The following is a 56,980-nucleotide window of genomic DNA, read 5'->3' on the forward strand; positions in this document are numbered from 1 at the left end:
GACTTCAGCTCCAGGATCTCGCCCTGCGCGTCCACCGTGATCTTCTGGCTCAGGTCGCCGTTGGCCACGGCGGTCGTCACCTGGGCGATGTTCCGCACCTGGGAGGTCAGGTTCGACGCCATGAAGTTGACGTTGTCGGTGAGGTCCTTCCAGACCCCGGACACACCCCGCACCTGCGCCCGGCCGCCCAACTGGCCCTCGGTGCCGACCTCGCGGGCGACGCGCGTCACCTCGTCCGCGAACGCCGACAGCTGGTCGACCATCGTGTTCACGGTCAGCTTGAGTTCGAGCAGCTCGCCGGTCGCCTCGACCGTGACCGTCCGGGTCAGGTCGCCCCGCGCCACCGCCGTCGTCACGAGAGCGATGTCCCGCACCTGCGCCGTCAGCCGGGACGCCATCGTGTTGACCGCCTCGGTCACATCACGCCAACTCCCGTACAGGCGCGTCACCTTGGCCCGGCCGCCGAGTCTGCCCTCGGTGCCGACCTCGCGGGCCACCCGGGTCACCTCCCCGGTGAACAGGGAGAGCTGGTCCACCATCTTGTTCACGGCCCGGCCCAGATGCCGCAGATCACCGCGCAACTGCCTGCTGCCGTCGTGCAGATCGACCCGCTGGGTCAGATCGCCGCCCGCCACCGCGTCCAGCACCCGGGTCGCGTTGGCGGCCGGGGCGACGAGGGCGTCGAGGAGCTGGTTGACGTCGTTGACCCGGGAGGTCCAGCCGCCCTGGCCCGGGCTGGCCGAGAGCCGCTCGTCCAGGCGGCCGTGGCGGATCAGCTCCCGCCGAACGCGCTGCGTCTCGGAGTTGAAGTGGGTGCTGCGGTCCATGATCTGGTTGAAGGCGGCGGTCAGTTCCGCCACGATGCCCTGGCCCGTCTCCGGTGCCTTCGTGAAGTCGCCGTCGCGCGCGGCCGTCATCACGGCGAGCAGGGGACGGAGATCCGATGCTCGAATCCAGTCCTCTTTCTGTCCGTCTTCGAGCACACGCGTAGCACTGTTCTCACTCATGGAGGCCCACTTCGGTAACTCGGCGCTTATGCGCGTGGCCAGTCTGTCACTCTGTCCGCATCGACCGAGGCGTATTCGTCCGATCTGCTCGGGGAGCTGTCCATGGGGGCCATTCCGACGCAACGGGAGACCACTTCGCGTGCTCCCGATGCGCCCGCGCAGCACGGCGCGGACCGGCGCACGACCGTGCGCGCCACGCTGCCCGGCAGCCCCCTCGCGCCCGGTTCGGCCCGCGGCCTGGTGCGCGCCGCGCTCCGCGAATGGGCCGAACTCGCCCTCCCCGGCACCGAGCGACTCACCGGACGGCTCGCCGACGACGCGATGATCGTCGTCAGCGAACTCGTCACCAACGCCGTCGTCCACGCTGGCACGGACGTCGAGCTGGTGTGCCGGCTAGAGGACACGGACGCGATCGTCGTCGAGGTCGCCGACCACCACCCCTCCCGTGCCCCGCGCGACAACACCGCCGAACCGGCCTACGAGACACCGGAGTTCGGGCGCGGCCTGCGCCTCGTCTCCACCCTCGCCGAGGCCTGGGGCGTCACCTACCGCACCGGCACCAAGACCGTCTGGGCCCGCCTGCCCGCCGAAGGCACCCCGGCCGCAGAGGAGTTGGAGACCTGCGCCGGTGAACGCGGCCTGCGCGTCGCCGAGATCCTCGCCCCCGAACCGCCCGTCCCCTCGGACAGACCCTCACGCGGCGACCCCCACCGCGCCGAACACGACCGGGACTGGCTCGGCCGCGGCGCGCTCTCCTTCCTCGCCGAAGCCTCCGACCTGCTCGCCGGACAGCTCGACGAGGACCTCGTCGCCGCGCTCGCCGGACAGCTGATCGTGCCGAGACTGGCCGACTGGTGCGCCGTATGGCTGGAGGACGAGGCGCTGGGGCGATGGAGGTCCCCCCGGTCGGGCGGGGCGGAGGGCGGGGGAGGCCGGCACGAGGACGCCGGAGCAGGCGCCGGACCCCGCCTGGCCCGCGTCTGGCACGGCAGCGAGAACCGCATCGAGGAACTGCGCGGCGCCCTGGAGAAGGACCCGCCCCGCCCGCCGGACACCCTGCGGCCCGTGTCCTACCCCTGGCCCGCCGACGCGCTCGGCCCGCACGGCACCCACGGCGCGGCCCTCGCGTACCGCCTGATCGCGGGCGGCCGGCCGCTCGGCACCCTGGTCATCGGCCGGTCCGGCCTGTCGCGCTTCCCCGACGAGGTCACCGGCCTGGTCGAGGACCTCAGCCGCCGCGTCGCGCTCGCGATCGGCGCGGCCCGCCAGTACGCCCGCCAGGCCACCATCAGCCGCGTCCTCCAGCGCGGCCTGCTGCCCGGCGCCGTGGCCGAGATCCCCGGCGTGCACAGCGCCCTCGTCTACGAACCGTGCGACAAGGGCGGCCCCAGCGGCGACTTCTACGACCTCTTCCCGGCCGGCGACGGCCGCTGGTGCTTCGCCCTCGGCGACGTCCAGGGCAAGGGCCCCGAGGCCGCCGTGGTGATCGGACTGGCCCGCCCCTGGCTACGGCTCCTCGCCCGCGAGGGCTACCGCGTCGCCGACGTCCTCGACCGCCTCAACCAGCTCCTCCTGGACGACGCCACCGAAGCCGCCGACGCCGCCGCGCACGCCCTCGTCGCGGCGGGCGGACACCCCGGCCCGGTCGGCGACGGCCCCCGCTTCCTCTCCCTCCTCTACGGCGAGCTGATCCCCTTCGACGGCGGCGTCCGCTGCACCCTCGCCTCCGCCGGACACCCGCTGCCGCTGCTCCTGGGCCCGGACGGCAGCGTCGGCACGGCCGCCCGCCCGCAGACCCTCCTCGGAGTCATCGAGGACGCCACCTACACCAGCGAGACCTTCGAACTCCGGCCCGGCGACAGCCTGTTGTGCGTCACCGACGGGGTGACCGAGCGGCGCTCCGGGTCGGTCCAGTTCGACGACGGCGACGGACTCGCGACCGCGCTGGCGGGGTGCGCGGGGCTGAGCGCCGAGCTGATCGCGGAGCGCATCAAACGCCTCGTCCACGAGTTCGGCGGCCGTCCCCCGGAGGACGACATGGCGCTGCTGGTGCTCCAGGCGGAACAGACGGAACAGGCGGAGCGGCCTGAACAGACAGAGCGGCCGGAATAGGCAGGTGCGGCCGGAACAGGAGGTGCGGTCGGGACCGGCGGAGCGGCCGGACAAGGCGGCGCGGGCGGGCGGAGCCGACAGTCGCGCGGGTGCTGGACAATGGAGGACATGCCTTCCGCACTCCCCGACGGCGACCCCGTCCCCGAAGACGGCACCCTGCCCGCCCAGGCGCTCGCCGGGGCCGTGGACCGCCCCCTCGGGTTCTACCTGCACGTCCCGTACTGCGCGACCCGCTGCGGCTACTGCGACTTCAACACCTACACGGCGACCGAGCTGCGCGGCACGGGCGGAGTGCTGGCCTCCCGCGACAACTACGCGGACACCCTGATCGACGAGCTCCGCCTGGCCCGCAAGGTCCTGGGCGACGACCCCCGGCCGGTCCGCACGGTCTTCGTCGGCGGCGGCACGCCCACACTGCTGGCGGCGGGCGATCTCGTACGGATGCTGGCCGCGATCAGGGACGAGTTCGGGCTGGCACCGGACGCGGAGATCACGACCGAGGCGAACCCGGAGTCGGTGGACCCCGCCTACCTCGCGGCCCTCCGCGACGGCGGCTTCAACCGTGTCTCCTTCGGCATGCAGAGCGCGCGACAGCACGTACTGAAAGTCCTCGACCGCACCCACACCCCCGGCCGCCCCGAGGCCTGTGTCGCCGAGGCCCGCGCGGCCGGCTTCGACCACGTCAACCTCGACCTGATCTACGGCACCCCGGGCGAGACCGACGACGACTGGCGCGCCTCGCTCGACTCCGCCCTCGGCGCGGGCCCCGACCACATCAGCGCGTACGCCCTGATCGTCGAGGAGGGCACGCAGCTGGCCCGCCGCATCCGCCGGGGCGAGGTCCCGATGACGGACGACGACGTGCACGCCGACCGCTATCTGATCGCCGACGAGGTGATGTCGGCGGCGGGCTTCGACTGGTACGAGGTCTCGAACTGGGCGACGTCGCATTCCGGCCGTTGTCTCCACAACGAGCTGTACTGGCGCGGCGCCGACTGGTGGGGCGCGGGTCCCGGGGCCCACTCGCACGTGGGCGGCGTCCGCTGGTGGAACGTCAAGCATCCCGGCGCCTACGCGGCGGCTCTCGCCTCCGGCCGCTCCCCGGGCGCGGGCCGCGAGATCCTCACCGAGGAGGACCGCCGCGTGGAGCGCATCCTCCTGGAACTGCGCCTCCGCGAGGGCGCCCCCCTGACCCTCCTCCACGAGGAGGGCCTCAAGGCCTCCCGCCGGGCCCTCACGGACGGCCTCCTGCAACAGCGGCCCTACGACGAGGGCCGCGCCGTGCTCACCCTGCGGGGAAGGCTGCTGGCGGACGCGGTGGTCCGGGACCTGGTGGACTGACCGGCCCGCCGGGACGGCAGCCGCCGGCATCTGTCGGCGCCCGTCAGCACCCGTCAGCACCTGTCAGTGCACGTCAGCACCTGTCAGTCGGCCTCGGGTGCCGTGACGAAATCGATCAACTCCTCGACCCGTCCCAGCAGTTCCGGCTCCAGGTCCTTGTACGACCCCACCTTGGCCAGAATCGCCTGCCACACCGCACCGGTGTTTTCCGGCCAACCCAGTGCCCGGCAGACGCCCGTCTTCCAGTCCTGGCCGTGCGGGACGCGGGGCCAGGCGGCGATGCCCACGGAGGACGGCTTCACCGCCTCCCAGATGTCGATGTACGGGTGGCCCACGACCAGCGCGTGCTCGCTCGTCACCGACTGGGCGATGCGCCACTCCTTGGTGCCCGGCACCAGGTGGTCCACCAGGATGCCCAGCCGCGCGTCCGGGCCGGGGGCGAACTCGGCCACGATCGACGGGAGGTCGTCGACGCCCTCCAGGTACTCGACTACCACGCCCTCGATGCGCAGGTCGTCGCCCCACACCCGCTCGACGAGTTCCGCGTCGTGCCGGCCCTCCACGTAGATCCGGCCGGCGCGGGCCACACGCGCGCGTGCACCCGGGACGGCGACCGAACCGGAAGCCGTACGGGTGGTCCGCGGCGGACTCGACACGGGCCTGACCAGGGTGACGACACGGCCCTCCAGGAGGAAGCCGCGCGGTTCCATCGGGAACACCCGGTGCTTGCCGAAGCGGTCCTCCAGGGTGACGGTGCCGGCCTCGCAGCGGATCACCGCGCCGCAGAAACCGGTGCCCGGCTCCTCGACCACCAGGCCCGCCTCCGCGGGGACCTCGGGGACCGGCTTGGGCTTCTTCCACGGCGGGGTCAGATCGGCGGAGTACTGGCGCATTCGGATGACGATAGGAGAACCGGGCCGACGGCCGTCACGACACGCCGAAACGTGCGGCCAACGCGTCCCGTTGGGCCCGCACGAACCCCGCGTCCACCAGCGCTCCGTGACCGGGCACGTACACCGCGTCCTCCCCGCCCAGAGAGAGGAGACGATCGAGCGCCGCAGGCCAGAGGGCGGGCGCGGCGTCCGGGCCCGCCTGGGGTTCGCCGGACTCCTCGACCAGATCGCCGCAGAACACGACCGGCGGGGAGCCGGGGACGAGGACCGCGAGGTCGTGGGCCGTGTGCCCGGGGCCGACGTTCACGAGCAGCGCCTCCCGGCCGGCGCCCAGGGGAAGCGCCAGCTCGCCGGAGACGGGGACCAGGGGGCCCGGACCTGCCAGTGCGGCCACCGCCTCGTCGGCCACACGCGTGTGCAGCCCGTTCCCGACGGCGTCCGCGCGCAGCGCCTCCCGGCCGTCCGCCAGCACCCGCTCCGCGCCCGCCGCGCCGAACACCTCCGCGCCCGTGAACGCCGCCGCCCCGAAGACATGGTCGAAATGCGGGTGGGTGAGCGCGAGATGGGTCACAGCGCGACCGGCGAGCGCCCGCGCCTCCGTACGCAACCGCGCGCCCTCCACGAGGCCCGACCCCGCGTCGACCATCAGCGCCGCGTCGCCGCCGATCACCAGCCCGACCGTGCAGTCCCAGCCAGGCAGCCGGCACCGGCCGACCCCGGCCGCGATCCGCTCCCATCCCAGCTCTTCCCAAGTCACCGTCACACGGCGACGCTAACGGTGCGGGCACTCACCGCGTGACATCGCAGGACCGGCCTTGCCCGAGGTGTGCCCCACGGCCGTACACTGGCCGGGGAAGGCTGGCACTCACGCGCACAGAGTGCCAGGAAAGGGCGGGCTCGCGACAAGCGGCGACAAAGGCGACCAGAACTGGGAGGTGTGCGCGGATGCTCAGCGAACGCAGGCTTCAGGTGCTGCGCGCCATCGTCCAGGACTACGTGGGCACCGAGGAGCCGGTCGGTTCCAAGGCGCTCACCGAGCGGCACAGCCTCGGCGTCTCCCCGGCGACCGTGCGCAACGACATGGCCGCCCTGGAGGACGAGGGTTTCATCGCCCAGCCGCACACGAGTGCCGGGCGCATCCCCACCGACAAGGGCTACCGGCTCTTCGTCGACAAGCTCGCCGGCGTCAAGCCGATGACCGGCCCCGAGCGCAAGGCGATCCAGAACTTCCTCGACGGCGCCGTGGACCTCGACGACGTCGTGGGCCGTACGGTCCGGCTGCTCGCGCAGCTGACCCGCCAGGTCGCCGTCGTGCAGTACCCCTCGCTGACCCGCTCGACCGTCCGGCACGTGGAGCTGCTGTCGCTGGCTCCCGCGCGCGTGATGCTCGTGCTGATCACCGACACCGGCCGGGTCGAGCAGCGCATGGTCGACTGCCCGGCGCCGTTCGGCGAGGCCTCCCTCGCCGATCTGCGGGCCCGGCTCAACAGCCGGATCGCTGGGCGCCGCTTCGCGGACGTGCCGCTGCTCGTGCAGGATCTGCCGGAGGCCTTCGAGGCCGAGGAGCGCGGCACGGTGGCGACGGTGCTCTCCACCCTCCTGGAGACTCTCGTCGAGGAGACCGAGGAGCGGCTGATGATCGGCGGCACCGCCAATCTCACCCGCTTCGGACATGACTTTCCCCTCACCATCCGCCCCATCCTGGAAGCCCTCGAGGAGCAGGTCGTCCTCCTCAAGTTGCTTGGTGAGGCGGGGGATTCGGGCATGACCGTACGGATCGGTCATGAGAACGCCTACGAGGGACTCAACTCCACGTCGGTGGTGTCGGTCGGCTACGGTTCGGGCGGCGAGGCAGTCGCCAAGCTAGGCGTGGTCGGACCGACCCGCATGGATTACCCGGGAACGATGGGAGCGGTACGCGCAGTGGCACGGTACGTCGGACAGATCCTGGCGGAGTCCTAAGTGGCCACGGACTACTACGCCGTTCTCGGCGTGCGTCGCGACGCGTCGCAGGATGAGATCAAGAAGGCCTTCCGCCGGCTCGCGCGCGAGCTGCACCCGGACGTGAATCCGGACCCGAAGACCCAGGAGCGGTTCAAGGAGATCAACGCCGCTTACGAGGTGCTCTCGGACCCGCAGAAGAAGCAGGTCTACGACCTCGGCGGCGACCCCCTCTCGCAGGCGGGCGGCGGCGGGGCCGGCGGCTTCGGCGCGGGCGGCTTCGGGAACTTCTCGGACATCATGGACGCGTTCTTCGGCACGGCGTCGCAGCGCGGACCGCGCTCGCGCACCCGCCGCGGCCAGGACGCGATGATCCGGCTGGAGATCGAGCTCGACGAGGCCGCCTTCGGCACCACGAAGGACATCCAGGTCGACACGGCCGTCGTCTGCAACACCTGCAACGGCGAGGGCGCGGCCCCCGGCACCTCCGCGCAGACCTGTGACATGTGTCGCGGTCGCGGTGAGGTCTCGCAGGTGACCCGGTCCTTCCTGGGCCAGGTCATGACGTCCCGCCCCTGCCCCCAGTGCCAGGGCTTCGGCACGGTCGTGCCGACGCCGTGCCCGGAGTGCGCCGGTGACGGCCGCGTCCGTTCGCGGCGCACGCTCACGGTCAAGATCCCGGCGGGCGTGGACAACGGCACGCGGATCCAGCTCGCGGGCGAGGGCGAGGTCGGCCCCGGCGGCGGCCCCGCGGGCGACCTGTACGTGGAGATCCACGAACTGCCGCACGCGATGTTCCAGCGCCGCGGCGACGACCTGCACTGCACGGTGACGCTTCCGATGACGGCGGCGGCCCTGGGCACGAAGGTGCCGCTGGAGACGCTCGACGGCCTGGAGGAGGTCGACATCCGTCCGGGCACCCAGTCCGGCCAGTCGATCCCGCTGCACGGCCGGGGCATCACCCACCTGCGCGGCGGCGGCCGGGGCGACCTCATCGTCCATGTCGAGGTCACCACCCCCACCAAGCTGGACGTCGAGCAGGAGCGCCTGCTGCGCGAACTGGCGAAGCTGCGCGGTGAGGAGCGGCCCATGGGCACGTTCCAGCCGGGTCAGCAGGGCCTGTTCTCGCGCCTCAAGGACGCTTTCAACGGTCGCTGAGCGGGCCCGGGGGCAGCCGCCCCCGGACCCGGCCACCGGCCGCTCTTCGGGGTCCGGGCGGGCCCTCTGCACTGGCATGTGCCGGTGCCAAGGTCGGATTCGGACTTGTTCGGAGGACGTGACAACATGCCGTCATGTCCTCCGCACTGACCGATCTCTTCCCTCATCCGATCGTGCAGGCCCCGATGGCGGGCGGTGTCTCCGTCCCGCGCCTCGCGGCCGCCGTGTCCGAGGCCGGCGGGCTGGGATTCCTCGCCGCCGGGTACAAAACGGCCGACGGCATGTACCAGGAGATCAAGCAGCTGCGGAGCCTGACGTCCCGCCCGTTCGGCGTGAACCTCTTCATGCCGCAGCCGGAGTACGCGGACAGGGCCGCCGTCGACGTCTACGCCCACCAGCTCGCCGGCGAGGCCACCTGGTACGACACGGAGCTGGGCGACCCGGACAGCGGCCGTGAGGACGGCTACGACGCCAAGCTGTCCGTGCTGCTCGACAACCCGGTGCCGGTGGCCTCCTTCCACTTCGGCGTCCCGGCGCCCGAGGTGCTGGACTCGCTGCGCCGGGCCGGCACGTTCACCCTCGTCGCCGCCACCACCGTCGAGGAGGCCCTCGCCGTGGAGCGCGCCGGCGCCGACGCGGTGATCGCGCAGGGCGTCGAGGCCGGCGGCCACCAGGGCACCCACCGCGACCTCCCGGAGAACGACGGCGCCGGCATCGGCCTGCTCTCCCTCGTCGCCCAGATCCGCGAGAGCGTGAGCCTGCCGATCGTCGCCGCGGGCGGGCTGATGCGCGGCAGCCAGATCGCGGCCGTCCTCGCGGCGGGCGCGAGCGCGGCCCAGCTCGGCACGGCGTTCCTCGCCACCGCCGAGTCCGGCGCGAACGTCCTGCACAAGCAGGCGCTCACCAACCCCCTGTTCACCCGCACCGAGTTGACCCGCGCCTTCTCCGGCCGCCCGGCCCGCGGCCTGGTCAACCGCTTCCTGCGCGAGCACGGCCCCTACGCCCCCGCCGCGTACCCCGAGATCCACCATCTGACGTCCCCGCTCCGCAAGAAGGCCGCCGCGTCCGGCGACCCACAGGGCATGGCGTTGTGGGCGGGCCAGGGCCACCGCATGGCCCGCGAGCTGCCCGCGGGCCGGCTGGTCGAGGTCCTGGTCGCCGAACTGGCCTCCGCCCGGACCGCGTTGTCCGCCGGGGGAGACCTCCGATGACGGCGCCGGTGTTCGTGGTCGAGTCCCTGGACGGTGCGACCGCGGGCTCCGTCACCGAGGTGACCGGCCCCGAGGGACGGCACGCGGTCTCCGTACGGCGGCTGCAGCCCGGCGAGGACGTCGTACTCACGGACGGACAGGGCCGGGGCGCCTCCGGCGTGGTCCTCGGGGCCGAGGGCAAGGACCGTCTGGTCGTCGAACTCCGCGCCTTTCCCGTCGAGCCGGAGCCCGCGCCCCGCATCACCGTCGTCCAGGCCCTCCCGAAGGGCGACCGGGGCGAGCTGGCGGTGGAGACGATGACCGAGACCGGCGTCGACGCGATCGTCCCGTGGGCCGCCTCCCGGTGCGTCACGCAGTGGAGGGGCGAGCGGGGTCTGAAGGCTCTCGCGAAGTGGCGGGCCACCGCGCGCGAGGCCGGCAAGCAGTCCCGCCGGCTGCGCTTCCCGGAGGTCGCGGACGCGGCAACGGGCAAACAGGTTGCGGCACTTCTGGCCAAAGCCGACTTCGCCGCGGTCCTGCACGAGGACCGCGACTACGGCAGCGAGCCGCTGGCCACCGCCGAACTCCCCGCCGAGGGCGAGATCGTGCTGGTCGTGGGCCCCGAAGGAGGCGTCTCCCCCGAGGAGTTGGCGCTCTTCGAGGAGGCGGGCGCGAAGGCCTACCGCCTCGGGCGTAGCGTGCTGCGTACATCGACGGCCGGGACCGCGGCGACCGCCCTGCTCCTCGGCCGTACCGGACGCTGGTCCTGAACCAGGGGGGATCGCCGTGGAACTCGCCCAAGTACGGCTGCTCGTCACCGACTTCGCCGCCTGCTACCGCTTCTACGCCGACGTCCTCGGCCTGAAGCCCCAGTCGGGGGCGGCCGAGGGGCCGTACGAGAAGTTCAGTCCCGCGATCGGGTCCGCCGGGATCGCGCTCCAGGACCGGTCGATGATGGCTCACGTCCTGCCGGAACTGGGCGACCCGGCGACCGGGCACCGTTCGCTCGCGGTGCTGCGGGTGGACGACCTGGACGGGTACTGCGCGCAGATCACCGCCCGCGGCGCCGAACTGCTGCACGGGCCGGCGCCGATGACGGACCGGATGCGGGTCGCCCATCTCAGGGACCCCGAGGGCAATGTGGTGGAGCTTCAGGAGTGGCTGCTGCTCCGCGGCTGAGGAGGTGCGCCGGGAGCCGCGCCCCCGGCGCACGCGTGGCCGTATGCGCTCTTCCGTGTGCGCCCCGACGGTGGCAGGCTGCCGTGCATGCGGGTGTCGGGAGGGAACTGGAGTCGGCCGCGCGGGCGGCGGGTGGCCGCTGTGGCGGGGCTCGCGGTGGTGACCGTGGGCGGGGCCGTCGCGTGCCAGCCCGGTGATCTCAGCGCGGCGACCGTCGCGTACACGACCGACAAGACGGCGACCGCGGAGCTGAAGCACGACCACGTGAGCGTGCGCTACCTGACCTGCACGGGCAACTACGGCAGCGGCAACAAGGCCTACACGCCCGGGAAGACGCCCTCGCCGACCGAGACCACGGTCGTCAGCGTCGACTGCCAGGGACAGACCAATGACAACCGGGACATCACCGTCACCGGCAAGGTCACCCGGGCCGTCGACGGCGCCTGTGTACGCGGCGACCTGGTCGCCAAGGTCGCGGACAAGCAGGTGTTCCACGTGACCGGGCTCGGCGACTGCAACGCGGCCACGCCGTCGTCCGTGGGCAACCCGAATCCGACGCTGACCTACGGCCCCGGACCGACCGTCACGGTCACCAGGACGATCTGGTGCAAGGGCGATCCGACCTGCTGGCCCGTCGAAGGCAAGTGATCCAAAGGACTGTCGGCGGATACCGTCGGTGCATAACCTGATCAGGTGACTCAGCCCTCAGCGTCCGCAGCCCCGGCCTATCTCCGCTTCCCCCACCTGCACGGCGACCTGGTCGCCTTCACCGCCGAGGACGACGTGTGGCTGGCGTCCCTCGACGGCGGCGGCCGGGCCTGGCGGGTCAGCGCGGAGAACGTGCCGGTGACCCACCCCCGCATCTCGCCCGACGGCACCACCGTCGCCTGGACCTCCACCCGCGACGGCGCCCCCGAGGTGCACATCGCCCCGGTCGACGGCGGACCCGCCAGGCGCCTGACGTACTGGGGCAGTTCACGCACCCAGGTGCGCGGCTGGACCGCCGACGGCGAGGTCCTGGTGACCACCACCCACGGACAGGCCAACCTCCGCCGCAGCTGGGCCCGTTCGGTCCCCCTCGACGGCGGACCGGCGACGACCCTCCCGTACGGCTGGGTCGGTGACGTGGCCCGCGGCGAGCGGGCCACGGTCCTGCTCTCCGCGCCGATGGGCCGCGAGGCGGCCTGGTGGAAGCGCTACCGGGGCGGCACCGCGGGCAAGCTGTGGATCGACCGCGAGGGCGACGGCGAGTTCACGCGCCTGCACGAGGATCTGGACGGCAACATCGAGTACCCGGTGTGGACGGGGGAGCGGATCGCGTTCCTCTCCGACCACGAGGGCACCGGCGCGCTCTACTCCTCCCTCGCCGACGGCTCCGACCTGCGCCGCCACACCCCCGTCGAGGGAGCGTTCTACGCCCGGCACGCGGCAGGCGACGGCACCCGGATCGTCTACTCCTCCGCCGGTGAACTCTGGCTCCTGGACGACCTGGACGGCGCCGAACCGCGCCGCCTCGACATCCGCCTCGGCGGCCAGCGCACCGACCAGCAGCCCTACCCGGTGGCCGCCGCCCGCTGGTTCGGCTCCGCGTCCCCCGACCACACCGCGCGCGGCAGCGCGGTCGCCGTACGCGGCGCCGTCCACTGGGTCACCCACCGCTCGGGCCCCGCCCGCGCGCTCAGCGCCACCCCCGGCGTCCGCGCCCGGCTGCCCCGCACCTTCCGCACGGACGGGGAGGAATGGGTGGTGTGGGTGACGGACGCGGAGGGCGACGACGCCCTCGAGTTCGCCCCCGCCACCGGTCTCGCCCCCGGCGCCACCCCGCGCAGACTCGCCGCGGGCCGGCTCGGCCGGGTCCTCGCCCTCACCGTGGCCCCCGACGGCAGCCGGGTCGCCGTGGCGTCGCACGACGGCCGCGTCCTCCTCATCGAGCGCGAGACCGGCGAGGTCCGCGAGGTCGACCGCAGCGAGGACGGCGACGCCTCGGGCCTCGCCTTCTCCCCGGACTCGGCCTGGCTCGCCTGGTCGCACCCCGGCCCGCAACCCCTGCGCCAGCTCAAGCTGGCCAACACCACGGACCTGTCGGTCACCGAGGCCACCCCCCTCCGCTTCCAGGACTACGCCCCCGCCTTCACCCTCGACGGCAAGCACCTGGTCTTCCTCTCCACCCGCTCCTTCGACCCGGTCTACGACGAGCACGTCTTCGACCTGGCCTTCGTGGTCGGCGACCGCCCGCACCTGATCACCCTCGCCGCGACGACCCCGTCCCCCTTCGGACCGCAGCGCCACGGCCGCCCCTTCGAGGCCCCCGACAAGGACGAGACCCCCGACAGCGAGGGCCGCCCCACCACCCGGATCGACCTCGAAGGCCTCGCCGACCGGATCGTCGCCTTCCCGGTCGAGGCCGGCCGCTACTCCAACCTGCGCGCCGCCAAGGACGGCGTCCTGTGGCTGCGCCACCCGGTCCTCGGCGTCCTCGGCGCCAGCCGCGCGACCCCCGAGGACCCGGACCCCAAGACGGAGCTGGAGCGCTACGACCTCGCCCAGCAGCGCGTCGAGCACCTCGCGGGGGACGCCGACCACTTCGAGGTCAGCGGCGACGGCAAACGCGTCCTGCTGTGGACGGACCACAAACTCCGGGTCGTGCCGAGCGACCGCCGCGCCTCCGGCTCGGACGACGACGACAGCGACACGAACATCAACGTCGACCTGTCCCGCGTCCGCCAGACCGTCGACCCGGCCGCCGAGTGGCGCCAGATGTACGACGAGACCGGCCGGATCATGCGCGACAACTTCTGGCGCGAGGACATGAGCGGCGTCGACTGGGACGCGGTCCTCGACCGCTACCGCCCGATCCTCGACCGCGTGGCCACCCACGACGACCTGGTGGACCTCCTCTGGGAGGTGCACGGCGAACTCGGCACCTCGCACGCCTACGTCACCCCGCGCGGCGGCCACGGCCACGGCGAACGCCAGGGACTCCTGGGAGCCGACATCTCCTGTCACGAGGACGGCAGTTGGCGCATCGACCGGATCCTCCCCTCGGAGACCTCCGACCCGCACGCCCGCGCCCCGCTGGCCGCCCCCGGCGTGGCGGTCCGCACGGGGGACGCGATCCTCGCGGTGGCGGGCCGGCCCGTGGACCCGGTGACCGGCCCGGCCCCTCTCCTCGTCGGCACGGCGGGCAAACCGGTCGAGCTGACGATCTCCCCGGCGGGCGGCGGCGACCCACGCCACGCGATCGTCGTGCCCCTCGCCGACGAGGAACCCCTCTACTACCACGCGTGGGTCGCCGACCGCCGCGCCTACGTCCACGAGAAGTCCGGCGGCCGTCTCGGCTATCTGCACGTCCCCGACATGCAGGCCCCCGGCTGGGCCCAGATCCACCGCGACCTGCGCGTCGAGGTGGCCCGGGAGGGCCTGGTGGTCGACGTCCGCGAGAACCGCGGCGGCCACACCTCCCAGCTGGTCGTCGAGAAGCTCGCCCGCCGCATCGTCGGCTGGGATCTGCCCCGTGGCATGCGCCCCTACAGCTACCCCGAGGACGCCCCCCGGGGCCCGGTGGTGGCCGTGGCGAACGAGTTCTCCGGCTCGGACGGCGACATCGTCAACGCGGCGATCAAGGCCCTGGGCATCGGCCCGGTCGTCGGCACCCGCACCTGGGGCGGTGTCATCGGCATCGACAGCAGATACCGCCTGGTCGACGGCACCTTGATCACCCAGCCCAAGTACGCGTTCTGGCTGGAGGGTTACGGCTGGGGCGTGGAGAACCACGGCGTCGACCCGGACGTGGAGGTGGTGCAGCGCCCCCAGGACCACGCGGCGGGCCGGGACACGCAACTGGACGAGGCGATCCGCCTGGCACTGGAGTCGCTGGAGACGGCGCCCGCGAAGACCCCGCCGGCCCTGCCCAGCTGAAGAGGCGCGGGGCCGTGTCGACATGCGGCTCCGCCGCGTGGGCACGACCAGCCACGACGGCGCGGCACGCAACGACGATACGATGCCGACCACAACTCGCCGCTCGACCCCCGGAGAGGAACGCACATGTCAGGGGACCCGCAGGACGACTGCCTGTTCTGCAAGATCGTCGCCGGCCACATCCCGGCGACGATCATCCGAGAGACACCCACCACCGTCGCGTTCCGGGACATCAACCCCCAGGCCCCGACCCATGTCCTGGTGATCCCGAGGGTCCACTACCCCGACGCCGCCTCCCTCGCCGCCGCCGAACCGGCGGTCGCCGCGGACGTGCTCCGCGAGGCGGGCGAGGTCGCGGCCGACGAGAAGCTCGACAGCTACCGCGTCATCTTCAACACCGGCAGCGGCGCGGGCCAGACCGTGTTCCACGCCCACGCCCACGTCATGGGCGGCCGCGGCATGCAGTGGCCGCCCGGATAACCCACCGTGTCCGTACGTGAACTGGTGATCCTGGGCACCGCGAGCCAGGTCCCCACCCGCCACCGCAACCACAACGGCTACCTCCTGCGCTGGGACGGCGAGGGCATCCTCTTCGACCCCGGAGAGGGCACCCAGCGCCAGATGCTGCGCGCCGGGGTGGCCGCGCACGACCTGAACCGGATCTGCGTCACCCACTTCCACGGCGACCACTCCCTCGGCCTCGCGGGCGTCATCCAGCGCATCAACCTGGACCGCGTCCCGCACCCGGTCACCGCGCACTACCCGAAGTCGGGCCGGCGCTTCTTCGACCGGCTGCGCTACGCGACGGCGTACCGCGAGACGGTGGGCATCACGGAGTCCCCGGTCGCGGAGGACGGCACGATCGCCACCACCCCGGCCTACACCCTGGAGGCCCGCAGGCTCTCCCACCCCGTCGAGTCCTACGGCTACCGCCTCACCGAACCCGACGGCCGCCGCATGCTGCCCGACCGCCTTGCCGCGCACGGCATCAAGGGCCCGGACGTGGGCCGCATCCAGCGCGAGGGGACGGTGGACGGCGTCTCGCTGGACGAGGTCAGCGAGGTGCGCCGGGGCCAGCGTTTCGCGTTCATCATGGACACCCGGCTCTGTGCCGGGGTGCACGTCCTCGCGGAGGGCTGCGACCTCCTGGCGATCGAGTCGACGTTCCTGGACGAGGACGAGCAACTGGCCGCGGACCACGGCCACTTGACCGCGGGGCAGGCGGCGCGGGTGGCACGGGAGGCAGGCGTACGGCACCTGGTCCTCACCCACTTCAGCCAGCGCTACTCCGACCCGGAGGAGTTCGAGCGGCAGGCGCGGGCGGCGGGATTCGAGGGGGAGCTGACCGTGGCGCACGACCTGCTCCGGGTGCCGGTTCCGAAACGGCGGTAAAACACCCGTACGATACTTCGATGCCCATCCCCAAAGCCGAACTGCACCTGCACATCGAAGGCACCCTGGAACCCGAGCTGGCCTTCGCGCTCGCGGCCCGCAACGGCGTCGAGCTGCCGTACGCGGACACCGAGGAACTGCGCGAGGCGTACCTCTTCGACGACCTCCAGACCTTCCTGAACCTCTACTACGAGCTGATGGCCGTCCTGCGCACCGAGCGGGACTTCGAGGACCTCGCCGACGCCTATCTCGCCCGCGCCGCCGCGCAGGGCGTCCGGCACGCGGAGATCTTCTTCGACCCGCAGGCGCACCTCGCGCGGGGCGTGGACATGGGCACGGTCGTGGAGGGCCTGTGGCGGGCCCTGGGCAGCAGCGAGACACGCCACGGCATCTCGACCCGGCTGATCCTGTGCTTCCTGCGCGACGAGTCCGCCGCTTCGGCGATGGCGACCCTGGACGCCGCGAAGCCGTACCTCGACCGGATCACCGGCATCGGCCTCGACTCGGCCGAGGTGGGCCACCCGCCGGTGAAGTTCCGCGAGGTCTACGAGGCCGCCGCCGCGTTGGGTCTCCGACGGGTCGCGCATGCCGGTGAGGAGGGCCCGCCCGCCTACATCGCCGAGGCGCTGGACGTCCTCGGCGTCGAGCGCATCGACCACGGCCTGCGCTGCATGGAGGACCCGGAGCTGGTGGCGAGGCTGGTCCGGGACCGCGTCCCGCTCACCCTCTGCCCCCTCTCGAACGTCCGGCTGCGCGCGGTGGACGTCCTCGCCGAGCACCCGCTCCCGGCGATGCTGGAGGCGGGCCTGCTCTGCACGGTCAACTCCGACGACCCGGCCTACTTCGGCGGGTACGCCGGCGACAACTTCGACGCGGTCCGCTCGGCGCTGGGCCTGACCGAGGAGCGGCTGCGCGAGCTGGCCCGGAACTCCTTCGTCGCCTCCTTCCTGGAGGACGACGAGGAACGCCGGTCCGGCTACCTCGCCGAGGTCGAGGCCTACGTCTTCCAGGCGCCGGGCTTCTAGGCGCCGGGCGCCGCGGCCGACTGCCGGGGTCCCGCCGTGCGGTAGTCGCCCCGTGCCGGGACGGCCGGGGTGTCCAGCGGGATCTCGACGACCGGCTGTTCGGGGGCGCCGATCTGCGGGACCGTGCCGCAGGGCGCGCCGGTCGACGCGGCGACCACGGCGGCCGGGGTGCCCCCGCGCCGCCGGACAGTCCCCGGCACCAGCAGCCGCCCGCCGGTGTGGAGGGCGACTCCGGTCATCGGGACGGCGATCACGACCAGACCCACCGCGAGGATCGCGCCCATCGCCGGGAACCCGGCCCGCGCCGACAGCACGCTGCCCGCGAGGGGTCCCGCCGCCGTGCCGAGGGACGAGGCCGAGCCGACGAGGACGGCCCAGCGCCCGCGCGGATCGAGGGAGGCGGCGAGGCCGAGGACGTAGGACAGGACGATCGGGTAGAGGGTGTTCCAGGCGATCTCGCCGGTCGCGAACGTCCGCAGGTCCTGCGCGGACGCGCTGAGCGCGATGCAGCCCGCGATGAGCGCCGTGCCCGCGCCGATCGGCACCGCGCGCCCGAGCCGGGAGCCGAGCGCGCCCGCGCCGATCACGCCGACCAGGCCGGTGCCGAGCGCGATGGCGAAGACCGCGCCGACGGTGACCTCGGAGAGGTGCGCCTGGTGGATGCCGATCCGGCCGCTGACGCCCCAGAGCGAGTTCTGGGCCAGCGACCAGCACAGCAGGGTGCCGGCGAGGACGAGTCCGGCGCGGCGGTGGGGGAGTCCGGTGGTCTCCACGCGCGTGTGCCCCGTCGCCGTACGGACCGGGAGGCGGCCGGTCAGGGGCCATACGGCGAGTGCGGTGAGGGCGATCGCGGCGAGCGGCTGTCCGTGGCCGGGGCCGAGGTGCGGGACGGTGAGGTAGACGGCTCCGGCGAGCGCGGACACGCACAACAGGCCGAGCGTGGACGCGCGGTGGGGGTCCCTCCCCCACGCTCGAACACCCTCGCGCGGGGGGACCCCCATGGCGGCGATGCCGGAGGCGGCGACCGTGGTGGCCGTGCCCGAGCCGAACCCGCCGACCACCGCGCCCGCGATGACCGCGGGGACGGCGTGGGTGAGGGCGGCCGAGCCGTACCCCAGCACGGCGAGGACGAGACCGATCCGCGCGAGCGTGCGCGGTCCGACCCGGTCGACCCGCGAGGCGAGCAGGAACCCGGCCGCCGCCGAACTCAGCAGCAGCGCGCTGCCGACGGCACCGGCCTGCGTGGCGGACAGGGGCAGCCCGGAGTCGAGCCTGCCGACGGTGGTGGGGAGGAGATAGGGGGCGAGGTACCCGGCCGTGAAAAGGGCGACGAGGGGCCAGGGCGTGGTGGTGCGGGCGAACACGGGCGTTCCCAGGGCATGCGAAAGAAGCGGCTCAAAAGGGGGAGGGGCGACGACCGTCGACGGACAGGAACGCGCGGGCAATTTGTATCAAGCACGCGGTTCGCCGAAGAAGGGCGGGGGGTGTGATCTGGGGCACGTTGTGTTTGGGGGGACGAACCCGGGGCAGGAGCGCGCCCCAAATCTTTCGACGGCGTTCACTTTTCCGCGGGAGTCCCGGGAGGACGCGCGGGCTAGCGCCAGCGCACGGCTCCCCCGGCCGTGGGCGGCGCCGCCTCGATCTTCGCCCGCACCGCGCGCATCACCGCCACGATCTCCCCCTCGCGCCCCGCCGTCAGCCGCCCCACCGGCACCGAGCAGCTGATCGCGTCCAGCGCGGGACTGTCGTACCGCAGCGCGAACCCGAACCCCACGATCCCGGGCACGGCCTCCTCGCGGTCGATCGAGTAGCCCCGGGCGCGGACGGCCGCGAGATCGGCGGCCAGGGACGCCCGGTCGGTACGGGTGTGGGGCGTGGCCGCCTCGTACGGACCGTCCGGCAGCTCCTCGTCCGGCCGCTCCGCCAGCAACGCCTTCCCCAGGGCGCCGACATGGGCCGGCAGCCGCCGTCCCACCCTGCTGATCGTCCGCAGGTACTCGTGCGACTCCCGCGTCGCCAGGTACGCCACGTCCCACCCGTCCAGCCGCCCCAGGTGGATCGTCTCGCCGAGCGCCTCGGACGCCTCGTCGAGACAGGGCCGTACGGTCCGCACGCGCGGGTCGGAGTCCAGGTAGGTCGTGCCGGTGAGCAGCGCGTGGATGCCGATCCCGTAGAGCGAGCCGGTGATGTCCGTACGGACCCAGCCGCGCGCGATCAGGGTCTGGAGGAGGGCGTACATGGAGCTGCGCGGCACGCCCAGCTCGTCGGCGAGTTCCTGGAGGCGCGCGGGACGGTCGCCGCGCGCGGCGAGCAGTTCGAGCAGCTCGACCGTGCGGGCGGCCGACTTCACCTCGCGGACGCCACCGGGCTCTGACATGCGCCGATGGTAGCGAGAGCGGACCGGGGCGCGACGGCCCCGCCGGTGCTCCGCGGCAGGCCCCATTGACGGCCGCGGTTCGCGTATCTAATCTCTGTTTTCATACGTGGATAACGTCTACATAGGGAGATGGCAGTGAACGCCGACACGGAGACCGTGGTGCGCAGGCTCCGGGACGGGATGGCGGGCGGAGTGCTCTCCTTCCCGCTCACCTCCTTCCACGACGACGGCTCCCTCGACCCCGCCGGCTTCCGCACCCATGTCGCGGCCCAGATCGACACCGCCCCCGGCGCCGTGTTCCCCGCCTGCGGCACCGGCGAGTTCTTCTCACTGGACGAGGACGAGTACCGCACGGTCGTCACCCTCGCCGTCCAGGAGGCGGCCGGCCGCGTCCCCGTCGTCGCCGGAGTCGGCTACGGCTGGGCCCAGGCCGCCCGGTTCGCCCGCATCGCCGAGGAGGCCGGCGCCGACGCCCTCCTCGTCCTGCCGCACTACCTCGTCGCCGCCCCGCAGGACGGCCTGGTCGCCCAGCTGGAGCAGCTCGCCGCCCGCACCCGGCTCCCGCTCATCGCCTACCAGCGCGGCCAAGTCGCCTTCACCGCAAGCTCGTTGAAGCGCATCGCGGCGATCCCCGGCGTCATCGGCCTCAAGGACGGTCACAGCGACCTCGACCGCCTGCAACGCCTCACCCTCGCCGCCCCCGAGGGCTTCCTCTTCTTCAACGGCGCCTCCACCGCCGAGATCCAGGCCCGCGCCTACGCCACCGTCGGCATCCCCGCCTACTCCTCCGCCGTCCACGCCTTCGCCCCCGAGATCGCGAACGCCTTCTTCACCGCCCTGCGCGACGACGACGCCAAGACGGTCGAGCGACTGCTGCGCGACTTCTACATCCCGCTCGTCGAACTCCGCGACCGCGTACCGGGATACGCCGTCTCCCTGGTCAAGGCGGCGGCCCGGCTGCGCGGACGCCCGGTGGGCCCCGTGCGCGCCCCGCTCACCGACCCCTCGGCCGCCGACCTGGCCGACCTCACCGTCCTGCTCGCCACCGGACTCGACCTCGTAGGAGCCGCGCTGTGAACCTCACCATCGCCGACGTCCGACTCACCCCGATCCTGGTCGCCGACCCGCCCCTGCTGAACACCCAGGGCGTCCACCAGCCCTTCACCCCGCGCCTGATCGTCGAGATCGAGACCGCCGACGGCGTCACCGGCCTCGGCGAGACCTACGGCGACACCAAGTACCTGGAGCTGGCCCGGCCCTTCGCCGAAAAGCTGATTGGCCGTCAGGTCAGCGACCTGAACGGCCTGTTCACGGTCGCCGACGAACTGGCCGTCGACAGCTCGCGGGTCCTCGGACAGGTCGACGTCGGCGGGCTCCGCGGAGTCCAGACCGCCGACAAGCTGCGCCTGTCCGTCGTCTCCGGCTTCGAGGTCGCCTGCCTCGACGCCCTCGGCAAGGCGCTCGGACTGCCCGTGCACGCCCTGCTCGGCGGCAAGGTGCGGGATGCCGTCGAGTACAGCGCGTACCTGTTCTACAAGTGGGCCGAACACCCCGAGGGCGTGCCGAGCGAACAGGACGACTGGGGCGCGGCGGTCGACCCGGCCGGAGTCGTCGAGCAGGCACGCCTGTTCAAGGAGCGGTACGGCTTCACCTCCTTCAAGCTCAAGGGCGGTGTCTTCCCGCCGGACGAGGAGATCGCCGCCGTACGGGCGCTGGCGCAGGCCTTCCCCGGCCACCCCCTGCGCCTCGACCCCAACGGCGCCTGGTCCGTGGAGACTTCACTGAAGGTCGCGAAGGAACTCGGCGACGTCCTCGAGTACCTGGAGGACCCGGCGCTCGGCACCCCGGCGATGGCCGAGGTGTCCGCCGGAACCGAGGTGCCGCTGGCCACCAACATGTGCGTGACGACGTTCGCCGAGATCGAGGAGGCCTTCACGAAGGACGCCGTACAGGTGGTGCTCTCCGACCACCACTACTGGGGCGGACTGCGCAACACCCAGCAACTGGCCGCCATCTGCCGCACGTTCGGCGTCGGCATCTCCATGCACTCCAACACCCACCTGGGCATCAGCCTCGCCGCGATGACCCATGTCGCCTCGACCGTCCCCAACCTCCACCACGCCTGCGACTCCCACTACCCCTGGCAGTCGGAGGACGTCCTCACCGAACGCCTCACCTTCACCGACGCCAAGGTCGCCGTCTCCGACGCGCCCGGCCTCGGCGTCGAACTCGACCGCGCCAAGCTGGAGTTCCTGCACCGGCGCTGGCTCGACGACGACGGCACGCTGCGCGAGCGCGACGACGCGGCGGCCATGCGGATCACCGACCCGGAGTGGGTCACGCCGTCGATGCCCCGCTGGTAGGGGCGCGCGACGACGCCGGGCGCGGCCGGATCCGGACGCGCCCCCGCCGGCCCCGCGCACGGACCGGCACCGGGCACGGCCGCCGCCGTGGCGCCCGGACCTGCGGCAGGCCGGAACGGATGCGACGGGAGGTCCCGGAGCGGGAGTCGGCGGCACGGGTCCGCGGTGGTGCACACTGGCCTGATCCGTATCACGTCAGGGAGCGCACCGTGACCGCGTCCAACGCGTCCACCTCCGGCAGTGCCGGGCCGTCCTGCCGGGCCACCGAGGTCGACCCCCTGGCCGGGCTGCGCGCGGCGGGCGATCCGCCCTGGGACGTGTACCTCACCGGCACCGTCTTCCTCGACATCATCTTCACCGGCCTCGAATCCGCGCCGGTGCGCGGCACCGAGTCCTGGGCGCGGGGGATGGGATCGAGCCCCGGCGGGGTGGCCAACATGGCGACCGCGCTGGCCCGGCTCGGCCTGCGCACCTCCCTCGCCGCGGCCTTCGGCGACGACCACTACGGCGAGTACTGCTGGGACGCGCTCGCGCAGGGCGAGGGCATCGACCTCTCCGCCTCCCGCACCGTGTCCGGCTGGCACTCACCGGTCACCGTGTCGATGGCGTACGAGGGGGAACGCACGATGGTCTCGCACGGCCACGAGCCGCCCCCCGAGGCCGTGTTCGGGCAGGGCGGCGCACCCGACCGCCCGCCGCGCGCGCGTGCCGCCGTCGCCTCCCTCACCCCCGGCAAGCAGGCCCCCTGGGTCGCGCAGGCCGCGAGCGAGGGCACCCGGATCTTCGCCGACGTCGGCTGGGACGACACCGGCGCCTGGGACCTCGCCGGGCTCCCCGACCTCGCGCACTGCGAGGCGTTCCTGCCGAACGCCGAGGAGGCCATGCGCTACACCGGCGCCGACTGCCCCCGCGCCGCCGCCCACGCGCTCACCGACCACGTGCCGCTCGCCGTCGTCACCCTCGGCGCGGACGGCGCGTACGCCGTGGACCGTCGTACGGGGGAGTCCGCCGAGGTCCCGGCGATCGCCGTGGAGGCCCTCGACCCCACCGGCGCGGGTGACGTCTTCGTCGCAGGCTTCGTCACCGGCACCCTGGCCGGCTGGCCGCTCGCCGACCGTCTGGCCTTCGCCGGTCTCACCGCCGCCCTCTCCGTCCAGGAGTTCGGCGGCTCCCTCTCCGCACCGGGCTGGTCCGAGATCGGCGCGTGGTGGCGCAAGGTCCACTCCGTCGCGGGCCAGGACCCGACGGCCCTGGACCGGTACGCGTTCCTGGCCGGACTGGTCCCGGAGGAGGAGCCGGGCGGCGACAGCCCGTGGCCGCTGCGCCGGGCGGTGCCGACGATCGGCTTCGGCAGGTCCACGTGAGGGACGGCGAGCCGTGCGCCGCGCGTCCGCTGCGCGGCCCGTCCGGGTGAACGTTCCTGCGCAGCCGCCGCAGGGCTCTCCTCAGCGGGCCTGCGCCCGCTCCACCACACCGCCGACCACGTCCCGCACGGCCTCGAAGACCGCCTCGGGCAACGTGCCCAGCGGAGTCAGCGCCAGGGCGCGGAGGATCCGGCCGGTGTCCGGGTCGTACGGGACGGTCTCGCTGGTCACGTCGTATCCGTCGCGCACCGCCACCCGCAGGACCCGGCCCGTGTCCGAGCCCGCCGCCGCGCCCACGGCCACCGCGACCACGAAGGGGACCTCGCCCCGCAGCTGATCCGTCAGCTTGCGGTAGCCGGTGGCCACCGGCTCGGGCCAGCGCAGGCTCAGCAGCAGGGGCTTCTTCGCGAGCAGTTCCGCGAGGTCGGTCTCGACGGGGCCGTCCTGCTCCAGGACCAGCGCGCGGGCGTCCAGGACCAGCGCGGCGGGCAGCAGACAGCGCAGCGTGCTGCCCACTATGTTCCCGCCGACCGTCGCGGTCCTGCGCACCGCACCGGTGCCCACCCCGCGCGCGGCCTGCCGCAGCACCTCCGGCACCCGCTCGTCGATCTCGTGCAGCAGTACGGCCGAGCCCAGCGTCCCGTCCCCGATCACCCTGGCCTCGGGCACCTCGCGCAGGGACACCGCCCGCTCCGGGAAACCGTCCCGTTGCCAGCCCGCCCAGACCAGGGTCGCCCCGCCGACGGGAACCGCCCCCTCGGCCAGGCACGACTGTGCTTCGGACACGGACCTGGGCAGACGCACGAGCACAGCGACCGACCTGCTTTCCCTGCAAGGCTCACCTGACGGACACAGGGCATTGTCCTGACAAGCGAGGGGGCGCAAACAGGGCTCACGGCGTCATCCCGCGCGCCTCCTCTGCGCCCGCCCCGCGACCGGACCGCGCCCGGACTGGGCACCATCACCCCGCGCGACTCCCGCGTCCCACCGGCCACCCGGATTTCGTGGCCCGACGGTCACCGAAAAGCCCTACGGCGTTGTCAGTGGCCCGGCGTACCCTTGAAACCACCAGGCCGCCCTTGTGGCGGGCGAGTCGATCCAGGAGGACGAGCAAGGCCACAGAGCCGGCCCATGACTCAGACACCCACAGCTCACACCCCCGCGCGGGAGCAGGCGAGAGCACAGTTCACGGTCCCCGCCCAGCACCCGATGGTCACCGTCCTGGGATCAGGGGACGCCCTCCTGCGCGTGATCGAAAGGGCCTTCCCGGCGGCCGACATCCACGTCCGGGGCAATGAGATCAGCGCGGCCGGCGACGCCCGTGAAGTCGCCCTCGTCCAGCGCCTGTTCGACGAGATGATGCTGGTGCTCCGCACCGGGCAGCCGATGACGGAGGACGCAGTGGAACGCTCGATCGCCATGCTCAGGGCGAGCGAGAACGGGGATGGCCCTGAGGAGACACCGGCCGAGGTGCTCACCCAGAACATCCTGTCCTCGCGAGGCCGCACGATCCGCCCCAAGACCCTCAACCAGAAGCGGTACGTCGACGCGATCGACAAGCACACCATCGTCTTCGGCATCGGTCCCGCGGGCACCGGCAAGACCTACCTCGCCATGGCCAAGGCCGTCCAGGCCCTCCAGGCCAAGCAGGTCAACCGCATCATCCTCACCCGCCCGGCGGTGGAGGCGGGCGAGCGCCTCGGCTTCCTCCCCGGCACCCTCTACGAAAAGATCGACCCGTACCTGCGCCCCCTGTACGACGCCCTCCACGACATGCTCGACCCGGAGTCCATCCCCAAGCTGATGGCCGCGGGCACGATCGAGGTGGCGCCGCTGGCGTACATGCGCGGAAGAGCGCAGCCGATCTTCACCAACGTCCTCACGCCGGACGGCTGGCGCCCCATCGGAGACCTTGAGGTCGGCGACCTGGTCGTCGGCTCGAACGGTGAGCCGACCCCGGTCCTCGGCGTGTATCCGCAGGGCGAGAAGGACATCTACCGCGTCACGGCCCAGGACGGTTCCTGGACCCTGTGCTGCGGCGAGCACCTGTGGACGGTCCGCACGGCCTCGGACAAGCGGCGCGACAAGCCGTGGCGGGTCCTGGAGACCCAGGAGATGATCGGCAACCTGCGGGCGGCGCATGCTCGCAGGTACGAGTTGCCGATGCTCACCGCGCCGGTGTCCTTCCCCGAGCGGGATGTACCCATGGACCCGTACGCGCTGGGGCTGCTGCTGGGGGACGGATGCCTCACGGGCTCCACGACCCCGTCCTTCTCGACGGAGGACCGGGAGCTGGCCGAGGCACTCGAAAGCGCGCTGCCCGGTGTCGCCGTGCGACACCGGAGCGGACCCGACTACGTCCTCAATCGGATCAAGGCCCCCGGGGACGTGGTCACCCTGGAGAACCCCGTCACACGGGTTCTGCGCGAGCTGGATCTGCTGCGCACTCGCTCGCACACCAAGTTCGTCCCGAACGACTACCTGTACAACACGGCCGACGTACGGCTGGCCGTTCTCCAAGGCCTGCTGGACTCCGATGGTGGACCGGTCACCCAGTCCGACCGCTCGTGCCGAATCCAGTTCTCGACCGCGTCGATCATTCTGCGCGACGACATCATCGCCCTGGTCCAGTCGCTCGGCGGCGTCGCGTACACGCGCCGTCGGCCTGCCGAAGGCCGTAAGCAGGGCACGGCTCTGGCAGCCCACCGCTATGACACCCATGTCGTGGAGATTCGCCTTCCCGAAGGAATCGAACCCTTCCGCCTCACCCGCAAGCGCGACAAGTACCACGCGGCCGGAGGCGGCGGACGCCCGATGCGCTTCATCGACAGCATCGAGCCCGCAGGCAGGGAAGAGACGGTCTGCATCCAGGTGGCGGCCGAGGACTCCCTGTACGTCACTCAGGACTACCTGCTGACGCACAACACCCTGAACGACGCCTTCATCATCCTGGACGAGGCCCAGAACACGAGCCCCGAGCAGATGAAGATGTTCCTCACCCGGCTCGGGTTCGAGTCGAAGATCGTGATCACTGGTGACGTGACGCAGGTCGACCTGCCGAGCGGCACGAAGTCGGGGCTGCGGCAGGTGCAGGACATCCTGGAGGGGCTCGACGACGTGCACTTCTCCCGCCTGTCGTCGGCGGACGTCGTCCGGCACAAGCTGGTCGGCCGTATCGTCGACGCGTACGAGAAGTACGACAACGAGCACGGTACGGAGAACGGCACCCACAAGGGCGCCCGTGACAAGCGGAAGTAGATCAGCGCGACCATGTCGATCGACGTCAACAACGAGTCCGGAACCGAGGTCGACGAGCAGGCGATCCTCGACATCGCCCGCTACGCCCTCGCGCGGATGCGCATCCACCCGCTCTCCGAACTCTCGGTGATCGTCGTGGACGAGAACGCCATGGAGCAGCTCCACATCCAGTGGATGGACCTGTCCGGGCCGACCGATGTCATGTCCTTCCCGATGGACGAGCTGCGTCCGCCGAGCAAGGACGACGAGGAGCCCCCGCAGGGACTGCTCGGTGACATCGTGCTCTGCCCGGAGGTCGCCAAGAAGCAGGGCGCCGAGGCCGAGACGCGGCACACCATGGACGAGGAGCTCCAACTCCTCACCGTCCACGGTGTGCTGCACCTCCTCGGCTACGACCACGAGGAGCCGGACGAGAAGGCCGAGATGTTCGGCCTCCAGGCCGCCATCGTGGACGGCTGGCGCGCGGAGAAGGGCCACACCGGCCCCTCCCCGGCGCCGACGGTCTCCTAGGGCACCGGGTCACCGCATCCCATGAGTCCTCAGATCGTCCTCGGGGCCATCGCCCTTGTCGTCGTCGCCTGGCTCGCCGCCTGCGCGGAGGCGGGCCTCGCGCGCGTCTCCAGCTTCCGCGCCGAGGAGGCCGTACGGTCCGGTCGGCGCGGCAGCGCCAAGCTCGCGCAGGTCGCCGCCGACCCGACCCGCTATCTCAACGTCGCGCTGCTGGTGCGGGTGGCCTGCGAGATGGCCGCCGCCGCGCTCGTCACCTACGAGTGCCTGCACGTGATCCACGGCACCGCGCCCGCGCTGCTCGCCGCGATCGGCGTCATGGTCCTCGTGTCGTACGTCGCGGTGGGCGTCTCCCCGCGCACGATCGGCCGCCAGCATCCCCTGAACACGGCCACGGCGGCCTCGTACGTGCTGCTGCCGCTCGCGCGGATCATGGGCCCGGTCCCGTACCTCCTGATCCTCATCGGCAACGCGCTCACGCCCGGAAAGGGTTTCCGGCGCGGCCCGTTCGCGTCCGAGGCCGAGCTGCGGGCGCTGGTGGACCTCGCCGAGAAGGAGTCGCTGATCGAGGACGAGGAGCGCCGCATGGTGCACTCCGTCTTCGAGCTCGGCGACACCCTGGTGCGTGAAGTCATGGTCCCGCGCACGGACCTGGTGGTCATCGAGCGCTACAAGACGATCCGCCAGGCCCTCACCCTCGCGCTCCGCTCCGGCTTCTCGCGGATCCCGGTGACGGGCGAGAGCGAGGACGACATCGTCGGGATCGTGTATCTGAAGGACCTGGTCCGCAAGACCCACATCAGCCGCGAGGCCGAGTCCGAGCTGGTCTCGACGGCCATGCGCCCCGCGACCTTCGTCCCGGACACGAAGAACGCCGGTGACCTGCTGCGCGAGATGCAGCAGGAGCGCAATCACGTCGCCGTCGTCATCGACGAGTACGGCGGCACGGCCGGCATCGTCACCATCGAGGACATCCTCGAGGAGATCGTCGGCGAGATCACCGACGAGTACGACCGTGAACTCCCTCCGGTGGAGGAGCTGGGCGACGACCGCTACCGGGTCACCGCCCGCCTGGACATCGGCGACCTCGGCGAGCTGTACGGCTTCGAGGCCTACGACGACGAGGACGTCGAGACCGTCGGCGGCCTGCTCGCGAAGGCCCTGGGCCGGGTCCCCATCGCCGGCGCCTCCTCCCTCGTGGAACTGCCCGACGGACGCGGACTGCGCCTCACGGCGGAGGCCTCGGCGGGCCGCAGGAACAAGATCGTCACGGTGCTGGTGGAGCCGGTGGACCCGGCCGAGCCGCCCGAGGAGGAGACGAAACCGGAGTGAGCCCCGAGCAACTGCGCGCGTTCTGCCTGTCGTTCAACGAGGCGGTCGAGGAGTTCCCCTTCAGCCCGGAGATGTCCGTGTTCAAGGTCCTGGGCAAGCTCTTCGCCCTGACCCGCCTGGACGCGACGCCCCTCACGGTCAACCTCAAGTGCGACCCGGAGGACGCGCTCCGGCTCCGCGAGGAGCACCAGGGGCTGATCGTCCCCGGGTACCACATGAACAAGCGGCACTGGAACACGGTGACGGTGGACGGGGGCCTTCCGGACCGGCTGCTCAGGGAGCTGGTCGAGGACTCCTACGACCTGGTGGTGGCCGGGTTGCCGAGGGCGGAGCGGCTGCGGCTGGACCGGCCGTGAATCGGGGCGAGTCGGTGGTCGTCGGCCGGTGCATGGACGGGGCGGGGCATCTCAGCGCGCCGGCCGCGGAGCGGGCCGCCGAGCTGACCGGCATGCTGACCGATCCGTCGATCCGGGTGGTGGACCGAGGTCCCGGCCGCCGACCGGCCGGGCGCGGCGGGCGGTGCGGGGCGGTGGACCCCGTGGCGGGAGGAGTCTCCCGGTCCTTCGTATGCTCTGTGCATGACCGAGAGCAGCGCGCTTGACCCCGAGGACCGCAAGATCGTCACCCTGGCCCGTTCCGCGCGGGCCCGCAACGGTGTGCCGGAGGGCGCGGCCGTACGGGACGAGACGGGACGTACGTATGTCGCGGGGACGGTGGCCCTCGACTCGCTGTCGTTGAGCGCGTTGCGGACGGCGGTGGCGATGGCCGTGGCGTCCGGGGCTAAGTCCCTTGAGGCGGCGGCGGTGGTGACGGAGGCGGAGTCCGTGGCCGCGGAGGATCTGGCGGCGGTGCGGGATCTGGGCGGGCCGGAGACGCCCGTGCTGGTGGCCGGACCGGACGGGGTGGTGCGGTCGACGGTGACCGCCGGCTGAGCCGTGCGCGGGGCGACCGCCGCGCCCGTGTCCGGAAGTAGCCCGTCCGGATTTCGCCCTTGCTCTCCCCGCGCCTCCCGCGCATCAATGGAACCGTACGTTCCGACGGTCCGTCAGATTCCGCTCGCGCGGCGCACCGCACCGTGTCCGCGAGGGATCCTCGACGGGTTTCTCCCGTCCGTCCCCACATGGCATTCCCCGACACGGGAAGGGAACCGGATCCATGAAAGGCAAGCTCAGAAGCAAGCGAATCGGCACGGGTGCGGCACTGGTGACGGGGGTCCTCGCGGCCGCCTCGCTGGCGTTCGCGCCCACCGCGCTCGCCGTCACTCCCCAGACGGCGACGATCACCGCGGACTGCGGCATCTTCGGCGGCGGCGACGCCACCATCACGGCCACGCAGGACGGCACGGCGGCCACGGTCACCGTCACCTCGTCCATCACCGCTCCCCTGGCCCTGTCGCAGGACTCCATCTCCTCCACCTTCACCTTCGTGAACGCGAGCGGCGGCACCACCGTCTTCAGCGGGACGAGGAACCCGGCCATGGCGACCGGTGACGCCGTCACCGTCGGTCCGCTCGACGGGACCGTGGCCTCCGGCGACAGCCTGGAGGCGTACGGCGGCTCGCTCCAGATGACCATCTTCGGCATCGCCGTGACCTGCACGGCCACCGCGCCGCAGTCGCCGGGCCCGTTCGTGTTCGACTGAGAATTCCCCCCACGGCTCCAATCGGGCCGTCGGTTCCCGCTGCCGAGCAGGAACTGACGGCCCATCAGTTTGTTCGTCCATCTCCATTGACTTCTCACGCGATCCCCACATCAATGCCCCCTGTGGGCGCGGACGAGCCGCTGTGCCCACCGTCCTCAGGAGGGGGCACAGCCATGGCTACGACATCCCGAAGACGCCGTTGGGCGTCACTGCTCGGGGTGACCGCGCTCGCGGTCGCCACGGGCGGTGCGCTGGCCTGTCCGGCCGGCGCGTCGACGAACGTGGACTTCGCCACGCACTGCATCCCGCCGGCGATCGCGGGCATCCCGCCGATCGACGGCACCACGACCGCCGCGATCACGGTCGACAACACCGCTCCGAAGGTCGGCGACACCGTCACCGTGACGTACACGGTGGTCACGCCGGCCGCCAGCAACCCGACCGCGATCGCCCTGCCGGCCGACATCATGACGCCCACCGGCACCGTCACCCTCGGCGGGGCGCAGACCGGCAGTCTCACGGTCGCGGGACCCAAGAAGAACGACCCGGTGCCGGGCAACGGCGCCTTCCCGTCGTTCTCCATGACCGGCACCTTCACGGTCACCACCCCGGGCGCGATCACCCTCTCGCCCGGCGACTACAACATCCACACCAGCTACATCCTGGAGCTGGACACCCCCTGCACGGTGATCAACCCGCCGGCGCCGGTCTCCGAGACCGTCACCGCGACGTCCACCGTGCCGGTCAACACCCGTGCGATCAGCCTGGGTTCGGCCTCGGGGAACGCCGGTGACAGCGTCGCCGTGACCGGCAGCAACTTCACCCCGGGTGCCACTGTGACCCTGGCCGGGCGGTCCGGCAGCGCGCAGACCGCGGACACGGCGACCGTCACGGCCACCAGCGCCGGCACCATCAGCGGCTCGCTGGTCGTCAACGACAAGACGACGACCGGGATCGTGGCGTACGAGGGCAGCGCGTGGAGCACCGACCTGGGCGCCGGTCCCGCCGCCTACGTCGTCAACGACACCACGCCCGTTCCGCCGGGCAGCCAGAAGCTGACGACGACCGTCAAGGCGGGCACGCTGTCCATGGCGCAGGCCGGGGACGCCGTGGGCCTGTCCGCGGTCGACTTCGGCAAGGGCGGTGCCTCCACGGGCGCCCTCAACACGGTGACGGTCCAGGACTTCCGCGGCGGACCCGCGGGCTGGTCCCTGACCGGCAAGGTCACCGACTTCACCGGTCCCGGCGCCAAGATCGATGCCGGGGCGCTGAGCTGGACCCCCGCCTGCGCCACCAAGGCGGGCAGTCCGAGCACGTGTGTCGCCGGTTCGGCGGGCACGGTGGGCACATCGGGAGCGACGCTCGCGTCCACGCCCGACGGCACGCTCACCGGCGGCCAGTTCACCGTCGACGCCGGACTCTCCCTGAACGTACCGGCGTTCACGCCTCCGGGCTCGTACTCCGGCGTTCTGACGCTCACGCTCACCTGACCGTCCCGCTCGCCTCCGGTGGCCGGGCGCCCGCACCCGCCCGACCGCCGCACCTCGTCCGTGGGGGTCCGCACCCATGCGCAAGCTGTACGTCCTCCTCCTGAGTCTCTGTTTCGGCCTGCTCGCCGCGCCCGCCGGTCACGCGGCGGACAACGGCAGTTGGTCCGTCTACCCGGCCGCGTCGCAGATCGCCGCGCGGCCGTACTTCTATCTCTCCGCCGACCCCGGCCAGACCGTCCGGGACAAGGTGGTCGTCGCCAACAAGACGGCGAAGCCGCTCACCTTCCGGCTGTACGCGGCCGACGCCTACAACACCGCGCGGGACGGCGGGTTCGCCGTGCGGACCATGAAGGAGACGATGCGCGGGGTGGGCGCCTGGGCGAAGCCCGCCAGGTCCCGGGTGACCGTGCCCGCCCACAGGACGGTCACCGTGCCGTTCACCCTGCATGTGCCCGAAGGAGCCGAACCGGGCGACCACCCGGGCGCGTTGGTCGCCCTCGACGAGCATGTCGACAAGGGCGACGGCTCCCTCGCCCTCGGCGTGCAGCGGGCCGTCGGCGCCCGCGTCTACCTCCGGGTCGGCGGTCCCACACTGCCCGCGCTCGCCGTGGAACACGTGCGGGTCTCCCACCACCAGCCGCTGGTACCGGGGTTGGGCAACAGCGACGCCACGATCTCCTACACGCTGCACAACACCGGGAACGTCACCCTCGATCCGAAGGTGACGCTGAAGGCACAGGGCCTGTTCGGTCGTACGCTGCTGTCGCGCGGACTGACGCGCATCCCGGCCGAGTTGCTGCCCGGCCAGCGCGTGCGGCTGAGCGAGCCGTGGAAGGGAGCGCCCCAACTCGACTGGGGGGACGTCACGCTGACCGCGAGCGCGCCGGGCACGAAGCAGTCGGCGAGCGCGTCCTTCTTCGCGCTGCCGTGGCTCGCGGCGGCGCTGCTGCTCGTGGTCGGGTTCGTCGGGGGAGCGCTGGCGGTCAGAGCGCGTCGGGGCCGCGTTCGCCCGTCCGAACCCGTACGACCGTCTCCACCGGGACCGACCACACCTTCCCGTCCCCGATCTTCCCCGTCTGCGCGGCCTTGACGACCGCGTCGATCACCGCGTCCGCGTCCGCGTCGTCGACGACGACCTCGATCCGCACCTTCGGGACGAGGTCGACGCGGTACTCGGCGCCGCGGTACACCTCCGTGTGGCCGCGCTGCCGGCCGTAGCCGCTGGCCTCGGTGACGGTCAGGCCGTGCACGCCGAGCTCCTGGAGCGCCGTCTTGACCTCGTCGAGGCGGTACGGCTTGACGATCGCGGTGATGAGCTTCATGCCTGGGGGCTGACCTTCTGCGTGGAGGGGAGGGTTGCGCCGACCGGGGCTCCGTGGCCCAGGACGCCGTGATCGTATGCGCTCTCGGCGTGCACCGTAAGGTCGAGCCCGGTCCGCTCCTCCTCCTCGCTCGCCCGCAGCCCCATCACCCGGTCGAGCAGCTTCCCGATGCCGTACGTCATGAGGAACGCGTACGCCCCCACGGCGACCACGGCCACCAGCTGCCTGCCGAGCTGGGCGAGCCCGCCGCCGTAGAGGAGGCCCTCGGGGCCGCCGGTCATGGAGGTGACCGCGAAGACGCCGATCAGCAGGGTGCCGATGACGCCGCCGACCAGGTGGACGCCGACGACGTCGAGCGAGTCGTCGTAGTTCAGCCGGAACTTCCAGCCGACCGCGTACGAGCAGACGGCGCCGGCGGCCAGGCCGACGACCAGCGCGCCGAGCAGGGAGACCGAGCCGCAGGACGGGGTGATCGCGACCAGGCCCGCGACCGCGCCGGACGCGGCGCCCAGGGTCGTCGGGTGGCCGTCGCGCCGCTGCTCGACGAAGAGCCAGCCGAGCAGGCCGGTGCAGCCCGCGGCGAGGGTGTTGAGGAAGGCCGCGGCGGCGAGGCCGTCGGCGCCGAGCGCGGAACCGGCGTTGAAGCCGAACCAGCCGAACCAGAGCAGCCCCGCGCCCATCATCACCATGGGGAGGTTGTGCGGCCGCATCGCGTCCTTCTTGAAGCCGAGCCGCGGGCCGACCACCAGGCACAGGGCCAGCCCCGAGGCGCCCGAGGTGATCTCGACCGGCAGGCCGCCCGCGAAGTCGAGGGCCCCGAGGTGCGCCGCGATCCAGCCGCCCGGACCCCACACCCAGTGCGCGACGGGAACGTATACGAGGAGCGCCCACACCGGCACGAACACCAGCCACGCCCCGAACCGCACCCGGTCCGCGACCGCGCCGCTGATCAGCGCGGCCGTGATGATCGCGAAGGTCAGCTGGAAGGTGGCGAAGAGGAGCGTGGGGACCGTGCCGTGCACGCTGTCCGGGCCGAGGCCCGCCATGCCGGCGTGCCGGAGTCCGCCGAGCAGTCCGCCGCCGATGTCGTCGCCGAACGCGAGCGCGTAGCCGCCGGCCAGCCACACCACGGTGACCAGGGCGATCGACACGAAGCTCATCATCAGCATGTTGAGCACGCTCTTCGTGCGGACCATGCCGCCGTAGAACAGGGCCAGGCCCGGGGTCATCAGCAGGACGAGGGCGGTCGCGGCGAGCAGCCAGGCGGTGTCGCCGGTGTCGACATGCGCGGCGGCTTCGGTGACGGGGAGGGTCACGGTCGTCTCCAACGGTGTGGGGGCTCGTCAGAGGGTCACCGGCCCGGGTTTCCGGTTGTGCACGGGGATGTTTCCGTGACGTTTCATTGCCGCGGGGTTTCCGAAGCCTCACCGTGCGGGGCACGGGTGGACTGTTGTGCGGCGGGAGCTTGTGGATCAGGGACAATGGGCGCCATGAGCGTTCGTACCCCGTCATCCAAGCCGTCTGCGTCGTCGGAGGTTCCCCACCGCGCCGGCTTCGCCTGCTTCGTGGGCCGCCCCAACGCGGGCAAGTCCACCCTTACGAATGCTCTGGTCGGCCAGAAGGTGGCGATCACCGCCAACCAGCCGCAGACCACGCGGCACACGGTCCGCGGCATCGTCCACCGGCCGGACGCGCAGCTGATCCTCGTGGACACCCCGGGGCTCCACAAGCCGCGCACGCTGCTCGGCCAGCGGCTCAACGACATCGTCCGCACGACATGGGCCGAGGTCGACGTCATCGGCTTCTGCCTCCCGGCGAACGAGAAGCTCGGCCCGGGTGACCGTTTCATCGCCAAGGAACTCGCGTCCATCAAGAAGACGCCGAAGATCGCGATCGTCACGAAGACCGACCTGGTGGACTCGAAGGCGCTCGCCGAGCAGCTGATCGCCATCGATCAGCTCGGCAAGGAGCTGGGGTTCGAGTGGGCGGAGATCGTGCCGGTCTCGGCGGTCGCCGACCAGCAGGTGGACCTGCTCGCCGATCTCCTCATCCCGCTGCTCCCGGAGGGCCCCGCGCTCTACCCCGAGGGCGACCTCACCGACGAGCCCGAGCAGGTCATGATCGCGGAGCTGATCCGGGAGGCCGCGCTGGAAGGGGTGCGGGACGAGCTGCCGCACTCCATCGCCGTCGTGGTCGAGGAGATGCTCCCGCGCGAGGACCGGCCCGCCGACAAGCCGCTCCTGGACATCCACGCGTTCGTCTACATCGAGCGGCCCAGCCAGAAGGGCATCATCATCGGCCCCAAGGGCGCGCGGCTGAAGCAGGTCGGCATCACGTCGCGCAAGCAGATCGAGGCGCTGCTCGGCACGCCGGTGTTCCTCGACCTCCACGTGAAGGTCGCGAAGGACTGGCAGCGGGACCCCCGACAGCTGCGGAAGCTGGGCTTCTAGAGGCGGCCGAGCCGGGGCGCTCAGCCGGTCAGGTGGGCCGGGGACAGGTCCTGGAGGCCGATGACCCTCAGCAACCGGAGGCGTTCGTACGACTCCGTGCCCGGGCGGGCCGTGTGGATGATCAGGAGATGGTGGGCGTCCTGGTTCAGCAGGATCTCGCAGTCCAGCTCCAGGAGGCCCACCTGCGGGTGCCGGAAGCGCTTGGTGGACCGACGGCGGACGGCCACCTCGTGGTCCTCCCACAGCCGGGCGAACTCCGCACTGGACGAACGGAGTTCGGCCACCAGCGCGGCCGGCTCGGGATCGTCGGGGCGGGCCGCGGCCACCGCCCGCAGGTTCGCCACGTGGAGACGGGCGTGCTCCGGCACGTCCTCCGGCGGGAACATCTCCCGGGCGGCCGGGTCCAGGAAGAAACGCCGGAGCAGGTTGCGCTCCCGGGGCGGCCTCGCCATCGCGTCGCCCGACAGCGCCCGTGACATCGCGTTCTGCGCGATCATCTCCCCGCAGTCGCTCGACACATGGGCCGGGGTGTCGTGCAGCCGGTCCAGCACCAGCAGGAGACCGGGGCGCAGATGCCCCGTCGGGGCGCCCCGGCGCGGTGGCTCCTCACCGGTCAGGTGGAAGAGATGGTCGCGTTCGTCGTCCGTCAGGCGCAGCGCCCGCGCCAGCGCCGTCAGCATCTGGCGGGACGGCCGCGGGCCTCGGGACTGCTCCAGCCGCGTGTAGTAGTCCACGGACATGCCGGCCAGCTGGGCCACCTCCTCGCGGCGCAGCCCGGGCGTACGGCGGCGGGCGCCGGCCGTGAGGCCTACGTCGGCGGGGTCCAGGCGGGCCCGGCCCCGGCGCAGGAAGTCGGCGAGTTCGGCTCGGTTCACGCTTCCAGGGTGCGCCCCTCGGCCCGGCTTATCCAGGGACTGCCGATCCCCTGATCGGAAGGTCTCTCCCGGCGGCGCCCGGCCCGTCCCAGGCTGGTGGCAACAGATCGTGAGGAGCAGATGATGTTGACACTGGTGACAGGCTCGACGGGTCAGGTCGGACGGCGCTTCGTGCCCAGGCTGCTGGCGCAGACCGGGCCGGGCGAGCGCGTACGGGTACTGGTCCGGGACGCGGCCCGCGGCGAACGGTTCGCGGAACTGGGCGCGGAGGTCGTCCTCGGTGATCTGCGCGACGAGGACGCCCTCGGCAAGGCGGTCTCCGGCGTCGACGCGGTCGTGAACGTCGCCGCCTCCTTCCGCGGCGTACCGGACGAGGAGGCCTGGGCCGTCAACCACACCGCCGCGGTCGCCCTCGGCCGGGCCGCCCTGGCCTCGGGCGTAGGCCGCTTCGTCCAGGTCAGCACCGGGATGATCTACGGCTCGGGACGCGGCCGTCCGCTGTCCGAGGACGACGAGAGCCGCCCCGGCGGCCAGATGTGGGGCGCGTACAACGAGTCGAAGGTGGCGGCCGAGCGCGAACTCCTCGCGCTCACCGACATGGACGTCCGCGTCGCCCGGCTCCCGTTCGTCTACGGCGAGGGCGACCCCCACCTGGCCAACTGCCTTCAGTGGGCCGCCCACTGGGCCTCGAACCAGCGCCTCCACATGGGCCACCACGCGGACGTCGCCCAGGGCCTCCTGCGCATCCTGCACGCCCGGGGGATCGCCGGCCGCGTCTACAACATCGCCGACGACGCCCCGGTCACCGCGGTCGACATCCACCTGCTCAACGGCGTCGAGATCCCCGCCGAACTCGCCCGGAACACGGACCCGGACCCCTGGTTCGGCATCATGTCCACGGAACGCATCCGCCGCGAGCTGGGCTACCGCCCGATGTTCCCGACGGCGTGGTCGGCACGGGACGCCGGCGTGCTCTGACCCGCCTCAGTCCACCCCGCGAATCCGCCGCACCAGCAGCGCCCCCGCCATCCCGATCACCGCCGCCACCAGGTACAGCACCCGGTACCCGCCCAGATACGTCACGATCGGCGCGGCGAGGGCGGGGGCGGCGACCTGGGGGAGGGCGTTGGCGACGTTGATGACGCCGAGGTCCTTGCCGCGGTCCAGGGCCTTCGGGAGCACGTCTGTCATCAGGGCGAAGTCGACCGACGTGAAGACGCCGAAGCCGATGCCCAGGAGCGCCGCCGCGAGGATCGCGCCCGGCCAGGTCTGCCAGCCCGCGAGCGCGGCCGTCGCCACCGCCATCAGGACACCGGACCAGATCACGAACGGCTTGCGGCGGCCGATCCGGTCGGACCACACCCCGCCGACCACGACGGTGGCCAGCAGCGTGAGGCTGTTGACCGCCGTGAGGATCAGCACGCCCTGGTCGGGGTCGTGGTAGTGCAGACGGTCGCGCAGGTAGTAGAGGAGGTACAGCAGCACCAGCGCGTTGCTCAGGTTGATCAGGAAGCGGGTCAGCCACGCCCAGCCCAGGTCCGGATAACGGCGCGGGCTCAGCCAGAACCCCCGCACGAACCCCGGCCAGGACCACACCGGCCGGTCCGCCGGGGCGAGCCGGAGATCCTTGTGGCGCAGCACGTACGGCAGCACGCCCACCGCCGTGAACACCGCGCACGCCGCATAGCCCGCCCCGATGCCCCCGGCGGCCGTCGCGAGACCCGTGCCGCCCACCACGCCCAGGATCTGCGCGGCACCCAACCAGCCGCCCACGGAGCCCCGTTGGAGCCGCGGCACCCGGTCGGGCACGGCCGCCGTGATCGCCGCGAAGGCCGCGTTCAGGGTGAGCTGGACCAGGCACCAGCCCACCGCCATCGTCCACACCCCGCCCGCGCCCGCGAGCAGCAGCAACGACAGCGCCCCGCCCGCGGCCCCGCCCACGATCCACGGCGTACGGCGCCCCCAGCGTGCCGTCGTCCGGTCGGACAGCGCGCCGAAGAGCGGATTGGCGACCAGCGACACCAGCGCGCCCGCGCCGGTCACCCACGCGAGCATCGTCTCCTTGGACATGCCGGTGCCGGGCGCGAAGTCCTTGGCCTGCGAGGCGAGCAGGATCTGCAGCGGGCCGTACCAGCCCACCCAGATCGCCCCGTTGGCGAGGGAGAGCGTGGACGTCCAGCCCCGGCCCACCCGTTCGACGGGCTCGGTCAACGCGGAAGCCGAAGCGGCCGTGTGCGGGGCCGGGTTGCCGTCGTCCACCGAACTCCCCGTCGTCGTCATCTCTGCGCCCGCAGCATGCCCTGGAACCAGCCGTACGACGCCTTCGGGGTGCGCTCCCGGGTCGCGTAGTCGACGTGGACGAGCCCGAAGCGGCGCTCGTAGCCCTCGGCCCACTCGAAGTTGTCCAGCAGCGACCACACGAAGTACCCGCGTACGTCCACGCCGGCCTCCAACGCCCCGTGCAGCGCCCGGACATGGCTGTCGAGGTAGGCGATCCGGTCCTGGTCGTCGATGCCGTCGTAGGAGCAGCCGTTCTCGGTGATGACGATGGGCGGGAGGCGGTCGCCGTAGCGGTCGCGGAAGGTGGTGAGGAGTTCGGTCAGGCCCTCGGGGACCACCGGCCAGCCGAAGTCGGTGACCGGGACGTCCTCGATCTGCCGTACGGAGAAGGGGAGTTCGGCGGGGAGGGTGAGGCCGCCGAACTCGATCTCCGCGCCCTGGGGCGCCCCGACCCGGCTCGGCGCGTAGTAGTTGACGCCGTACCAGTCGATCGGCTCGGCGATCACCTTCAGGTCGGACTCGACGTCGCCCGGCATCAACTCGCTGAGCCCCGAGGGGTATTCACCCAGCAGCAGCGGGTCGGCGAAGAGGCGGTTCAGGAGCAGGTCGTAGAAGTCCGCCGCCTCGACGTCCTCCGGCTCCTGCGAGGCGGGCCAGGTCGGGCCGTGCGAGTTGGCGATCCCGATGTCGGTGGCACCGGCCGCGCGCAGGGCCCGTACCGCCAGGCCGTGCGCCAGGAGCTGGTGGTGGGCGACCGGCAGCGCGTCGAAGAGCAGGGTCCTGCCGGGAGCGTGCGCGCCCAGCGCGTGGCCCAACAGGGTGTGTTCCGCGGGCTCGTTGAGGGTGATCCACTTCGTCACCCGGTCACCGAGCCGCCCGGCGACGGCCGACACGTACTCCGCGAAGTGCGACGCCGTGTCCCGCCGCAGCCAGTCCTGCGTCACCGGGAGGTCCCAGTGGAACAGGGTCGGCACCGGGCGCACGCCCGCCGCGCACAGGTCGTCGACGAGGCGGTCGTAGAAGTCGAGGCCGCCGGGGGAGTTCACCCGCGGCCAGGAGACCGAGAAGCGGTACGCGTCCACGCCCAGGTCGGCCAGGAGGGCCACGTCCTCGCGGTGGCGGTGGTAGTGGTCGCAGGCCACCGCCGCCGTCGAGCCGTCCTTGATCCGGCCCGGCTCGGCCTCGAACCGGTCCCAGACGGACGGTTCGCGGGTGTCCGCCGCGCCCTCGATCTGATGGGCCGAGGTGGAGACGCCCCAGAGGAATCCGGCCGGGAAGCGGGGTATCGGGTTGCCTGCATCAATCGCCATGCGCCGGATCATCGGTACCGGCGGTAACGGGTGTCAACGGGCGGGCGTGAACGCGCGGTTGCGCCCGCCCGAGGACGTCCGCTCAGGCGCCTTCCTTCAACACCCGTGAGATCAGCTCCCGTTGATCGTCGGTGAGCCGGGGGTCGGCCGTGTGCACCGTCTTCCCGTCCACCGTGATCTCGTAGTGGAAGCCGTCCGGGACGCCGGTCGGAGGCGTGCTGTGCCCGGCGGCGACCGCCCGTTCGGCCAGCGTGTGCCACTCGTGGGCGTCGGGCCGCGTCGAGGTGTCGACCTCGCCGCGGCGCTGGATACCGCCGAAACCACCCGTGCGCCGTACCTGAATACGCATGGGCCCCTGTCTAGTACGGATACGGGTCCTGCGCGACCGCCGTGCCCGCCCCGGCGCGGCGACCGCCGCGGCTAGGAGGTCGGCACTCCGACCTGTTCCCACGCCTTCGTCACGGCCTGCGACTCCTCGCCGCCGTCCCCGAACCGGGCCTTCGCGGCGGCCACCGTGAGCTTCGCGAAGTCCGCGAACAGGGCGTCCTTCTCCAGCTCGCCGCCCGTGAGGACGTCGTACCAGATCTGGCCCGCCTTCTCCCAGGCGTGCCCGCCGATGGCGTCGGCGACCAGGTAGAAGGCGTGGTTGGGGATGCCGGAGTTGATGTGCACGCCGCCGTTGTCGCTGCCCGTGTCGACGAAGTCGTCCATCGTCGCGGGCTGCGGGTCCTTGCCGAGGGCGTCGTCGTCGTAGGCCGTGCCCGGCGCCTTCATGGACCGCAGGGCGACACCCGAGACGCGCGGGGCGAGCAGGCCCGCGCCGATCAGCCAGTCGGCGTCGGCAGCGGTCTGGCCGAGCGTGTACTGCTTGATGAGCGAGCCGAAGACGTCCGAGATCGACTCGTTCAGCGCGCCGGACTGGCCGAAGTACGTCAGGTTCGCGGTGTACTGCGTGACGCCGTGGGTGAGTTCGTGGCCGATGACGTCGACCGGGATGGTGAAGTCGAGGAACAGCTCGCCGTCGCCGTCGCCGAACACCATCTGCTCGCCGTTCCAGAACGCGTTGTCGTACTTCACGTCGTAGTGCACGGACGCGTTGAGCGGCAGGCCCTGGCCGTCGATGGAGTGCCGGTTGAAGGCCTTGAGGTACAGCTCGAAGGTGGCGCCGAGACCGGCGAAGGCGCGGTTGACGGTGGCGTCCTTGCCGGGGTCGTCGCTCTCGGCGCGCACCTTCTTCCCCGGCAGGTCCTGCTTGTGCCGCGCGTCGTAGATCGTGCGCTGCGGCTTGTCGGACGCGACCGGCGCGGCGAGCGACGGGGCGCCGATGACGGTGGTCAGCCGGCGGTGGGTGCGTTCCCAGGCGTCGCGCTCCAGGGTCTCGCGGGCGGGACCGGAGAGCGTGGGGTCCTCGTGCTGGGCGAGCTTGTCGAGGACGTGTGGCGGGACGATCGTGCAGAAGACGGGCTCGAAGCCCCCGTGAGTCGTCATGCCCGGCACGATGGCACTCCGTTAGCAACATGTCACTACGCGCGACCTTGATTGGTGAAATGTGAGGATCCCGCGCTCGATGACGGTCGCTCTGTGTTATCGACCGGCGCCCGAGTGTGGCCTGCCGCCCGGTTCCTTATGCTCCCGGAGGGGGTGCGGTCCCGCATGCTGATACGGGGCCACGTGTCCACGGCGGCTCGGCTAGCATGCTTCGCATCATGCGTTTCGGGCTGCTTCTCCTTAGCTGCCGCGGCGAGGGCCTGTAAGTCGAGGCCGACCCCCTCCCCGCGGAGTCTGGCGTTGCGCCGTCGGCCGTCCTTCAGGACACCACGAGGAGCCCACGCATCATGGCAAGCAGCCACACTCGCGCCAATCGCCAGCAGCCCAGTGTCATGCCGGTGCACAAGTACGGCCAGTACGAGCAGGTCGACATCCCCGACCGCACCTGGCCCCAGCAGCGGATCACGGTCGCCCCCCGCTGGCTCTCCACCGACCTGCGCGACGGCAACCAGGCCCTGATCGACCCCATGTCACCGGCGCGCAAGCGCGCGATGTTCGACCTGCTGGTCAAGATGGGCTACAAGGAGATCGAGGTCGGCTTCCCGGCCTCGGGCCAGACCGACTTCGACTTCGTCCGCTCGATCATCGAGGACGAGGGCGCGATCCCGGACGACGTCACGATCTCCGTGCTGACCCAGGCCCGCGAGGACCTGATCGAGCGGACCGTGGAGTCCCTGAAGGGCGCCAGGCGCGCCACCCTGCACCTCTACAACGCGACCGCGCCCGTCTTCCGCCGCGTGGTCTTCCGCGGCTCCAAGGACGACATCAAGCAGATCGCCGTCGACGGCACCCGTCTGGTGATGAAGTACGCCGACGTACTGCTGGGCCCCGAGACCGAGTTCGGCTACCAGTACAGCCCCGAGATCTTCACGGACACCGAGCTGGACTTCGCGCTGGAGGTCTGCGAGGCGGTCATGGACGTCTGGCAGCCCGGCCCGGGCCGCGAGATCATCCTCAACCTGCCCGCCACCGTGGAGCGTTCGACCCCGTCGACGCACGCGGACCGCTTCGAGTGGATGGGCCGCCACCTGTCCCGCCGCGAGCACGTGGTGCTCTCCATCCACCCGCACAACGACCGCGGCACGGCCGTCGCCGCCGCCGAGCTGGCGCTGATGGCCGGCGCCGACCGCGTCGAGGGCTGCCTGTTCGGCCAGGGCGAGCGCACCGGCAACGTCGACCTGGTCACCCTGGGCATGAACCTGTTCTCGCAGGGCGTCGACCCGCAGATCGACTTCTCCGACATCGACGAGATCCGTCGTACGTGGGAGTACTGCAACCAGATGGAGGTCCACCCGCGCCACCCGTACGTGGGCGACCTGGTCTACACGTCCTTCTCCGGCTCCCACCAGGACGCCATCAAGAAGGGCTTCGACGCCATGGAGGCCGACGCGAAGGCCAAGGGCGTCACCGTCGACGACATCGAGTGGGCCGTCCCGTACCTGCCCATCGACCCCAAGGACGTCGGCCGCTCCTACGAGGCCGTCATCCGGGTCAACTCGCAGTCGGGCAAGGGCGGCATCGCGTACGTCCTGAAGAACGACCACAAGCTGGACCTGCCGCGCCGGATGCAGATCGAGTTCTCCAAGCTCATTCAGGCCAAGACGGACGCCGAGGGCGGCGAGGTCACCCCGAAGCAGATCTGGGCGACCTTCGAGGACGAGTACCTGCCGAACCCGGACAACGCCTGGGGCCGGATCCAGGTGCGGACCGGCCAGTCGACCACCGACACCGACGGCGTGGACACCCTCACGGTGGAGGCCACCGTCGACGGCGTCGACACCGTCCTGACCGGTTCCGGCAACGGCCCGATCTCCGCGTTCTTCGACGCCCTGGGCTCCGTCGGCATCGACGTACGGCTGCTGGACTACCAGGAGCACACGATGAGCGAGGGAGCCTCCGCGCAGGCCGCGTCGTACATCGAATGCGCGATCGACGACAAGATCCTGTGGGGAATCGGCATTGACGCGAATACGACACGTGCGTCCCTGAAGGCCGTCGTCTCGGCCGTCAACCGCGCCACCCGCTGAACCATCCTGACCGGCGGTTTACCCGTCGTCCAAGGGCCCCGTACGCCGCTCCCCGGCGGGCGGGGCCCCGTCGTTTCCCGGCCATTCGATGTGCAGGTCACGGGAAGGTCTCGTCCTGGGTACTGACTCCGGCTCGACAATGTGGCTAACATCACGCCAGCGCGGCGATGTTGCCGCGGCGTTACGGAGGTGCGACGTGCTGCCAGAACGGGGACGAAACGGCCGAGTTGTCCATGAGGGCCGTCCAGCGCGCGTCGTGGGCATCCGTACCGCGTGGACCAGCGTCGGAGACGGGGAGTTCTTCTGCCCCGGCTGCGGAGGCGACCGCAACTACCAGCGGCTCACCGGACGCCGCCGCTTCACCCTGCTCGGCATGCCGGTGCTGCCGCGCGGTGACACGGGCCCGGTCGTCGAGTGCGCCGCCTGCCAGGGCCACTACGGCACCGACGTCCTCGACCACCCCACCACCAGCCGCTTCTCCGCGATGCTCCGTGACGCCGTGCACACGGTCGCCCTCGCCGTCCTCGCGGCCGGCGGCACCTGCGCCCGTACGTCCCTGGAGGCCGCCGCGGGCACCGTGCGCGCCGCCGGCTTCCAGGACTGCACGGAGGAACAGCTCGGCGCCCTCGTCGAGGCCCTGGCCGCCGACACCGGCCGCGTCTTCGGCGAACCCAGCGGTGCCGGCCTCGCCATAGAACTGCACGAGGCCCTCGACCCGCTCGCCCCCCACCTCGCCCCCGCCGGACGCGAGTCCATCCTCCTCCAGGGCGCCCGCATCGCGCTGGCCGACGGCCCCTACACCCCCGCGGAACGCGACGCCCTCGCCACCGTGGGCGCGGCCCTCACCATCTGCGGAGACGACGTGACCCGACTGCTGGCGGCGGCGCGCACGCCGTCGTAGGCGGACCCGCTCCCCGAACCCGCCCGTCGGCGCGGACACTCGTCCGGCCGAACTCCTCGCCGCGGTCCGCCGCGTGCCGCCGCGCGCGCGGACGCGGGGCGCTCATCCCGGCCGACATGTGAAACGCGCACGTCAGGCATGCCCTGGGCGAGTTGGGGCGGGGCGGCCGGGAGAGACGGCGTCGTGCCGTGCGCGCCGGAGGCCGCGCGTCCGGGCCGGTGACTGCGGGGAGGCTGGGACGGACAAGCCGGCGTCGTCCCGCGCGGGCGACCTCCGCAAGGGAGAGCGATGACCATCCTGAGCCGCACGCTGCTCGTCACCGCCGTACTGGCCGCGCCGTTCGCGGTCGGCGCGGTGCCCGCCTCCGCGCACTCCGGCTGCACCTCGTCCGTGCCGTACGTCTCCGGTGACGGCGGCTACGACACCTACCGCATCCCGGCGACCGTCGTCACCGGCCGGGGCACGGTCCTCGCCTTCGCCGAGGGGCGGCACAACAACGCGGGCGACACCGGCGACATCGACGTCGTCCTCAGGCGCTCCACCGACGGCGGCTGCACCTGGGGCCCGCAGGCGGTGATCGCCGCCGGGGACGGGGACACCCGGGGCAACCCGGCCCCCGTCGTCGACCCCCGCACCGGAGCGATCGTGCTGGTCACCTCCTACAACAGCGGGACCGTGACCGAGGGCCGGATCATGCGGGGCGAGGTCACGCCGGAGCAGAGCAGGCGGGTGTTCGTGCAGCGCAGCTGGGACGACGGGCGGAGCTTCACCCCTCCGCGCGACATCACGGGGCAGGTGAAGCCGCCGAACTGGCGCTGGTACGCCACCGGGCCGGGGCACGCGGTCGCGCTCACCCGGGGCCCGCACGCGGGGCGGCTGGTGATCCCGGCGAACCACTCCGCGGCGCCGCCCGTCGGTTCGACCGACACCGGCCAGGAGGCCAGGTACTACGGCGGCCACGACCTGTACAGCGACGACGGGGGCGAGACCTGGCGGCTGGGGTTCGTGGACGCGGCCTACACCGGCGTGAACAACGCGAACGAGTCCTCCGCCGCCGAACTCCCCGACGGGCGGCTGTACTTCAGTGCACGTGACCAGCTGGGCACGAGCACCGGCAACCGGCTCGACACGTACTCCGGCGACGGGGGCGCCACCCTCGACCGGCCCTACGAGGTGCAGCACACGCTGGACGACGTGCCGGTGGTCGAGGGCAGCGTCCTCCAACTCCCCGGCGCCGGCGCCCCGTTGCTGTTCTCGGCACCGTCCGTGCCCCACGTGCGCCAGGGCATGGCGGTGTGGCGGAGCGCGGACGCCGGAGGGAGCTTCGTGAAGGCGGTCACGCTGTCGGGGGAGTGGGCGGGGTACTCGGACCTCGTACGGGTCGGGCCGGACACGGTGGGTGTGCTGTACGAGACGGGAGCGACGAGCGCCTACGACACCATCGTCTTCCGCCGCCTGCCGACGGCGACCCTGTCCGCCCCCTGACTCCCTGACCCCCTGGGGACTCCGCCCCCGGACCCCCGGACCTTGCCCGCCCACCGCCCGTAGCGCCCGAGACCAGTGGGCGGCCGGGAGACGTGGTCACAGCAGCCCCGCCCCCGCCAGGAACTTCCCCACCCTCGCCACCTCGTCCGCGGACAACGCCACCTGCGGCTCCGCCGTGGCCGCGCAGTCGATGACACCCCGCAGCTGCAACGCCGCCTTGAACGCCCCGATCGCCGACGAACTGCCCCCCATCCGCGCCGGATCCCCCACCCCCACCAGCCCGAACAGCGCACACAGCCGCTCCTGCTCGGCCCGCGCCCGCTCCCAGTCCCCGCCCCGGCACAGCGCGTCGAGCCGCACGTACCCGTGCGGATCCACGTTGGCGAGTCCGGGCACCGCCCCGTCCGCCCCGATCGCCAGCGCCGAGTCGACGACCACCTCGGACCCGGTGAGCACACTGAACCCGCTGATGTCCGGACGGACCCGCGCACCGGTCACCACCTGCCGGAAGCCGCCGAGGTCCCCGCTGGAGTCCTTGAGCCCGGCGAGCACGCCCTCGGCGGCGAGTTCGAGGACGAGGTCGGACGGCAGCTTCGTGTGGACGGACGCGGGAAGGTCGTAGGCCACCACGGGAACCGGGGACGCGGCGGCGACCAGCCGGTAGTGGCGGGCGATCTCGGCGGGATGGGTGCGCGTGTAGAAGGGCGCGGTCACCACGACCGCGTCCGCCCCCGCCTCCGTCACCGCGGCCACATGGTCCAGGACCCGGGGCGTCGTCATGTCGATCGCCCCTGCCAGCACGGGCAGTTGACCGCCCACATGGGCCACCACCGCCTCGACCACACACCGCCGCTGCCGGTCCGTCAGATACGCCGCCTCGGACGTCGAGCCGAGCAGGAACAGCCCGTGCACCCCCGCCCCGACCAGATGGTCGACGAGCCCGAGGAGCGAACGGACGTCCACCTCGCGGTCCGGTGTCAGGGGAGTGCAGACGGGCGGTACGACACCGGTGAGCGGGGCGGGGAAGGTCATGAAGGCTCCATGGGGCGGCTTTGGCGAACGAGGTCGCGGGTGGACAGATCCTCCTCCACAGGATGGTGGCAACGGTAGAAATGTCCCGGTGTCGACGCGGCCGAGAAATCCGGCATGGCGGCGGCGCACACGTCGTCGGCCTTCCAGCACCGGGTGCGGAACGGGCACCCGCTCGGCGGCCGGGTGGCCGACGGCACCGGTCCGATCAGCGGGATCGGGTCGATGGGGTGGAGCAGTCCGGGCGTGGCCGAGAACAGGGCGCGGGTGTACGGGTGCCGGGCCCGGTCGGTGACCTGGCCGGCCGGGGTCTCCTCGACGATCCGGCCCAGGTACATGGTGATCACGCGGTCGCTCATCCGCCGTACCGTCTGGATGTCGTGCGACACGAACACCAGGGCCAGGCCGAGGCGTTCCTTCAGATCGAGGAGCAGGTTGAGGATCTGGGCGCGGACCGACACGTCCAGCGCGCTGGTCGGTTCGTCGGCCACCACCAGACCGGGGTCGAGCGCCAACGCCCGTGCGATGGCGACGCGTTGGCGCTGGCCGCCGGAGAGCTGTCCGGGCAGGCCGTCGGCCAGGGCGCGGGGGAGGCCGACCAGGGACATCAACTCCCGCACCCGGTCCTCGCGTTCGTCCCTGGTTCCGCGACCGTGCACGTCCAGCGGATCCCGCAGTATCCGCCGGACCGTCAGACGGCGGTTCAGCGCGGTCGAGGGGTCCTGGAAGATCATGCCGATGCCGGTGCCCACCGCGGCCCGGCGTTCACCGGCCGGCATCGACCACAGGTCGCGGCCCCGGAAGGACACCGTGCCGGACGTCGGCCGCTGGATGCCCACCAGCACCCGGGCCAGTGTGGACTTCCCGCACCCGGACTCGCCGACCACACCCACCGTCTCCCCGGGCGCGACGGAGAGATCGGCCCCGGTCAGCGCGTAGACCCGGTCACGGCTCAGCAGCCCCCCGCTCCGCGCCTTGTGCACGACATGGGCACCGGCCAACTCCACCAACGCACCGCTCACTCGACCACGCTCCAGCTCAGCTCCCGCACTGTCCACCCGGCCTCACCCCAACCCCCCAGGGGCGCGGGGAACTGCGCGACCAGCCCCCACCGCCCCGCACTCCGCACACAACCCGACCCACCCACCCCCGACCCGCACCCCACCCCACCCGCCCCACTCGCCCGGCCCCCGAGGACACCCACCCCGCTCACGTCACCGCCTCACGATCCGTCGACACCAGGTCGATCGCGGGATGGTGGCACGCCGCCGCGTGCGCACGGGGCCCCACCAGATCCGGCGCGGTCGTACGGCAGACGTCACTCGCCAGCGGACACCGGTCGGCGAAGCGGCAGCCCGCCGGGAAGTCGGCCGGGGAGGGCACGACCCCCTTGATCTGGGTCATCCGCTCCGCCGCCGACTCCAGGGACAGCACGCTGCCGAGCAGGCCGCGCGTGTAGTGGTGGGCCGGTGACTCCACCAGGTCGGCGGTCACGCCCGTCTCGACGATCTGGCCGCCGTACATCACGACCACCCGGTCGGTGACGTCGGCGATCAGCGCGAGGTCGTGCGAGACCAGGATCAGGGCGAAGCCCAGCTCCTCGCGCAGGGCCAGCAGCAGCTCTATGACCTGGGCCTGCACGGTGACGTCGAGCGCGGTGGTCGGCTCGTCGGCGACGATCAGCCGGGGGTCGCGGGACAACGCCATGGCGATCAGCACGCGCTGGCGCTGGCCGCCGGACAGCTCGTGCGGGTAGCTGCGCAGGGTGCGCTCCGGGTCGAGGCCGACCATCGTCAGCAGCTCGCCCGCGCCGCGGTGCCCGCCACGCCGTATGACCTGCTTGAGCTGGGCGCGGATCGTCATCGCGGGATTCAGCGACGACAACGCGTCCTGGTACACCATCGCCATCTCGTGGCCCAGCAGCCGGCGGCGCACCCGCATCGGCTCGCCCACCAACTGCCGCTGGTTGAACCGGACATGGCCGCGCACCCGGGCCCCCTTCGGCTCCAGGCCCATCACCGCCAGCGCGGTCAGCGACTTCCCGCAGCCCGACTCGCCCACCAGGCCCAGGACTTCACCCGGCCGCACCTCGAAGCTGATGCCGTCGACGATGTCCACGCCGTGGTGCCGGCCCTCGAAGCCGATCGCCAGGTTCTCCACCGCGAGGACCGGTTGACCGTCCTGGTCGGGCAACGGCCTTGCCCGCGACCGGAGTCGCAGCGCCGCCTCGGTCAGACCGGGCAGCGGGAGCACCTCGCCGCTGCCGGGCTCGGGCGCGTCGAGCGGGTCGTCTTCGTTCTCGTCTTCGTTCTCGTCGTCGTGCCGTACGTCCACCTCGCGCGGGGCCGGGGCCGCCCACGCGTCGGAGACCCCCTCGGACAGTATGTTCAGCGACAGGACGGTGATCAGCATCAGCAGGCCGGGGAAGACGGTCGCCCACCAGCCCCCGGTCAGCACCATGTTCTTGCCGTCCGCGATGACACTGCCCCAGGACGGGTCGGGAGGCCGGACACCCGCGCCGATGAACGACAGCGACGCCTCGAAGACGATCGCCTCGGCCACCTGCACCGTGCAGAACACCAGCACCGGAGCGGCGCAGTTGACGGCCACGTGCCGCGCGACGATGTGCGGGGTGCGGGCGCCGATCACCCGCTCGGCGGTGACGTAGTCCTCGCCGTACTGGTCCAGTACGTTGGCCCGTACGACCCTTGCCACCGGCGGGGTGAATAGGAACGCGATCGCGCAGATCAGTACGGTGATCCCGCCGCCGAACACCGCGACCAGCACGGCCGCCAGCGCGATGCCGGGGAACGCCATCACCACGTCCAGGCAGCGCATCAGCGTCTCGTCCACGCCCTTGCGGGAGGTCGCGGCGACCGCGCCGGTCAGCGCGCCGACGACCAGGGCCAGCGCGGTCGCCCCGAGCCCGATCGCGAGGGACCAGCGGGCGCCGTACATCAGCCTGCTGAGGATGTCCCGGCCCAGGCTGTCCTGGCCCATCCAGTGGCCGGCGGAGGGGTGCCCGGTGCCGTCGACGGGGAGCTGCTGGTCGAGCGGGTCGTGCGGCGCGAGGAGCGGGGCGAACAGCGCGACGAGGACGACGACCGCCACGAAGCACACCGCGACCTTCGACAGCAGCGGCAGCCGGCGCCAGCCCCGCAGCCGGATGCCGGGCCGGGACAGGGTCTCGGCGAGGCCCTTGCGGGAGAACTGAGTGAACATCAGGAGGCATCCCTCAGGCGGGGGTTGACCAGCAGGTAGAGGACGTCGATGACGAGGTTCACGACGACGAAGCCGGTCGCCGTGGTCAGCACCACGCCCTGGACGACGGCCGGGTCGCCGTTCTGCACCGCGTCGATCATCAGCTTGCCCATCCCGGGCAGCGAGAAGATGGTCTCGATGACCACCGCGCCGCCGAGCAGGTAACCGACCCGCAGGCCCAGGACGGTCAGGGGGTTGATCAACGCGTTGCGCAGGACGTTGCGGCCCACCACCACCCTCGGCGGCAGGCCGCTGCCGATGGCCGTCCTGACGTAGTCCTTGTCCAGCTCCTCGACCACCGATGTCCGGACGATACGGGTGAGTTGGGCCGCCACCGGGAGCGACAGGGCGAGCGCCGGGAGGGCCATCGTCCTGAGCCAGCCGGTGAGGGAGTCCGCCGGGTTGATGTAGCCGCCGGTCGGGAACCAGCCCAGGTCGACGGCCAGGTACTGGATCATCAGCAGCGCCAGCCAGAAGCCGGGCGCGGCCACCCCGGTGAGCGACACGACCCGGATGATCTGGTCGGGCAGCCGGTCCCGGTAGATCGCCGCCGTCACCCCGCCGAGCAGCGACAGCACGATCGCGATCCCCAGCCCCAGGAAGGTGAGTTGGAGGGTGAGCGGCAGCGCGGTGGTGACCTGCTGGAGGACCGGCGCCCGGGTCAGCGCGCTGGTGCCCAGGTCACCGTGGAGCAGGGCGCCCACGAAATGGACGTAGCGGACGGGCAGCGGATCCAGCAGGCCGTTGCGGACACGGAAGTCGTGCAGTTGCCGCGGTGTCGGATTGGCGCCCTGGAAGAACGCGGACGCCGGGTCGACGTCCGAGAAGCGCATCACCAGGAACACGAACAGCACGATGCCGAGCATCAGCGGAACGAGCAGGACGATACGGCGGGCCAGAATCCTGACGACGGTGACCATGGTCCAACTCCCGGGTGGCTAGACCCACTTGGCCTGAAGGACGTTGATTCCGGGATAGGGCTGGGCCCTTATCCCGGTCAGCTTCTTCGGATCCCAGGCGGTCATCAGCTCGTTGTGGACGACCGGGTAGAGCACGGCCTGTTCGGCGACGATGTCGATGTAGTCCTGGATCATCGTCTTCTTCTTCGCCGTGTCCGGTTCCCGGGTGGCCTGGTCCATGGCCTTGAAGAGCTGCTTGGCGACCGGGTCCCCGGCCCAGCGGGCGTACCCCATCCAGAGGTTCTGGGGGCCGTAGTTGTAGTGCATGATCAGGTCCGCGTCGATGCCGAACTGGTTGGGGTTCGAGGCGGCGGCGACCACCTGGTAGTCCTGCTTCTGGTCCATCTTGGTGAACACGGCCGTGGTCTCCTGCGGGGCGAGGCTCGTCCGCACGCCGATCGCGTCCCAGGACGCCTTGATGGTCGGCAGGCAGTCGACGATCCAACTCACGTTCACCGCGAGGATGTTGATCTCCAGCCCGCTGACCCCGGCGGCCTTCAGCAGCGCCTTCGCCTTGTCGGGGTCGTAGTCGTAGACCGTCTTCGCGCGCCGGTACGTGGGGTTGCCCGTGTCGAGGAACGACGAGGACGGCTTCCCGTGTCCCCGCAGCGCCAGCTGGACCATCTTCCCGGTGTCGATGGCGTAGTGCAGCGCCTGGCGCACGCGTACGTCGTCGAAGGGCTTGTGCCGCGTGTTGAACATCAGGAACAGGTTGTTCATCCCGGCCCCGCCCGCGACCGTCAGCCCGCCGCTCCGCAGCCGCTGGATGTTGGCGTAGGGGATGTTGTCGGAGATCTGCGCGCCCGCGCTCGACCCGGAGATCTTGGCGACGCGCGGTGCCGCGTCGACGATCGTCAGCCAGTTCATCGTCTTGAAGGCGGGCGGGCGCGGGCCGTTGTAGCCGGTGAACGCGGCGAACGTCGTGTTCGACTTCGGGTGGTGCGCGGTCTGCCGGTACGGCCCCGAGCCGACCGCCTTCCCCTTGATCGCGTCGTCCCAGGCGCCCGGCTGGGAGAAGATGTGCTTGGGCATGATCTTCGCCAGCGTCAGCCGCGAAACCCCTTCCGGGAAGGGGAACTTGAGGACCAGTTCGACGTTCTGCGCGTCGATCTTCCGCGCCTCCTTCAGCCAGCCGGCGAAGAAGCCCTGCGCGAGGGTCGTCGTCTTCGGGTCGAGGATGCGGTCGAAGACGAACACGACGTCGTCGGCGGTGACCGGCTGCCCGTCGTGGAACGTGGCGCCCGCCCGCAGCGTGAACGTCCACGAGGTGCCGCTCGTGTCCTTCGGCACCGCCGTCGCCAGCGCCGGATAGGGCGCGCGGGTGATCGGGTCCGTGTCGACCAGACCCTCGTAGATGTGGTTGTTGGCCGCCATCGAGAACGCGGACGCCGTCATCGTCGGGTCCCAACTGCCGTCGTTCCCATAGCCGATCACCGCCGTCAGCGTGCGGTTCCGGCCGGTGCCCCCGCCCCCGGTGTCGTTCGTCGACTGCGGCCCCGACGAACAGGCCGTCAGGGACGAGGAGATCGCCGCCGCCGCGCCCAGCGCGCCGGAGTACTTCAGGAACGCCCGGCGGTGCAGCGCGGGCACGTTCTGGGTCACGTCTTCGCGCATGGTTACTCCAGGAGGTACGACGTCCTACGTCCTGCGGTCAGCGCGACCATAAGAGCGGCCGTGGGGGCGGTCAAGGCATCGCACACGAATGGCGTAGCCGTCAGAGGTCGGACCAATGGCGGTTTGAAATGGCGCAAGTTGACACCCTGTCAGGGTGGTCCCGGCCGGACATGGGACGTGGGACGTCTCGTGCGGCTACGATGCGGCGCATGTCCGGGGAGCCAAGGAACAGTCGGATACAGCGCGAGGTCGTCCAGCTGATCCTCGACCGCAAGCTCCAGCCCGGTGCGCCCCTGCCCACCGAGGCCGAGCTGATGGAAGACCTCGGCATCAGCAGGAACTCCGTCCGCGAGGCCCTCAAGGCGCTCCAGGCCCTCGACATCGTCGAGATCAGACACGGCTACGGCACCTATGTCGGGCGCGCCTCGCTGACCCCGCTCGTCGACGGCCTCACCTTCCGCACCCTCACCCGGCACGAGGACGACGCGGACGCGCTGGCCGAGATCCTCCAGGTACGGGAGGTGCTGGAGGAAGGCCTGATTCATCGGGTCGTTGCCACCGTCACCGAGCCCGAACTGGACAGGCTCGAAGCGGTGGTGGACCGCATGGAGGACGCCGGCCGCGCGCGCCGCCCCTTCCCCGAACTCGACCGCGAGTTCCACGAAATGCTCTACGCCTCACTCGGCAACGAACTCGTCCCGCAACTCCTCGGCGCCTTCTGGACGGTCTTCCGCCGGGTCGCCGGCGCCCGGGGCTGGACCGACGACCCCGACCCCACCCTCACCGTCCACCGCCACCGCGACATCGTCACCGCGCTGCGCGCCCGCGACGTGGAGCGCGCGCGGCGGGCGATGGCGGACCACTTCCGGGGCATCGAGGCGCGGGCGGCGCAGGAGTCCCGGGGCGTGGGCTGAGGCGTTCCGGGAGGGGCGGGGCGAGGTGACCGAGGGCGCGGGCGGAGCGGCCGTTCTCGGGCTGCGGACGCCCTGCCGAATCCCCCCGTCCACCTGGCGGATGTCTCTACGCTGGCTGTGTGACCGAGCTCTGGAACCCGTCCTCCACCGGCGTCATGCGCCTCCCCTCCGGCCGCCTGGTCCGGGGCCGCGGGCTGCGCCGGCCGCTTCCCGCCGACGACCCGGCGCCGACGTTCGGCGTGTACCTCCTCGGCAAGCCGCCGCCCCAAGTCCCCTGGGAGAAGCGCTGGTTGCAGTGGCCGGACTTCCGGCTGCCCGCCGACCGCGCCGAGGCCCGCGCGGTCCTCACCGAGGTCTGGTGGCGGTCCCGCACCGAACGCGTCGAGGTGGCCTGCCACGGCGGCCGGGGCCGCACCGGCACGGCACTGGCCTGCCTCGCGGTCTTCGACGGCGTACCGCCCGGGGAGGCGGTCGGCTACGTCCGCGCCCACTACGACCGGCACGCGGTGGAGACGCCCTGGCAGCGCCGGTACGTACGGCGGTTCACGCGGGCCTAGGCCGTGTCCGCAAAGTCCTGTCTGCCGCGCGGCGCCATGCACGCTCCCCCACTGCCTGAAGGGCGTGGGAGGTGCCCCCACTCGCCGCACCGGGCGAAAGCCCGAGTACGCCCAGTACGAGGGCTTCCGCCCGGCACGCCGAGAGCACGCACCTGACGCCGCGCGGCCCGCCCTCCGGGCGAACGACAGGACTTTGCGGACACGACCTAGCGGTCGGCGGCCGGGGCCGCGGAGGTCACGCCTTGCGGGCCCGGAAGCGCAGACCGCCGCTCTCCGGGTGCAGGTCGACCACCGGGTCCGTGAAGCCCGCCCGCTCCAGCCGGGCCGGAAGGGTCGCCGGATCGAGGGTGTTCATCGTGTCCCGGAAGTGCAACACCCGGAATCGGAAGCCGGGTTGGCTGTCGCTGCCCGCGAACACACCGCCGGGACGCAGCACCCGCAACGCCTCGGCGAAGATCCGGTCCTGGTGGGCCGCCGTCGGCACGTGGTGCAGCATCGTGAAACACACCACGGAGTCGAACGCACCGTCGGACAGCGGCAGTTCGGCCCCGTCCGCGTGGAGCACGGTGGCCCGCCCGCCCCACTGCGACCGGAGCAGCCGCGCCGTGTCGGCGTCGATCTCGGCGGCGGTCAGGCGGTCCACCCGGTCGACGAGGACGCGGAGGTTGGCACCGTAGCCGGGGCCGATCTCCAGGACGTCCGCGCCGAGTTCGACGTGTTCGAGGGCCCAGGGCAGGATGCGGTCCTTCGTCGTCCGCGCCCATCCCTCGGAGCTGCACAGCTTGCGGTGGGCTCGGTTCATCGGCATGCACCGACGCTAGGCCGGTCGGCGGCGGTCCGCCATGGGCCGGGGCCGCCGTGTCCTGTCGGGGACGCGGCGGCCCCTGACGTCCTAGGCGACCGCCGCCGCCACCAACCTGGCCGTATCGGCGACGAGTTGGTTGTCGTACGGCCCTTCGGGCAGCGTCGGCCTCGTGGTCAGGACCGCGAGGACGACCGGGTCGCCGGCCTCCGTCCAGGCGATGCCGACGTCGTTGGCGGTGCCGTAGGCGCCACTGCCGGTCTTGTCGGCGATCGTCCAGGTGGCGGGGAGCCCGGCGCGGAAACGGGCGGCGCTCGTCGTGTTGTTGAGCAGCCAGGCGGTGAGCCGGTCGCGGTCGGGGCGGCGCAGGGCGTCGCCGAGGACGAGCTTGCCGTAGGAGCCGGCGATGGCGCGCGGGCTGGTGGTGTCCGTGATCCGGTCCGGCTCGGCCGAGTTCAGCTCGGTCTCCCAGCGGTCGAGCCGGGTGACCCGGTCGCCGAGGGAGCGGGCGAAGCGGGTGATCGCGGTGGGGCCGCCGAGTTCGCGCAGGAGCAGGTTGCCGGCGCCGTTGTCGCTGTAGCGGATGGCCACGTCGGCGAGTTGCTCGATCGTCATGCCCTCGGCCAGGTGCGCCCGGGTCTGGTCGGAACCCTCGACCAGGTCGGCCTCCGTGTAGTGCACGACCCGGTAGAGGACCTCGCCGTGCCGGTCCAGGTCGCGCAGGACGGCCGCGGCGGCGAGGGTCTTGAACACCGAGCACATCGGGAAGAGTTCGTCGGCGCGGTGCACGACGGTCCTCCTCGTACCGAGGTGACGCGCGAACACGCCGACGCGGGCGCTGTGGCGCTCCTCCAGGGCGCGCAGCGCGGCGCCGATGTCGGTTCCCGTGCCCGTCCCGGAGCCCTGGGTGTCCGACGCCTGCGCGGAGGCGGAAGGGGCGAGGAGGGTCGCGGCGGTGGCGGCACCGGCGGTGAGCAGGGTGCGGCGGGTGGCGGCGCGGGCCGTAGGGGCGACGGGGGTCGTACGGGTCGCGGGGGTGGGGTCGGCAGGGGTCGTGGGGGACTGTTCGAAGCCTGAGATCACGCTCTCCTTTGTTCGCTGTCCGACGACGATCTCTGCAGTGATCGACGCCGGCGCTCATCCCTTGGTTGCGTCGCCGTGGACCATCGGCGGACGCCGGGGCGGGTCGGCGCCGGACACAGTGGCTCCATGGCGAACACACAGGGAATCACTCGGGGGCGGTTCCTCACGGGGGCGCTGGCCCTCGGAGCGGCGGGCGCGCTGCTCCCGTCCGGGCAGGCGACCGCCCGGCCGCGACCGCCCGCGGCACCCGGCCGCAGGCCCGGTCTGCGCCGTCACGGCGTGGTCTACACGGTCGGCGAGGGCGGGACCCCCGCGACCGCCTGGAGCACCCGCCGGATGCGCGCCGACCTGCGCGCCGTCCGCGACGAACTGCACGCCGACACCGTCGACGTCACCGGCGACGGCGTGGACCGCCTCACCGCCACCGCCGCCGAGGCCGCCGAACTCGGCCTGCACATCTGGCTCCAGCCCACCCTCGGCGACGTCCCCGAGCGGGACATCCTCGAACACCTCGCGGAGACCGGCCGGTTCGCGGAGCGCCTGCGGCGCCAGGGCGCGAGCGTCGACCTCAGCGTGGGCTGCGAGTTCTGGCTCTTCGTCCCCGGGATCGTGCCGGGCGCCACGGTCCTGGACCGCGTCCAGAACATCCTGAACGGCACGTTCGACCCGGTCGCGATGCAGCGCAGGCTGGACGCGTTCACCAAGAGGGCGGCGGCGCTGGGCCGTTCGGTGTTCCACGGCGACCTCAGCTACGCCGCGGCACAGGACGACGAGGTCGACTGGGACCTCTTCGACGTCGTGGGCATCGACTACTACTCGTACTTCGAGCGACGGTCCGACTACGTACGGGAGTTGAGGACCTACCAGCGCTGGGGCAAGCCCGTGACGATCACCGAGTTCGGCACCTGCGCGTACCGGGGCGCTGAGAGGACGGCCGGCATGGGCTGGGACGTCGTCGACCACGACAAGGACCCGGAGGAGATCAAGGGCCACCTCGTCCGCAGCGAACACACCCAAGCGGCCTACGTCGTCGACCTGTTGGACGTCTTCGAGTCGATGGGCCTCTACGGCGCGA

General features: G+C 72.0%; 51 protein-coding genes (1 of these 51 cut by a window edge). 31 read left to right on the forward strand and 20 right to left on the reverse strand.

The genetic code is table 11. The annotated features are described in order from the left end of the window. Positions 1–1,007: HAMP domain-containing protein (locus ACIPTO_RS13440; RefSeq protein ID WP_401191426.1), on the reverse strand; the 1,007-nt coding region annotated here is incomplete at its 3' end. A 102-nt stretch (positions 1,008–1,109) separates the two neighbouring features. Between ACIPTO_RS13440 and ACIPTO_RS13445 the strand changes: the two genes are divergently transcribed. Both ACIPTO_RS13445 and hemW read left to right on the forward strand, forming a co-directional pair. Next, positions 1,110–3,119 carry a SpoIIE family protein phosphatase gene (locus ACIPTO_RS13445; protein ID WP_401191428.1) on the forward strand — a complete coding sequence of 670 codons (2,010 nt, stop codon included), beginning with the start codon at positions 1,110–1,112 and terminating at the stop codon, positions 3,117–3,119. 108 nt (positions 3,120–3,227) lie between these two features. Next, positions 3,228–4,460, forward strand: coding sequence for a radical SAM family heme chaperone HemW (gene hemW / locus ACIPTO_RS13450; protein ID WP_401191430.1), 1,233 nt, complete (start codon positions 3,228–3,230; stop codon positions 4,458–4,460). A gap of 83 nt (positions 4,461–4,543) precedes the next feature. On the opposite strand, the gene ACIPTO_RS13455 is transcribed toward hemW, so the two are convergent. Then, the gene (locus ACIPTO_RS13455) at positions 4,544–5,353 is read right to left on the reverse strand and encodes a DUF3097 domain-containing protein (protein WP_366313620.1); all 810 of its coding nucleotides are present in this window, start codon (positions 5,351–5,353) and stop codon (positions 4,544–4,546) included. A gap of 34 nt (positions 5,354–5,387) precedes the next feature. Then, a complete protein-coding gene (locus ACIPTO_RS13460) occupies positions 5,388–6,116 on the reverse strand; it encodes an MBL fold metallo-hydrolase (RefSeq protein ID WP_401191432.1) in 729 nt (242 codons plus the stop codon). Positions 6,117–6,298: 182 nt separating this feature from the next. Between ACIPTO_RS13460 and hrcA the strand changes: the two genes are divergently transcribed. From hrcA to ACIPTO_RS13510, 10 genes are all read left to right on the forward strand, one after another. Then, positions 6,299–7,315: a heat-inducible transcriptional repressor HrcA gene (gene hrcA / locus ACIPTO_RS13465; protein WP_366313624.1), complete on the forward strand. Its 1,017-nt coding sequence runs from the start codon at positions 6,299–6,301 to the stop codon at positions 7,313–7,315. Continuing rightward, positions 7,316–8,452: a molecular chaperone DnaJ gene (gene dnaJ / locus ACIPTO_RS13470; RefSeq protein WP_366313626.1), complete on the forward strand. Its 1,137-nt coding sequence runs from the start codon at positions 7,316–7,318 to the stop codon at positions 8,450–8,452. It abuts the gene before it with no gap. A 134-nt stretch (positions 8,453–8,586) separates the two neighbouring features. Next, positions 8,587–9,663, forward strand: a complete 1,077-nt coding sequence (locus ACIPTO_RS13475) for a nitronate monooxygenase (RefSeq protein WP_401191435.1) — start codon at positions 8,587–8,589, stop codon at positions 9,661–9,663. Further along, on the forward strand, positions 9,660–10,412 hold the full coding sequence (locus tag ACIPTO_RS13480) for a 16S rRNA (uracil(1498)-N(3))-methyltransferase (RefSeq protein WP_366313630.1): 753 nt from the start codon (positions 9,660–9,662) through the stop codon (positions 10,410–10,412). Before ACIPTO_RS13475 ends, ACIPTO_RS13480 begins: the two co-directional genes overlap by 4 nt. A 16-nt stretch (positions 10,413–10,428) precedes the next feature. After that, a complete protein-coding gene (locus ACIPTO_RS13485; RefSeq protein ID WP_401191437.1) occupies positions 10,429–10,821 on the forward strand; it encodes a VOC family protein in 393 nt (130 codons plus the stop codon). A gap of 141 nt (positions 10,822–10,962) precedes the next feature. Then, positions 10,963–11,469 (forward strand): hypothetical protein, encoded by a 507-nt coding sequence (locus ACIPTO_RS13490; protein WP_366314473.1) that lies wholly within the window; start codon positions 10,963–10,965, stop codon positions 11,467–11,469. 45 nt (positions 11,470–11,514) lie between these two features. Next, positions 11,515–14,739, forward strand: a complete 3,225-nt coding sequence (locus tag ACIPTO_RS13495) for a S41 family peptidase (protein ID WP_401191439.1) — start codon at positions 11,515–11,517, stop codon at positions 14,737–14,739. Between the two features lie 126 nt (positions 14,740–14,865). Then, positions 14,866–15,219 carry a histidine triad nucleotide-binding protein gene (locus ACIPTO_RS13500; protein WP_366313636.1) on the forward strand — a complete coding sequence of 118 codons (354 nt, stop codon included), beginning with the start codon at positions 14,866–14,868 and terminating at the stop codon, positions 15,217–15,219. A 6-nt stretch (positions 15,220–15,225) separates the two neighbouring features. After that, positions 15,226–16,131 carry a ribonuclease Z gene (locus ACIPTO_RS13505; RefSeq protein WP_366313638.1) on the forward strand — a complete coding sequence of 302 codons (906 nt, stop codon included), beginning with the start codon at positions 15,226–15,228 and terminating at the stop codon, positions 16,129–16,131. Between the two features lie 20 nt (positions 16,132–16,151). Continuing rightward, positions 16,152–17,156, forward strand: a complete 1,005-nt coding sequence (locus ACIPTO_RS13510) for an adenosine deaminase (RefSeq protein WP_401191442.1) — start codon at positions 16,152–16,154, stop codon at positions 17,154–17,156. On the opposite strand, the gene ACIPTO_RS13515 is transcribed toward ACIPTO_RS13510, so the two are convergent. Continuing rightward, the gene (locus ACIPTO_RS13515; RefSeq protein ID WP_401191444.1) at positions 17,153–18,520 is read right to left on the reverse strand and encodes an MFS transporter; all 1,368 of its coding nucleotides are present in this window, start codon (positions 18,518–18,520) and stop codon (positions 17,153–17,155) included. The genes ACIPTO_RS13510 and ACIPTO_RS13515 overlap by 4 nt on opposite strands. Before the next feature lie 230 nt (positions 18,521–18,750). Further along, positions 18,751–19,533, reverse strand: coding sequence for an IclR family transcriptional regulator (locus ACIPTO_RS13520; protein WP_366313644.1), 783 nt, complete (start codon positions 19,531–19,533; stop codon positions 18,751–18,753). Positions 19,534–19,662: 129 nt separating this feature from the next. Here ACIPTO_RS13520 and ACIPTO_RS13525 point away from each other — a divergent pair, with 129 nt between their 5' ends. The 3 genes from ACIPTO_RS13525 to ACIPTO_RS13535 all read left to right on the forward strand — a co-directional run bounded on the left by ACIPTO_RS13525 (position 19,663) and on the right by ACIPTO_RS13535 (position 23,260). Continuing rightward, positions 19,663–20,610 carry a 5-dehydro-4-deoxyglucarate dehydratase gene (locus ACIPTO_RS13525; RefSeq protein WP_366313646.1) on the forward strand — a complete coding sequence of 316 codons (948 nt, stop codon included), beginning with the start codon at positions 19,663–19,665 and terminating at the stop codon, positions 20,608–20,610. Next, positions 20,607–21,896 (forward strand): glucarate dehydratase family protein, encoded by a 1,290-nt coding sequence (locus ACIPTO_RS13530; protein WP_401191447.1) that lies wholly within the window; start codon positions 20,607–20,609, stop codon positions 21,894–21,896. Before ACIPTO_RS13525 ends, ACIPTO_RS13530 begins: the two co-directional genes overlap by 4 nt. Before the next feature lie 209 nt (positions 21,897–22,105). Continuing rightward, the gene (locus ACIPTO_RS13535) at positions 22,106–23,260 is read left to right on the forward strand and encodes a carbohydrate kinase family protein (RefSeq protein ID WP_401191449.1); all 1,155 of its coding nucleotides are present in this window, start codon (positions 22,106–22,108) and stop codon (positions 23,258–23,260) included. A gap of 81 nt (positions 23,261–23,341) precedes the next feature. On the opposite strand, the gene ACIPTO_RS13540 is transcribed toward ACIPTO_RS13535, so the two are convergent. Then, on the reverse strand, positions 23,342–24,070 hold the full coding sequence (locus tag ACIPTO_RS13540) for an FAD binding domain-containing protein (protein ID WP_401191451.1): 729 nt from the start codon (positions 24,068–24,070) through the stop codon (positions 23,342–23,344). A 321-nt stretch (positions 24,071–24,391) separates the two neighbouring features. Here ACIPTO_RS13540 and ACIPTO_RS13545 point away from each other — a divergent pair, with 321 nt between their 5' ends. The 8 genes from ACIPTO_RS13545 to ACIPTO_RS13580 all read left to right on the forward strand — a co-directional run bounded on the left by ACIPTO_RS13545 (position 24,392) and on the right by ACIPTO_RS13580 (position 32,578). Continuing rightward, positions 24,392–26,518, forward strand: a complete 2,127-nt coding sequence (locus tag ACIPTO_RS13545; RefSeq protein ID WP_401191453.1) for a PhoH family protein — start codon at positions 24,392–24,394, stop codon at positions 26,516–26,518. Between the two features lie 12 nt (positions 26,519–26,530). Beyond that, a complete protein-coding gene (gene ybeY / locus ACIPTO_RS13550; RefSeq protein ID WP_366313656.1) occupies positions 26,531–27,028 on the forward strand; it encodes an rRNA maturation RNase YbeY in 498 nt (165 codons plus the stop codon). Between the two features lie 21 nt (positions 27,029–27,049). Continuing rightward, entirely contained in the window at positions 27,050–28,357 is a 1,308-nt protein-coding gene (locus ACIPTO_RS13555) for a hemolysin family protein (RefSeq protein ID WP_366313658.1), read from the forward strand. Then, entirely contained in the window at positions 28,354–28,713 is a 360-nt protein-coding gene (locus tag ACIPTO_RS13560) for an MmcQ/YjbR family DNA-binding protein (RefSeq protein ID WP_366313660.1), read from the forward strand. Before ACIPTO_RS13555 ends, ACIPTO_RS13560 begins: the two co-directional genes overlap by 4 nt. A gap of 222 nt (positions 28,714–28,935) precedes the next feature. Continuing rightward, positions 28,936–29,289, forward strand: coding sequence for a cytidine deaminase (locus ACIPTO_RS13565; protein WP_366313662.1), 354 nt, complete (start codon positions 28,936–28,938; stop codon positions 29,287–29,289). Positions 29,290–29,512: 223 nt separating this feature from the next. Next, complete coding sequence (locus ACIPTO_RS13570) at positions 29,513–29,998, forward strand: hypothetical protein (protein ID WP_366313664.1); 486 nt, start codon at positions 29,513–29,515, stop codon at positions 29,996–29,998. A 173-nt stretch (positions 29,999–30,171) separates the two neighbouring features. Further along, the gene (locus tag ACIPTO_RS13575; RefSeq protein ID WP_401191457.1) at positions 30,172–31,488 is read left to right on the forward strand and encodes a beta-xylosidase; all 1,317 of its coding nucleotides are present in this window, start codon (positions 30,172–30,174) and stop codon (positions 31,486–31,488) included. Between the two features lie 76 nt (positions 31,489–31,564). Next, positions 31,565–32,578, forward strand: a complete 1,014-nt coding sequence (locus ACIPTO_RS13580) for a WxL protein peptidoglycan domain-containing protein (protein WP_366313668.1) — start codon at positions 31,565–31,567, stop codon at positions 32,576–32,578. Here the strand turns inward: ACIPTO_RS13580 and ACIPTO_RS13585 are convergent. Next, positions 32,472–32,810, reverse strand: a complete 339-nt coding sequence (locus ACIPTO_RS13585) for a P-II family nitrogen regulator (protein WP_366313670.1) — start codon at positions 32,808–32,810, stop codon at positions 32,472–32,474. The two genes, ACIPTO_RS13580 and ACIPTO_RS13585, sit on opposite strands and share 107 nt — an antisense overlap. Then, a complete protein-coding gene (locus tag ACIPTO_RS13590; protein WP_366313672.1) occupies positions 32,807–34,126 on the reverse strand; it encodes an ammonium transporter in 1,320 nt (439 codons plus the stop codon). The genes ACIPTO_RS13585 and ACIPTO_RS13590 overlap by 4 nt, the downstream gene beginning before the upstream one ends. Before the next feature lie 174 nt (positions 34,127–34,300). On the opposite strand from ACIPTO_RS13590, the gene era reads away from it, so the two are divergent. Next, positions 34,301–35,260: a GTPase Era gene (gene era, locus ACIPTO_RS13595; RefSeq protein WP_366313674.1), complete on the forward strand. Its 960-nt coding sequence runs from the start codon at positions 34,301–34,303 to the stop codon at positions 35,258–35,260. A 20-nt stretch (positions 35,261–35,280) separates the two neighbouring features. Here era and ACIPTO_RS13600 read toward each other — a convergent pair whose 3' ends face one another. Further along, entirely contained in the window at positions 35,281–36,135 is an 855-nt protein-coding gene (locus tag ACIPTO_RS13600) for a helix-turn-helix transcriptional regulator (protein WP_366313675.1), read from the reverse strand. Between the two features lie 123 nt (positions 36,136–36,258). Here ACIPTO_RS13600 and ACIPTO_RS13605 point away from each other — a divergent pair, with 123 nt between their 5' ends. After that, a complete protein-coding gene (locus ACIPTO_RS13605; RefSeq protein WP_366314475.1) occupies positions 36,259–37,113 on the forward strand; it encodes an NAD-dependent epimerase/dehydratase family protein in 855 nt (284 codons plus the stop codon). Between the two features lie 6 nt (positions 37,114–37,119). Here the strand turns inward: ACIPTO_RS13605 and ACIPTO_RS13610 are convergent, their stop codons facing one another. The 4 genes from ACIPTO_RS13610 to ACIPTO_RS13625 form a co-directional block, all read right to left on the reverse strand. After that, positions 37,120–38,415, reverse strand: coding sequence for an MFS transporter (locus ACIPTO_RS13610; RefSeq protein ID WP_401191460.1), 1,296 nt, complete (start codon positions 38,413–38,415; stop codon positions 37,120–37,122). After that, positions 38,412–39,725, reverse strand: coding sequence for a GH1 family beta-glucosidase (locus ACIPTO_RS13615; RefSeq protein WP_401191462.1), 1,314 nt, complete (start codon positions 39,723–39,725; stop codon positions 38,412–38,414). Before ACIPTO_RS13615 ends, ACIPTO_RS13610 begins: the two co-directional genes overlap by 4 nt. A gap of 82 nt (positions 39,726–39,807) precedes the next feature. Then, positions 39,808–40,074, reverse strand: a complete 267-nt coding sequence (locus tag ACIPTO_RS13620; RefSeq protein ID WP_366313681.1) for a protealysin inhibitor emfourin — start codon at positions 40,072–40,074, stop codon at positions 39,808–39,810. A gap of 71 nt (positions 40,075–40,145) precedes the next feature. Next, a complete protein-coding gene (locus tag ACIPTO_RS13625) occupies positions 40,146–41,213 on the reverse strand; it encodes a M4 family metallopeptidase (RefSeq protein WP_366313683.1) in 1,068 nt (355 codons plus the stop codon). Positions 41,214–41,560: 347 nt separating this feature from the next. On the opposite strand from ACIPTO_RS13625, the gene leuA reads away from it, so the two are divergent. From leuA to ACIPTO_RS13640, 3 genes are all read left to right on the forward strand, one after another. Next, on the forward strand, positions 41,561–43,300 hold the full coding sequence (leuA, locus tag ACIPTO_RS13630; RefSeq protein WP_401191464.1) for a 2-isopropylmalate synthase: 1,740 nt from the start codon (positions 41,561–41,563) through the stop codon (positions 43,298–43,300). A gap of 196 nt (positions 43,301–43,496) precedes the next feature. Next, entirely contained in the window at positions 43,497–44,201 is a 705-nt protein-coding gene (locus ACIPTO_RS13635; RefSeq protein ID WP_366313687.1) for a TerB family tellurite resistance protein, read from the forward strand. Positions 44,202–44,489: 288 nt separating this feature from the next. Further along, positions 44,490–45,686: an exo-alpha-sialidase gene (locus ACIPTO_RS13640; RefSeq protein ID WP_401191466.1), complete on the forward strand. Its 1,197-nt coding sequence runs from the start codon at positions 44,490–44,492 to the stop codon at positions 45,684–45,686. A 96-nt stretch (positions 45,687–45,782) separates the two neighbouring features. Here the strand turns inward: ACIPTO_RS13640 and ACIPTO_RS13645 are convergent, their stop codons facing one another. The 5 genes from ACIPTO_RS13645 to ACIPTO_RS13665 form a co-directional block, all read right to left on the reverse strand. Beyond that, complete coding sequence (locus ACIPTO_RS13645; protein WP_401191468.1) at positions 45,783–46,718, reverse strand: dihydrodipicolinate synthase family protein; 936 nt, start codon at positions 46,716–46,718, stop codon at positions 45,783–45,785. Further along, on the reverse strand, positions 46,715–47,737 hold the full coding sequence (locus ACIPTO_RS13650; protein WP_401191470.1) for an oligopeptide/dipeptide ABC transporter ATP-binding protein: 1,023 nt from the start codon (positions 47,735–47,737) through the stop codon (positions 46,715–46,717). The genes ACIPTO_RS13645 and ACIPTO_RS13650 overlap by 4 nt, the downstream gene beginning before the upstream one ends. Positions 47,738–47,924: 187 nt before the next feature. Then, the gene (locus ACIPTO_RS13655; protein ID WP_401191472.1) at positions 47,925–49,937 is read right to left on the reverse strand and encodes a dipeptide/oligopeptide/nickel ABC transporter permease/ATP-binding protein; all 2,013 of its coding nucleotides are present in this window, start codon (positions 49,935–49,937) and stop codon (positions 47,925–47,927) included. Next, positions 49,937–50,896, reverse strand: coding sequence for an ABC transporter permease (locus ACIPTO_RS13660; protein WP_366313697.1), 960 nt, complete (start codon positions 50,894–50,896; stop codon positions 49,937–49,939). Before ACIPTO_RS13660 ends, ACIPTO_RS13655 begins: the two co-directional genes overlap by 1 nt. A gap of 18 nt (positions 50,897–50,914) precedes the next feature. Next, a complete protein-coding gene (locus ACIPTO_RS13665; protein ID WP_401191474.1) occupies positions 50,915–52,549 on the reverse strand; it encodes an ABC transporter substrate-binding protein in 1,635 nt (544 codons plus the stop codon). A 200-nt stretch (positions 52,550–52,749) separates the two neighbouring features. Between ACIPTO_RS13665 and ACIPTO_RS13670 the strand changes: the two genes are divergently transcribed. Together ACIPTO_RS13670 and ACIPTO_RS13675 are read left to right on the forward strand one after the other, a co-directional pair. Then, positions 52,750–53,463, forward strand: a complete 714-nt coding sequence (locus ACIPTO_RS13670) for a FadR/GntR family transcriptional regulator (protein WP_401191476.1) — start codon at positions 52,750–52,752, stop codon at positions 53,461–53,463. Between the two features lie 119 nt (positions 53,464–53,582). Beyond that, a complete protein-coding gene (locus tag ACIPTO_RS13675; protein ID WP_401191478.1) occupies positions 53,583–54,020 on the forward strand; it encodes a protein-tyrosine phosphatase family protein in 438 nt (145 codons plus the stop codon). Between the two features lie 235 nt (positions 54,021–54,255). Here the strand turns inward: ACIPTO_RS13675 and ACIPTO_RS13680 are convergent, their stop codons facing one another. Next, positions 54,256–54,828, reverse strand: coding sequence for a class I SAM-dependent methyltransferase (locus tag ACIPTO_RS13680; RefSeq protein ID WP_401191480.1), 573 nt, complete (start codon positions 54,826–54,828; stop codon positions 54,256–54,258). 84 nt (positions 54,829–54,912) lie between these two features. Next, complete coding sequence (gene bla, locus ACIPTO_RS13685) at positions 54,913–55,800, reverse strand: class A beta-lactamase (protein WP_401192124.1); 888 nt, start codon at positions 55,798–55,800, stop codon at positions 54,913–54,915. Positions 55,801–56,031: 231 nt separating this feature from the next. Here bla and ACIPTO_RS13690 point away from each other — a divergent pair, with 231 nt between their 5' ends. Further along, on the forward strand, positions 56,032–56,980 hold the 5' portion of the coding sequence (locus ACIPTO_RS13690) for an abortive phage infection protein (protein WP_401191482.1). The gene runs 224 nt beyond the window's last position; the window shows 949 of its 1,173 coding nt (coding positions 1–949); its start codon is at positions 56,032–56,034; its stop codon lies off the right edge, out of view.

The sequence above is a fragment of the Streptomyces sp. NPDC090083 genome, from assembly GCF_044747445.1.
Taxonomy (GTDB): Bacteria; Actinomycetota; Actinomycetes; order Streptomycetales; family Streptomycetaceae; genus Streptomyces.

Excerpts from the sequence above, each read along its gene's own strand:
- ACIPTO_RS13445 (WP_401191428.1), top strand. The coding sequence starts at position 1,110 with ATGGGGGCCATTCCGACGCAACGGGAGACCACTTCGCGTGCTCCCGAT.
- hemW (WP_401191430.1), top strand. The coding sequence starts at position 3,228 with ATGCCTTCCGCACTCCCCGACGGCGACCCCGTCCCCGAAGACGGCACC.
- ACIPTO_RS13455 (WP_366313620.1), bottom strand. The coding sequence starts at position 5,353 with ATGCGCCAGTACTCCGCCGATCTGACCCCGCCGTGGAAGAAGCCCAAG.
- hrcA (WP_366313624.1), top strand. The coding sequence starts at position 6,299 with ATGCTCAGCGAACGCAGGCTTCAGGTGCTGCGCGCCATCGTCCAGGAC.
- ACIPTO_RS13475 (WP_401191435.1), top strand. The coding sequence starts at position 8,587 with ATGTCCTCCGCACTGACCGATCTCTTCCCTCATCCGATCGTGCAGGCC.
- ACIPTO_RS13480 (WP_366313630.1), top strand. The coding sequence starts at position 9,660 with ATGACGGCGCCGGTGTTCGTGGTCGAGTCCCTGGACGGTGCGACCGCG.
- ACIPTO_RS13500 (WP_366313636.1), top strand. The coding sequence starts at position 14,866 with ATGTCAGGGGACCCGCAGGACGACTGCCTGTTCTGCAAGATCGTCGCC.
- ACIPTO_RS13510 (WP_401191442.1), top strand. The coding sequence starts at position 16,152 with ATGCCCATCCCCAAAGCCGAACTGCACCTGCACATCGAAGGCACCCTG.
- ACIPTO_RS13520 (WP_366313644.1), bottom strand. The coding sequence starts at position 19,533 with ATGTCAGAGCCCGGTGGCGTCCGCGAGGTGAAGTCGGCCGCCCGCACG.
- ACIPTO_RS13525 (WP_366313646.1), top strand. The coding sequence starts at position 19,663 with ATGGCAGTGAACGCCGACACGGAGACCGTGGTGCGCAGGCTCCGGGAC.
- ACIPTO_RS13545 (WP_401191453.1), top strand. The coding sequence starts at position 24,392 with ATGACTCAGACACCCACAGCTCACACCCCCGCGCGGGAGCAGGCGAGA.
- ybeY (WP_366313656.1), top strand. The coding sequence starts at position 26,531 with ATGTCGATCGACGTCAACAACGAGTCCGGAACCGAGGTCGACGAGCAG.
- ACIPTO_RS13555 (WP_366313658.1), top strand. The coding sequence starts at position 27,050 with ATGAGTCCTCAGATCGTCCTCGGGGCCATCGCCCTTGTCGTCGTCGCC.
- ACIPTO_RS13565 (WP_366313662.1), top strand. The coding sequence starts at position 28,936 with ATGACCGAGAGCAGCGCGCTTGACCCCGAGGACCGCAAGATCGTCACC.
- ACIPTO_RS13570 (WP_366313664.1), top strand. The coding sequence starts at position 29,513 with ATGAAAGGCAAGCTCAGAAGCAAGCGAATCGGCACGGGTGCGGCACTG.
- ACIPTO_RS13575 (WP_401191457.1), top strand. The coding sequence starts at position 30,172 with ATGGCTACGACATCCCGAAGACGCCGTTGGGCGTCACTGCTCGGGGTG.
- ACIPTO_RS13580 (WP_366313668.1), top strand. The coding sequence starts at position 31,565 with ATGCGCAAGCTGTACGTCCTCCTCCTGAGTCTCTGTTTCGGCCTGCTC.
- ACIPTO_RS13585 (WP_366313670.1), bottom strand. The coding sequence starts at position 32,810 with ATGAAGCTCATCACCGCGATCGTCAAGCCGTACCGCCTCGACGAGGTC.
- era (WP_366313674.1), top strand. The coding sequence starts at position 34,301 with ATGAGCGTTCGTACCCCGTCATCCAAGCCGTCTGCGTCGTCGGAGGTT.
- ACIPTO_RS13605 (WP_366314475.1), top strand. The coding sequence starts at position 36,259 with ATGTTGACACTGGTGACAGGCTCGACGGGTCAGGTCGGACGGCGCTTC.
- ACIPTO_RS13610 (WP_401191460.1), bottom strand. The coding sequence starts at position 38,415 with ATGACGACGACGGGGAGTTCGGTGGACGACGGCAACCCGGCCCCGCAC.
- ACIPTO_RS13615 (WP_401191462.1), bottom strand. The coding sequence starts at position 39,725 with ATGGCGATTGATGCAGGCAACCCGATACCCCGCTTCCCGGCCGGATTC.
- ACIPTO_RS13620 (WP_366313681.1), bottom strand. The coding sequence starts at position 40,074 with ATGCGTATTCAGGTACGGCGCACGGGTGGTTTCGGCGGTATCCAGCGC.
- ACIPTO_RS13625 (WP_366313683.1), bottom strand. The coding sequence starts at position 41,213 with ATGACGACTCACGGGGGCTTCGAGCCCGTCTTCTGCACGATCGTCCCG.
- leuA (WP_401191464.1), top strand. The coding sequence starts at position 41,561 with ATGGCAAGCAGCCACACTCGCGCCAATCGCCAGCAGCCCAGTGTCATG.
- ACIPTO_RS13640 (WP_401191466.1), top strand. The coding sequence starts at position 44,490 with ATGACCATCCTGAGCCGCACGCTGCTCGTCACCGCCGTACTGGCCGCG.
- ACIPTO_RS13645 (WP_401191468.1), bottom strand. The coding sequence starts at position 46,718 with ATGACCTTCCCCGCCCCGCTCACCGGTGTCGTACCGCCCGTCTGCACT.
- ACIPTO_RS13655 (WP_401191472.1), bottom strand. The coding sequence starts at position 49,937 with ATGTTCACTCAGTTCTCCCGCAAGGGCCTCGCCGAGACCCTGTCCCGG.
- ACIPTO_RS13660 (WP_366313697.1), bottom strand. The coding sequence starts at position 50,896 with ATGGTCACCGTCGTCAGGATTCTGGCCCGCCGTATCGTCCTGCTCGTT.
- ACIPTO_RS13665 (WP_401191474.1), bottom strand. The coding sequence starts at position 52,549 with ATGCGCGAAGACGTGACCCAGAACGTGCCCGCGCTGCACCGCCGGGCG.
- ACIPTO_RS13670 (WP_401191476.1), top strand. The coding sequence starts at position 52,750 with ATGCGGCGCATGTCCGGGGAGCCAAGGAACAGTCGGATACAGCGCGAG.
- ACIPTO_RS13680 (WP_401191480.1), bottom strand. The coding sequence starts at position 54,828 with ATGCCGATGAACCGAGCCCACCGCAAGCTGTGCAGCTCCGAGGGATGG.